The following is a 57,671-nucleotide window of genomic DNA, read 5'->3' on the forward strand; positions in this document are numbered from 1 at the left end:
ACTGTAAATCTGCTGGCGATGCCTTCGAAGGTTCGAATCCTTCTCCATCCACTTGATGAATAATTTCATCTGTTGTAGCCAATGGTTACGCGCCGATGTGGCTCAATTGGCAGAGCAGCTGATTTGTAATCAGCAGGTTATCGGTTCGAGTCCGATCATCGGCTTTTTCTTTGAAAAAGAATAAAATATCGCGGGATGGAGCAGTCTGGAAGCTCGTCGGGCTCATAACCCGAAGGTCATAGGTTCAAATCCTATTCCCGCTACTTATGCCCAGATAGCTCAGTTGGTAGAGCAGAGGACTGAAAATCCTCGTGTCGCTGGTTCGATTCCGGCTCTGGGCATTTTGAATGCGATGGCTGTTTAGAAAAAGCCTGAGCATTTTAAATGTCAAAGGCTTCTTCTAAACAGCCAGACGTTTAAAATAAAAAATATAATATGGAGCATTAGCTCAGTTGGTAGAGCACTTGACTTTTAATCAAGTTGTCCGGGGTTCGAATCCCCGATGCTTCACTAAAAAAATGCCGAAGACCTTCAAATAGGTTTTCGGTCTTTTTTTTGTTTGAAAACATGACTTGCATAATAGAAAACTGTCCTGTACAATTATAAAAAATAATAAAAATTACGGGGGCATGTTATGAAGAAGTTAATATGGGGAATTATGATTGTTTTTCTATTTTGCTTTCCTGTTTCAGCAGAGGCACAGACTTATTCGTTTAGTGCCTCCAAGGTAGTAATAAAGACTGGAAGTAAAAAAGAAATTCCTGTATATTCTGGAAAGAAGAAAGTGAAGGCTGATCTTTTTAAATGGAAGTCTTCTAATAAAGGAATTGTTACCGTTTCTTCTAAGGGCATTATACGTGCCAAGAAGGCTGGGAGTGCGTATATTACGGCCAGCAGGGGTAAGAAGAACATTCGCTGCAAAATTTTTGTATATTCTAAGACTGTAAAAACAGGATTTTATTCATACGGCAGTAGCGTTTCTATGAAAACGGGTGAGGGCATTACACTTGTTCCGAAAAAGAAAGGCTCTGTAACAGTTTATAAATCTTCAGCACCGAGTATTGCCAGTGTTTCCTCGAATGGTACCGTATATGCGAAGAAAAAAGGAAAAACAAAAATTACCTATACATCTTATGGAAAATATAAGTATACAGCATCTGTTACTATTCAGGTAAAAGCACGGGGAACTTCTTATACATATACGAAGACAAATTTCATTATGCATCGTGGGCTTCTAAGAGAAGCTCCTGAAAATACGCTGCCCTCCTTTAAATTAGCTGGTTCACGAGGTGCAAAATATCTGGAATGTGATGTACGAAAAACTCTTGATGGGGTATATGTAGTAGCTCATGACAGTAATTTGATGCGCATGTGCGGTGTTGATAAAAGAATTGAGAAGATTACATATGCTGAGTTGAAATCCTATCCCATTATTGGCGGTATGAATGCAGAATTGTATCCAGGTAATTATACACCGACTTTGCAGGAATACATTAATGTTTGCAATCAATATTTTGCAACTCCGGTCATTGAGCTGAAATGGACTTGCAAAGATGCTGAAGTAGAGCAAATGAACAAGATTTTCCTAACTTCCAAACGTCAGCCAATAGTTATTTCTTTCCGGGAAAAGCCGTTAATTAAATTGAGACAGATTAATTCAAAAATAGGCATTCAGTATATTATGAGGGAGGGAATTACAGAGTCTGCGCTTCGAGATGCTAGGGTTTATGGTTTTCAACTTAGCGTAAGCAGTGCGTATGTGAACCAAAAGACAATAGATGATCTGCATAAACAGGGAATTAAAATCGCAGTCTGGGATATAACCAGTGAGCAGATCATGCGGCAGTATGTAGGCTGGAAGGCGGATTATATCACAACGGAAGAAATTTCCTGGGCCACAAAGACTTTATAAAGGACATTGATTTTTTAATAGATAAATATCTAAGAGGTGTATAAAAAATCCAAGCTTTTAAGTAGTAATATAAATACTTAAAAACTTGGATTTTTTTGTAATATTATTTGCGCAGCAAACGCTATTTTGGGGTGCACAAGATGATCTATCTTTGGTGGCTTGCAATCTCGTAAAAGGTATTGCTGTGCACAAGCTTTATAGTAATGAATTATGGGCGTACAATAGTTCCGGCGTTTTCCATGATTTCTACGATTTCATACATGTTTGTAACACCGCCTACGGCTAATTTCTCTTTTAGGCCGTAGAAATCAAGGCAGGTTCCGCAGGTGAGGATTTTGACGCCTTCTGCTTCCAGGGACTTCAGATCTTCGAGAGAGTCAGAACCTTCGCAGGTAAGGTAAGCGCCGGAATTATAGCAAAGGATGGTTTCCGGGAGCTGATCCTGTTTGGTAAGGGCAAAGATGAAAGATTTCATAAGAATTTTGCCAAGCTGTTCCTCTCCGTTTCCCATGGTGTTGGCGGACAGAACAGCTACAAGGCCGTGCTTCTTGGAATCTGGAGCACAGGTTGGTTCAGATGCGGCTGTGGGCTGAGAAGCTGTAGCTGCATTCTGTGCGCCTTTTTCTGGAATCTGGAAAGTTACAGCGTAATCTTTTTCGCCTTTTTTCTCAGCGGTAGACTGGAAGCCTCTGCTTGCTGCAAATTTAGTCAGGTTCTGAACGGCGATTTCATTATCCACCAGAACGGTAAGAACACCGCCTTCAGTCATTTCTTCAGATGCTTTCTTGGCATTTACTACGGGAAGAGGGCATGCCATGCCTCTTGCGTCTACAGTTTTGTTCTGCATATAAAGTTCCTCCTTATAAGCACTTGTCAGTATTCTGTTAAATGATGCATTCATAAATTCCCTCAGGCTGTAGATCCTGCTGTGAAAGCAGTTCTTCGAGAGATTGACGGCTGTTAAGATCTGCGCACCAGGAAAGTCCGCAGCTGGCGGAAATCGCCCTTGGAACAGGAATTAACCGCCCAGGTGCCTGGGCTGCCTTGCAGGCTTTTTCCATAGCGATGGCATCTGTGGTGCAGCGAAAGGTTATGATAAGTCGTTTTTCTCTGGATATCATTCTATACCTCCTGAGGTTTTGTGTTATATTCAGTATAGTATTAAAATTGCAAATTTGCAAGTTTTGTTGACAAAGTATTACTACAAGTGTAGAATTAAAGTGATTATTCACTGGCTGCATTCTGCGTTACTGTGCATGGTGGGACCAGCAGCTAATTACCATACTATCTATTGTGGGAAATATAGATAGAGAGGATGTACAAGGAGAACTTAAATAGGAATATGCGTGTTTGATGTGTCAATAAGGAGGGATAGAGTAGGATGAAAAAAACAATTAACCGTCTTCCAGATTCGGAACTGGATATTATGCTGGTTTTGTGGAAGTATGAGCCGCCGATGACCAGAATTGAGATTGAACGTGTGGTAAATGAGAAAAAAGCTTTAGCGCCAACAACCATACTTTCACTTCTTACCAGACTGGAGAAAAAGAATTTTGTGAAAGTGACAAAACAGGGAAAAATGAATCTTTACACGCCGCTGATTTCCCAGGAGGAATATCAGCAGAGTGAAAGCAAAAGTGTGCTGGAGAAGCTGTACGGCAATTCTCTGAAGAAATTTGTGGCTTCTTTGTACCAGGGCAAAAAAATGAATCAGGATGACATTAAAGAACTTCATGACTTTTTAGAGGAGCTGGAGGATAAAGAAGAGGATTTATGACATCATTTATGTTTCTGATTTTGAAGATGAATGTGATTGCAGCATTGATAATCTGCGCAACTGTGTGGATCGGACATTTTACGAAGGGAAAATATTCATCGAAATGGAAATATTATATGTGGCTGATTGTTATGGTTTTTCTGCTGATACCCGTGGATTTCTCAGGAGGAAGTCTGCTTAGGATTCAGATCGGGCAGAAGGAAGCAAATAGCAGTGCAAGCAGTTCCTGGAGGGGAAAACAAAATGCCAGCAACCAGGCGGAGAATAAAAATGAAGCTGGGGAAACCTCCACAACAGATGCAGTACTTTCGGGAAATCTGATCAGTACAGTTGTTGATGAGAAGTCTAATGCTGTAAATAATGCAGCTGAAGAAAGTGCTAAGAGTGGACAAGTACCTTCTAAAGGTATTTCTACGATTACTCTCAGTTACGGCACGCTGCCGCTCGAAAAGCTTCTGAATGCGGCAGGAATCATCTGGCTGTGCGGAATTCTTCTGTTTGGCTTCACCAGGGGTATGCGCTATTATTTTTCCTTGCATAAGATGGAGCGTTGGAGTTACCCCGCAGATAATGAGGAAATGCAGGAATTGTATTTCAGGCTCTGCCGTAAGAAACATATCAAAAATCCGCCAAGGCTTCTTGTATGGGAAGGGCTTACCTCCCCGATGCTGGCAGGAATTCGCAATCCCGGACTTTATGTGCCGGAAAAGGCATTCACGCTGGAAGAACTGGAATTTATCTTTTCCCATGAGCTGTCCCATTATATGAGACATGACCTGTGGTATAAAATGCTGATGCTCATCGTTACAACCATCTACTGGTTTAACCCGGCCCTTTACCTGATGCAGCGGGAAGCGGAGAAAGATATTGAAAATCTTTGTGACGGAAAAATGGCAGCCCATTATACCATGAAGAATCGGATGAAATATGGGGAGCTATTGCTAAAGATTGCGGCGAGCCAAAATCACATTCCTTATATGTCAGTGGGATTCAGTGATGGCAAGAAGGTTTTTAAGGACCGTATTTTGTATATGAAAAATTTAAGGTGCCTGAAGGAAAATGTTTTTCCGGCAGTATTGCTGGGAGCTATTTTGGTGGGAGCTCAGGTATTTGTAGGAGTTTCCTTCGATGCGGTTCAGGCGGCTGTAGGTGACCTGGTGGAATTTCAGCCAGATCGGGGAGCTGCAGGAGAATATGTAAACCTTATAGCAGAAAACAGTTCTGATAGCTCTTACGGAGCAGGAAGAGACAAGGATTCCGTTGCAGGAAGAAATCAATCTGCTTCCGGGAATATAAATGCAGATGGCAGCGAGACTTTGAACAGTGAGAGTACGAGTAAAGCTGATTATTCAGAGGGCATAGATACTAACGATGGAAGTACATCAGACAGTACTTCTGAATCTGGAAATTCAGGTACGGATTCAAGTGATGACTCCGTGACAGGCAGTGCCGAAACCAGAGGAATTACCTTAACGGATGAACAGGTCACAGTTTGGGCGAAGGATGGTTCCTGGGCAAATTATGTATATCGTGCCACAGATGGAAACTGGTATGATGGCAGCGGAAGACTGTATTATGAAAATGGCGGCGGAGAATGGACCCAGGCTGCAACTGGTGAACAGGGGTCAGAAGATGCGCCGGAAACACCTTCTGAGAATGCGCAGGCGTCTTTGGTTGTTGTGGATGAGGAAGGGCTGAACTATCAGACTCTTTATCAGAACAGTGCCGGAGAATGGGAAAATAATGCTTCTGGTGCGTATTCGGATAATGGAGACGGAACGTTTACAGGGCCGGATGGAACCTTGTGGTATGAGAATTAAGTTAAAAATAAAATAATGTGAAATGTGGAAATCCCACCGAAATATTTGAGTATCTGACTCAAGGTATTTCGATGGGATTTTTAATTTCATTCCTGCAAATCTTTAGCTGTAGAACCCGCAGGTTCAGCATCGTCAGCAACGGATGCAACTGCGCTTTGGGCACCAGGTACTTCAGCATTTTCTTTCTCAAGTGTTCCTTCTTCAGAATCCCCCGGATCTTCCTCTTCTGTCACCAGATATCCATGTGAGACCGGTTCAATGGTCTGTTCCATAATGCGGTGAAGCAGTTCCAGGCCGCCGGCACCTTTGAAGGTGCCATAGAGGAAGTTTTTGGAGATTTCTTCCGTGATAGATTCAAGTCCTTCCATAATCATGCCTTTTCCCGGAGTTTCGTACCAGCGAATCTGAAGTTCATCCTCTGGCAGGAAGAAAATATGGATTTTTCTGCGCACGCATTCTTCCAGAAAAGTAATCTCAAGCTTCAGGACAGCGGTGCCATTTTCGTCAGTGGTAAATTCTCCGCAGGTACCAACCAGATAACTCTCTTCATGAAGCGTAAGCCAGGATTCCTTTGCCTGCCCGAATCCAACCGGGAGGGGATGCCACTCTCCGGATTCCAGGAAGTTTACAGAGAACTCCCCTTTTTCACAGGTGAAAGAAAGCTTTTGCACACCCTCCGTCATATTATTGTGGAAAACCTGGATAAACAGAGGAAAAAGTCCAATGCTCTGTGGAGAAAGTTCAAAAATTTTCCCATTCAGTTGTAAGGCTGCCTGATGGGGATCAGGTGAAGGAATTCCTTTCACATAATTCCAGATATTCTGGCGGGCACCGGTGCTGCGGCGAAGTCCGGCAGGATTCTTTTTCCAGCCGCCTTTTCGAAGGGATGAAAGTGTCTGGGCAGTGGCGGTGCCGTTTTCTAACTGGGCAGTAAGGCGGTTCAACAGGCTCTGCGCGCATGGATTCTCAGGGAGAACGTCTGCAGGGTGAAATTTCCGTGGAAAATACTTGCGGATAATATTCAGCATGACGCAGTTCTGAAACAGCTCGTTGTTGCCTGCATTGGTGACGATTACCATATTCATGTCCGGATAAACAATTACGTTCTGCCCCAACATTCCGTTAAATTCAAAGCTGCCGGGGCGGGCCTCCATCCATATCTGGTAACCGTATCCGTAAGTGCCCTCGATGCTCTCCTTATGCTTGGCTGTGGAAACTTCCACCCAGAATTCAGGAATGATCTGCTGGCCGTTCCATTTGCCTTTCTGCAGATAAAGCTGTCCAAGTTTAGCCATGTCTTCCGCACAAAGGAAAAGTCCCCATCCTCCCTTGGTAATACCCTTAGGACAGGTTTCCCAGAAATAACGGGTAATGCCAAGGGGAGCGAAAAGCCGCGGCTCCAGATACTCTGTAAGTGTCTGACCAGTGCGCTCTGTGATAATTGCGGAAAGAACATAGGTGTTCAGACTGTTGTATAGGAAATTTTCTCCAGGGTTTCCGGTGATGGAAGAATTCATGTAGCTGGTGAGCCAGTCGTTGCCAGACACAATGCCGGATTCATTGAAGGTGATGCCGCTGGTCATGGTGAGAAGATTCTCCACGGTGACGGTGGGACGGAAAATTTTGGTGAAGGTATTCAAATTCTTCTGGAAAATATCATAAATATTTTCGTCCAGGGAAAGCTTGCCCTCTTCTACAAGAAGTCCGATAGCCATTCCTGTGATGCTTTTGCACATGGAATGGGTGACATGCCAGATTCCGCTGCGATAAGGCGCGAAGTTGGCTTCGCAGATGACTTTCCCGTTTCGAAGAACCATGAAATGATGCATGTCTGTATAGTGGGAAGCCACCAGATCACGGAGCAGATCCGCCAGCATATCGGAAGAAATGCCCTGGCTTTCCGGTGTTGCTCTGGGAAATGGCTGCTCATAGGGCTTGTCAAATGGGAACTTGGGCTTTTGCGGGAAAAAATCTACTCTGCTTGCGCCATCGGTTTTTCCAAGAATGATATTGGTGATCAGTTCTGCAACTGCAATTTGTTCTTTTGCCATAGGCTGCTCCTTTCTGGTGAAGGGAATATTAGGTAACTGCTATATTAGTATAACCAAAAGTTGATTGAGCTTATTGTAGCAGTGGACAATTGCGGTGTCAATAAGGCAAAAAAGGAAAGTGCGGCTGTGATTTGGCAAAAATTTTTCAGAAATCAGGTTCTATCCTGCAAGCGGACAGGCATAAGAATAACTATACCTGCACAATCATGGAAAGTGCGCAGTTCCATCGCGGTTGTGGACAGGCATGAAAAAAAGGAGGACCTTTATGAAGCATTTTTTTGATATGATGATGACTGTTATGGTTGGCTTTGTCACAGGAGTATTTTGTGGAAAAGGTAATGCACTTCAGTTCGTAAAGGTACTTGTGAGCGGACAGGCTGCAGGCGCCCAGACTTGGTTAAGATCAGGATGCAGTGAAGGCCCCTGTAGTGTCCGTGAGAAATCAATTTCAGGAAAATTATTGCAGAAAATGACATCAGAAGAAATGCATGCGGCAGATGCGGAGAAAAGAAAAGTGACGGCCGCAGAAATGCGCGGAAAAAATAGCAATCGGATACGGGATGTTTTTTATAAAAGAAGCAACCGAATAAGGGATGTTTTTCATAAAAACAGCAACCGGATAAGAGATGTTTATTTCAAAAAAGGACTGCCGTATATGCGGCAGTCCGTGTGCAGAGGCAGTCCTTTGTGAGGAAAGCTATAAGGATTGCCTGAAAAATGTTTTGTAAACGGTGTTATTTCGTAAAATGAATGGTGATAGGACAGATCTCGCTGTCGGTTCCTACTCTCATGCTTGGTCCCCAGATTCCGGCCCCGGAAGTGACAATGTTGTGCATGCTTCCTTTCTGAAGGTAGCCACAGGAATTTTCCCAGAATAGATGGATAATGAGATTTCCGGGGAAAATCTGGCCGTCATGAGTGTGACCGCAAAGGTCCAGATCCACACCGGCAGCAGCTGTTTCTGAAAGCTCTTTCGGCTGATGATCGATAAATATAATTGGTTTGCTCTGGTCCAGCGCTTGGGTAAGCTGGGCCGGAGTCTGACGGGAGCCTTCTACTTTTTCACAGCGGGAGGCGTCCCGGCGCCCAACTATGTAAAACTTGTTGTCAATCAGTACAGATTCGTCATCCAGCAGGTGAATGCCTGCATCTGTAAGAAATTCTTCCATTCTTGGATCGTTGTAGCTGTCTTCTGTTCCATTAAAGGTAAATCCTGCAAGAATCGGCTCGTTGAGATCGTGATTTCCCCAGCAGGCGTACACCCCATATCTGGATTTGATCCCTTTTAAAATTTTCTTTAATTTATTCGGTTCAGAAATTGCATCGTATTCGTTGTCGAAAATATCTCCGGCAATACAGACGACATCAGGATTTTCGGCATTGATTTTTTTCACAATGCGTTTTGCCTGGGCGGTGCCCATGCTGTAGCCGAAATGAGTGTCTGCAAGAAGAACTACTTTCAGGGAATCCATGCCGTCCACTGATTTTTCCACAGTAACCTCATAAGGCGTGGTTTTCACATTGGCGACATGAAGAATTCCGTAAATGCTGACTGCAATGATCAGAACCGTGCAGATCAGTCCGGTGATCACAAAGGTGCTCCGCTGTCCGATAAAGGGCGCGTGGAAAACGTATTTCAGTATCAGGCGTCCGAAATCCACAACAGCGATTACAAGAAGAATGTAAATAAAAGTACCGAGAAAGTAATTTCCAATATGCTTCAAAATGCGGTGCAGGCTGAGCGGTTTTTTCACAAGAAAACCGGTGAGCAGTGCAGTGGCAAGTATAATATAAATTCCCACAAAGGAAACGCGGAATGCCATAGTCTGGAAAAGCCTGTGACATGCGCCCATCCAGCGTATCATCCAGCGGACCACATAAAAGTTGATCAGGATGTACACAGGTGCAAGAAGTATTGCTCCCATAGAAACCTCCATTATTTATAAAATTCTGTAAAACAGGTTCAGTATACTACGGTTCATAAGTTTTTGCAATTGTGCATATAATAGGGAGAAAATGATAAGGACGAGTGTGCCGCAAGTTGCGCCTGGACGATACTGGGGAAAAGGCGGCACGGGGCTGGCATGAGAAAGTGGTTTCGGAAGTTTTGTTCTTCGGGATTTTTCATTCCCCTTGTTCTGTTGATGCCTTATGTGTGTACGATTCTGTTAAACGGTGCGGATAAAGCACTTTTACTTTCTTCTCTGGATGAGGAGGTTATGGTTCCACTGCTGCTTATGGTGCAGCTGAAAGGGGATTATGAGGAGGAAGCGGTGAAGGCTCAGGCTGTGATCGCCAGGTCGAATTTGTACAGGCGGCTGGCAGCAGGGGAGCAGGCGGGGAAAATTATGGAAGAAGTAAGCGGGGAAGTTACCGGGAAAAATACGGACAGAAATAGCGGTGGAGAGTATTCGTTTATTCTGGATGGGACTCTGTCACCAGGACATTTGTCCCAAATCTGGGAGATGATGAAAAAGGCTGATACGCTGCAGGAAAATAAAAACGCGGCAGATGCAACTGCCGGGCAGGTGCTTACTTATCAGGGAGAACTGAAGCTGGTGCCGTATCACCAGATCAGCAGCGGAATGACCAGGGATGGGGCGGAGGTTTTTCATAATGAAGAATATTCCTATTTGAAATCTGTGGACAGCAGCCAGGACAAGGATGCTCCGGATTATGTAAACAGTACATATGTGTCAGCAAGTCAGCTTCCAGCCAGGCTTGTGATCAAAAAAAGGGACAGCGCAGGCTATGTGACTGCTTTGACCGCAGACGGAAGCTGGCTGGAAGGAGAGAGCTTCCGGGAGGGAATGCATCTGGCTTCGGCGGATTTTTCCATGCAAAAAGTGGGAAATGCGGTGCGGTTTCTGTGCAAGGGAAAAGGACATGGGCTGGGTTTTTCCCAGTATGGGGGAAATGAGATGGCGAAGGAGGGCAGCAGCTGGGAGGAAATTCTGGAGGCTTATTTTCCGGAGATGGAGCTTCAAAATATAAATTCCGTGTAGATTTTTTACAAATCTGGCAGATAAAATGAATAAGCCTGTTTATTCTGGACACCCTATAAATACAGACGGTACAACAGCTGTGAACAGAATGTATGTAGAGGTGAAAAGAATATGAGGAAAAACAGAACAGCAAGATTTATTTTTAATGGCGCGCTTCTGGCAGTGATGGCAGTTTTGGGCGTGACAGCTTATCAGGTGTCAAACAAACAGGAACATATTCAGGAGGTGCTTCCCCTGGAAAGTACACAGGAAAACGATACGGCGAATGGGGAAAGTTCCGCGGATTCCGGAACTTTGGCAGAGGCAGGAACCAGCCTGGTTGAGGCAGATATGGACGAAATGTCTGATACAGGAATTTTGGATGAGGAAGCTGTAGTGAAGGAAGCTGCCAATGAGGTGGATAATGCGGCTGATCTTACAGGTGTTGAAAATTCTGCGGACATCGGAGAAAGTACCAGCGTGAATGCCCAGGTTTCCCTGAATCAGAGTCCGGAAATCAATTTTTCTGAGGATACATTGATGGAATGGCCAGTGAACGGACATGTGATGATCGACTACAGCATGGATCAGAGCGTTTATTTTCCAACTCTTGACCAGTATAAATTAAGTCCTGCGATTTCCGTACAGGCAGTGGAAGGGGCACCTGTTGTGTCTGCCGTGAACGGCACTGTGTACTCCATTGAGAATGACGCTGAGACAGGAACTACCGTGACCATGGAGCTTGGAAACGGCTATCAGGCAATTTACGGACAGTTGACAGATCTGGATGTGGCAGAAGGTGACTCGGTTGAAAAAGGAGAGATCATCGGCTATGTTGCAGCGCCTACCAAGTATTACAGTGAGGAAGGCAGCAACCTGTATTTCGCAATGAAGAAGGACGGAGAGCCCATTGATCCGATCGCATATCTGCCGTAAGATGGGAGCTTAGGCTCTTGATAGTAACCGCTTATGAATAACAAAGCGGTTACTGATCTCGGTGTGAGCAGTAACTCTTTGTATGCTATAAATTGTGTTTATAACAGGATGGCAGCATTCACAAAAGAGTAAAAACAACGTATAATAAAGCAGGTGGGAAAATTCGCAGTCGGTGTTGTGTCCTACCTGCTTTTTTCCGGCTCCGCAGGGAAATGATGGGGCTTGTTGGTGAAATACTGTAGTTTGGACCGATTGCTTTTTATAAAGATAAGGGGTGCTGGCCGTTGGGAAAGACGAAGGCGGTGCTCCTTTACATAGAATGAAATTGACGCTGCCAGAAGCCAGGAAATACTTATCAACTGGAAAAAACGTGGTAATGCTCTATAAAAGATTCGGGAATTGGAAAGGATAAAAATGAATTATACTTATATTGTGCAGTGCGCGGACGGAACCCTTTATACCGGGTGGACAAACTGTCTGGAGAAGCGCCTGAAGGCGCACAACAGCGGGAAAAACGGAGCGAAATACACGAAGACGAAGCGGCCGGTGACCCTTGTGTATTATGAGGGATACGCGACGAAGGAGGAGGCGATGAGCCGGGAGTATGCCATTAAGCAGCTGACGCGGGCTAAGAAATTTGCGCTGATGGAATTTTGAGATGGCAGAGGGCAGCAGCCGTCTGACTAGAGCGTGTTTGAAAAATCATTCCCGCAATCTGCACGCCCCACTTTGCGGTATATTTAGTCCGAATTCAGTTGCCGTAGACAGAATGGGAAAAAATATTTCGACCTGTATACCTGATTTGCGGTATATTTTACCCGAATTCGGGCTCCAGCTACGAGTCCCTCATCCGGGTAAAATGTCTCACAAATTATTGCAGAAAGCCTTTTTCAAATATGTTTTAGGAAAAAGCCATTACACTGGCATATTTGCCACAAAGCAATACATCACAATAAAGTGGCAGGCACTTCCCAGCATAATAAATACATGGAAGATTTCATGTGATCCAAAGTTCTTGTGTCTGGCGTTGAAAATGGGGAGCTTCAGTGCGTAGATCACACCGCCGATGGTGTAGATAATACCGCCGGCAAGCAGCCATCCAAACCCAGCCTTGGGAAGTGCGTGAATAATTGGAACGAAGGCCAGAACACACAGCCAGCCCATGCCAATGTACAGCACGGAAGATACCCATTTGGGACATGTGACCCAAAATCCTTTGAATACAATACCAAGGATTGCAGTTGCCCAAACAAGAGCGCAGAGTGCATAACCAATCTTGCCGTGAAGTACGATCAGGCACACTGGTGTGTAACTGCCTGCAATCATTACGAAGATCATCATGTGATCCAGCTTTTTCAGACGTCGGTTCACCTTGTCTGTAGAATCAACGGAGTGATAAAGTGTGCTGGCCGCGTAAAGCAGCATCATGGTAAGAATAAAAATGCTAAGTGCCAGAACATGAATGTGGTCGCTCCACACTGAGGAACGAATCAAAAGCGGCGCAGCTCCGGCAGCAGCCAGAAGAAAGGCAATACCGTGGGTAATCGCGCTTCCGGGATCTTTTAATTTGAATTTCATAAACAACACCTCCAGACAAATGGAAAACGAAAACTAATATACGTAGTATTAAAAACTATGTCATCAAGTATGCAATAACTATACCATTTTTTTTCGAAAATGCAAGGGGTTTTAGAAAAGTTTTATAATAAAAGTTTTTGGGGTTTGGGGGCAGCCAGAAATTGTCTGGAAGACAAAAATAGATAGCACTTAAGTTTGCAGCATGGTATAATGAGTTTCAAGAAAGCAGCATATTTAAGAGAATGCTGCGAAGAATTTGCAGGGGGTAACTAATTGTGAAGGTAACAGAAGAGCTTTTACAGAAAGCTGATCAAATCCAGAATTTTTCAGATGGAATCATTATGCCGGATGGAGATTACAGGCTGATCGAAGAGAATGGACATCTCCAGACCATGATGGCGCTTTTGCCATATCCGGAGAAAGAAATCTGGAAAATGATACCGGAGAATGACTCCGCACTATTCTGGATGATCGAGAGAACCGGATGCGTGCTTACAGATTACAATTCCACAGTAGGAATGGCCATGACGCCAGAACAGAAAGAGGTTTTTGACGCGCTGGTGAAGCATGGGATTATTTCTCCAGAGTATTTCGATATTACCAAACAGAGACAGAAGATGAGAGAGCAGGCGAAATAAGAAAAAATAAAACTGCTGTACCGACTGGCATATAAAAAATATACCAGGGTGCAGCAGTTTTTTTGTCTGAAAAAGTGTGTGAAGCGTTACTGCTCCATCTGCCGTCCAAGGAATCCGGCGGCGGTCTGGACCAGGAGTTTTACGTTGGTACCCATGATGTCTTTGTCGCCTTTTCCCATGAGGATGACACTGCCGATGGCGTCGCCTGCGGCAATGATGGGGTGGATGACCTGGGAACTGGAAACGTCAGGCTGTTCGTCCACTACGGGGATTTTGCCCCGGTCTTTGGTGTTCAAGCATTTGGATTCCCTGTCGTTGATCACGCCTTCTAACTGGTGGCTGATCATTTTTCCGATAAATTCTTTGCTTCCCGGTCCGGCAGCAGCCACTACCTGGTCGTGGTCGGTAATGCAGGAAAGCATGCCGGTGGACTGGGAAAGGGATTCGGCGTATTCTTTTGCGAAAATGCTCAGCTCTCCGATTGGGGAGTACTTTTTCAAGATGATTTCGCCTTCACGGTCGGTAAAGATTTCAAGGGGTGTGCCTTCTTTGATTCGCAGAGTCCGGCGGATTTCTTTGGGTATGACCACCCTGCCCAGGTCGTCAATTCTTCTTACAATTCCTGTCGCTTTCATTTATCTGTTCCTCCTGTATATTTCATCTGCTTCCATATTTTGTACTGTATGGATAGTATGTGAAAAATTGGGGGAATTATGCCTGACATTTAATGTTTTTTAGCGTTTCCAAAACATTAAAATTTCCATTTTTCGAAACCGCTGGCGGATTTTGTTTTAACGGGAAAATCCAGATATTCTTCCAGCGTCATTCCGGTAAGGGTCAGATATCCGGAAAGCTCCCGTGTGACGTAGCGGATATGCCAGGGCTCGTATGGAATTCCGGTAATGTCTTCTTTGTTCTGGGGATAGCGGAGAATAAATCCGAAAAGAGATGCGTTGCGGGTAAGCCATTTGCCTTCTGGAGTTTGGGCAAATTCAGGAATCAGTTCCAGGCCAACGGCAGGACAGGAAACATCCAGTGCCAGTCCGCTCTGGTGCTCACTGGTGCCAGGCTGGGCAACATAGGGATTGCCTGTGTAAAGCTCCTGCTGGCGCTTATAAGAACGATATCCGGAGATTCCATAAAGGCATAATCCTTCTTTGCAAGCTGCATTTATAAGGCAAAGGGCAGCGTGAGCAGTCTTTTTTTCCAGAAGACGTTTCGGATCCCCGGGACGGGTATCGAATGGAATTCCAATATCAACAAGATTTTCGGGAACATAGTCGGGTGGAAGCGGGTGATTGCGGTTGATCAGGCGAGTATAAATATTCTGCATAAAAAAGTCCCCCTTTCTGCAACATCCTTTTATATGTATGCAGGAAAAGGGGGAAATATTCTTTAGCCCTGTCCGCCCCAGAAATCTACGGGTTCGTAATCCTGCAGCTTGGCCAGGAAACCGCGCTGACGAAGTTCTTCCTGGATGGTGTCCAGGATCTCTTCACTTTCGGCGTCTATGGTGTGGTAGTGGTAGCCGGAGGTTACATTTTTCAGAAGGCTGGACTTGCCGGTGCTGATTTCTTCCATGTAGGCACGGATGTCACGGCGGGATTTAATTCCCATGTCTGCTTTGAGGACGCCGTAGACCTTGTGATAGACAAACACATCACGGATCTGTCCGCCTGCATCTACAATGGCACTCAGTTCTTCTTCCACCTGGTCATCGGTGTGATACACCTTAAAAACTCTGGAATATTTCTTCTCTTCCTGAAGCAGATAACCCTTGTTTGTGGAAAAAATAGTGGCACCGTTGGCACGCAGGAGAGAAATGTCCTGTACAATAATCTGGCGGCTTACATGCAGCTCCTGTGACAAAGTGCCGCCGGAAACCGGACCAGTGCTGGAGGATAAGATATTTAAAAGCTGCTTTCTTCTTTCTTCACCCTTCATAATTTCATCTCCTGTCTGCTTGTTATGCGAAGTTACTCCACTGCGTGAAGATTCTTCATAGATAAATCCATAATAGGAGCAGAATGGGTAAGTGCTCCGCTTGATACATAATTTACACCCAAACCGGTAAGTCTGGCAATGTTTTCTTTTGTAACATTTCCGGAAACTTCGATTTCGGCACGTCCGGCAATGTAATCAATGGATTCCTTCAGCTGCCCGGTGGTCATATTATCCAGCATGATAATGTCAGCGCCTGCCTCTACAGCCTCTTTTACCATATCAAGATTCTCCACTTCCACTTCGATTTTGCGGACAAAAGGTGCGTAGGCCTTTGCCATGGAAATTGCCTGCTTCACTCCGCCAGCTGCGCCGATGTGGTTGTCTTTCAGAAGAACGCCGTCGGAAAGGTTGTAGCGGTGATTATTTCCTCCGCCGATGCGTACGGAATATTTCTCGAAAATACGGTTGTTCGGTGAGGTCTTTCTGGTATCCAGAAGCTTGATTCCGGTACCTTCCAGAAGGGCTGCCACCTGGCTTGTGTAAGTGGCGATTCCGCTCATTCTCTGAAGATAGTTAAGGGCGGTTCTTTCGCCGCAGAGCAGCACGCGGATGTCTCCGTAAACTTTTCCAATCAGCTGTTTGTTTTCTACATGGTCGCCGTCTTTTACGTAGAATTCAGCCTTTGTGGATGGATCCAGAAGTGTAAAAACACGCTCAAAAACCTGCAGTCCGCAGATGATTCCGTCCTGCTTGCAGATAAGGTCTACCACGCCTGGGGTAGGAGTTGGCATAACGCTGTTGGTGGATACGTCTTCGCTTGTGATATCTTCTTTTAATGCGCTTAAAATAAATGGGTCAACATTTAACCCAAGAGTTACCTGATCAAACATATAAAAATTCCTTTCTGTTGGCTGTATTTGCGCCAAGTGTGATGGCTTCGGTTGCAAGGTGATGGTAAGCTTCGGCAAGGGCCTGCTGGTCTTCGTACTGGTGAAGGTCTACATGGGAAGCTAAGTAGTCTGCAGTAATTTGTGTATCGTGAATATCTGCAGTATTGGCTGCTGCATATGTATTGGACATCTCTGTGATGCTGCTATCTGTGCCGCAGTCTGCCGCGTCATCTGTCTGTGAAAAAACATTTTTTGCCATATCCTGTGCTGCCCGTTTGGCGAAAACAAGGCTTTCCAGCAGGGAATTGCTTGCCAGTCGGTTTTTGCCGTGGACGCCGTTGCATGCGGCTTCGCCTACTACATAAAGATTTTCCATGGAGGAACGGCTCTGGTGGTCAACCTTTACGCCGCCCATGAAGTAGTGCTGTGCTGGAACCACAGGGATGCATTCTTTGAAAACATCATAGCCCATTTCTTTGCAGTGTTCAACAATGTTTGGAAAATGGTGACGGAGAGTTTCTTCCGGGATGGTACGCAGATCTTCCCACACAAAATCTGTGCCATCCTTTGCCATCTGCTCGTGGATTTTTTCAGAAAGAAGGTCGCGGGGCAGAAGCTCGTTGGTGAAACGGTTCATATTTTTGTCGTATAATTTGGCACCTTCGCCTCTGACAGACTCGGAAATCAGGAAGCTGCGGTCTTCCGGGCGTCTGGTATAGAAGGTGGTTGGGTGAATCTGTACATAATCTGGATTCTGCAGTTCAATTCCATGCTTGCGGGCAATGGCAAGAGAATCGCCGGTAAGGTGGCGGAAATTGGTGGAATGCCGGTAAAGTCCGCCTACTCCACCGCTTGCCATAACTGTACAGGAAGCAGTTACGGTATCAAGGGAACCGTCCGGGCGGCGGATCACAGCACCGTAGCAGTGGTTGTCTTTTTCCAGGATATCTACCATGGTGGTGTATTCCAGAAGCTCAACATTGGAAAGCTTCTGAACTTCCCGGAGCAGGGAACTGGTGATTTCTTTGCCGGTGACATCCTCATGGAAAATAATGCGGTTGGTGGAATGGGCGCCTTCTTTGGTGTAGGAAAGGCTGCCGTCCTCATTACGTTCGAAACGTGCGCCGTAGGAAACCAGATCTTTGACTACTTCCGGGGAAGTTTTGATCATGATTTCTACTGATTTTTTGTCATTTTCGTAATGACCGGCTTTCATGGTGTCTTCGAAAAAGCTGTCGTAATCGGATTCTTCTTTCAGCATACACATACCGCCCTGTGCAAGGTAGGAGTCGTTGCTGGTCAGATCGGACTTGGTGATAATGGTAATTTTTTTATCGCGGGGAAGCTGGAGGGCACAGTAAAGGCCGGAGCAGCCGGAGCCTGCGATGAGAATATCTGTTTTCATAGTTGGGTTCCTTTTTTGATAATTTGAATTTGGGGGCAGACGGCAGACGCGAAATGGAAAGTGTTCTGGCTGCCTGCAGCGTTTTTTGCCGGGTGACATGCCCTGTAGTATAACACTAAAGTTTACACTTGACAAGATATCTGTAAACTTTTTGGTTGACAGTGAGGAGGAAGGAGAATATAATCCTAAGAAAATGCCCGAAAACAGGAGAAAAAATAATTATGATGACTACAAGACAACTGCAGGATGAAATTCTGCGTTTAAAGAAAGAAAAAGACATCTGCATTCTTGCCCACGCATATCAGAGCCAGGAAATTCTGGAGGTGGCAGATTATACAGGAGATTCTTACGGACTGAGCCAGCAGGCGGCCAAAGCGCCTCAGAAAAATGTGCTGATGTGCGGAGTTCGTTTTATGGCAGAGACGGTGAAGATTCTTTCCCCGGAGAAAACGGTTTACCTTTCCAACAGCGGCGCCGGATGTCCAATGGCGGAGCAGCTGGATGTGGAGATGCTTTCTGCGCTGAAGGCGTCCAACCCGGATTATACAGTTGTGGCTTATATTAACACCACCTCAGAGCTGAAAACGATTTGCGATGTGTGCGTAACTTCTTCATCGGCTGTGAAGATCGTGAGGAACATTGATAACGATAAGATTTTGTTTATCCCGGATTGCAATCTGGGAGCCTGGGTGGAGAAGCAGGTGCCTGAGAAAACATTTAAGTTTGTTCACGGCGGATGTCCTACCCATCTAAGAATGTCTGTCAGAGATGTGAAAAAGGCCCGGGCAGCGCACCCGGAGGCGAAACTCCTGGTTCACCCGGAGTGCCTGTCAGAAGTTTCCGCCATGGCAGATTATATCGGAAGCACAACCGGAATCATGAAGTATGCCAAAGAAAGTGATGCCAAAGAGTTCATCATTGGCACAGAAAACAGTATTGTACAGCATCTTCAGTTCGAGTGCCCGGACAAGAAGTTCTACCCGCTTTCCAAAGACTGCGTATGCCACAACATGAAGCTGACCACCCTGATGGATGTTTACAACTGCGTCCGCGGCCAGGGCGGTGAGGAAATTAAGCTGGATGAAACTGTGAGGATGAAGGCGAAGGCTTGTATTGATACGATGCTCACGCTGGGGGAGTAGCTACAACTCCCCAATCAATTTTTCCAGCCTCTGCGCAAACTGTCCAATGTGCAGTCCATCTATAAGGCGGTGGTTTACCTCTATAGAAATGCCAAGTTCCAGGCGGTCGCCGTTTGGGACGTATTTTCCCCAGGCGATGCGGGGGATGGAGTCGTTTTTGCTGTCGGGGGAGGAAAAATCGCGCTCATTTGTGAGTGCGGTAAGGTCTAACCAGGGCAGGCAGGAGAAGTAGATTACACGGTCGGTTTCCTGGGAGGTATCCAGGAAAAACTGCTGGGCGGCACTGCGTTTTCTGGCTTCTTCGTTGAATTCTGCAAGTGAACCCATGGTCGGCATGGTAACAATGTGGAAATATTCGCTGTCTTTTTTCAGATCGGTAAAGCTGGGGATGCGCGGATCCAGATAAAAGACCTGTTCTCCTCTTATGGTATATCGAAATGCTTCCACGTCATTAATTGCCTGGGTGCACAGATAGACCAGCGAATAATAAAATGACAGATGATGCTTTTTCACGTAGGCGTATAACGGTGCGACATCTATGCGGAACGTTACCATATAATAGGGATTGGATGCATGGCTGAAGAAATCAAAAATTTCTTTTCGTTTCCAGGTGGAAAGGTCGATCTGTTTTTCCATGAATGTGTACCTCCGTATAGTATTCGGGGAGGCCGCAGCTTGTTTGGAGCTGGGAAGCCTCCCCTTAGTTTTATGTTATTTAGCTCTGCCTCTTTTTACCGCACTGGATGGACCATATATTGCTTTTTTGTTGACTACACGGTATGGGAGCAGCTTGTAGCTATAAACAGTGCCTCTTCTGGTGCTAACTGTGTACGTAGTAGTTCTGGAAGAAAGTTTCTTTATTCGTTTGAAAGAACCATTTCCAGTCTTTTGATACAGCAAGTAGCCGCTGGCACCGGAAACTCTCCGCCAGGAAATGGTTTGCCTTCTTGTGGTTGTTTTTAAAGTAAGTGCTGGTCTGGAAAGGGTTGGTGTTGCGGATACAGCTCTGGCATAGGCGCTGTAAATGTAACTGGAACCCACTTTTCTGCAGGCGCGAACTCTGTAGGTGTATTTGGTACCTACCAAAACTCTTGTATCTTTGTAAGAAAATGTTCTGGAATTCAGTGTTTTAAGCCTGGTATATCTGCCAGAACCAGTTTGTCTGTAAATAATGTAGCTCTGAGCATTTGCAACTCTCTTCCAACTGATGGTGACGCTGTTCCATGCCGTTGCCAGCTTCGCTGTTGGCCTGGACAAAGTTGGTTTCGGAGTTGGAGTGGCGGTTGGCTTTGGCGTCGGCGTAGCGGTCGGCTTCGGAGTTGGCGTAGCGGTCGGTTTCGGAGTCGGCGTTGCCGTCGGTTTCGGAGTCGGCGTTGCAGTTGGCGCAGGTGCCACAATTTTGAAATTCACTGTCACGCTTGCGAAGTAATTATTCAATCCGGTAATCGTAACCGATCCGGTTCCCACCTTTGTATTATTGCTCCAGGAAAGGGTATAATCCGTTCCTTCCTTCAGTACAGTAGAACCAAATTTTACAGTCGGCTTTGGATTCAGTGCACTTCCTTTATAAGTCTGGTTTCCAATCGCAGAAACTGCACATCTTTTCAAAGAAGTCATATTTCTGGATTCTCCGGTATAATTTCCTGTATATTCAATGGTAAAAGCAAGAATCTCATTATCAGAAGATCCCCAGACAGAATAAAATTCCATGCAGTCAGACGGAATCTGAGTGCCCTTGTAAGTAACGACTACATTATTTTTCAGGAAATCCAACATGCTTCCATTGCCGAAATTTGTCTTTGTAACTTTGACCGTCTCGCCTGAAACTTTAATCGGATTGATGGTAAAATATTTTCTCACACCGCTTCTGTAAAGACCAATTCCGCTAATCTCTACATAAGGCTTGTTGTATCTGGAACTTGCATTCTTATTATTGCCGTAAGAAAGGACGTAATCTTTATCCTTTTTCAAAAGCACGCCGTCCAGGGTAACGGTGGGCTCCGGCTTAAACTCTTTTCCAGGAGCATAGTCATATGTAGGAATATTGCCGATTACAGCGGTATGAATCGGTGTGGTATCAATATAAAAATGGCTGTTTTTCTCGTCTTTGAAGTTTCCCTTGCCAGTAACAGTAATGTATGCGTTACCCTGCTGATTATTATTGCTCCAGGAAAGCGTATAATCTTTGCCCTCTGTCAGTGTTTTTTCCTTCCAGGTGACAGTTGGCTTGGGAGTCAGCGGCGTTCCCTTATAAATATAAGAGGACTGGTCAAAAGTAATTTCTGCATCTCGGATTGAAGCATTGTAAATGAAAAAATAGGAGGTCAGGGTGCCTTTGTAAAGACCAAGACCTTTAATTGTGTAGCTGGCTCTTCCGGCATTCACATTGTTTTCAAAAGAAACCGTGTAGTCCTTTCCCTGTGTCAGCGTCTGACTGTTGAAAGTAACTGTTACAGCAGGTGTTGCTGCGCTTCCCGTGTAGTTATAGGAACGAGGGGAAATATTGTAATATGCATTATTCAGATCAAAATATGCATTCAGCTGTGCCGTCAGGGACTTGGTTGGTGCAGACTTCATAGATGCTGTAACCGTAGTAGTTCCTGCATTTTTCAGCTGAATTACGCCGTTCTGGTTTACAGAAGCAATTGCGGAATCTCCGGTTGACCAGTTAAAGGATGTTGGATCCAGAACGGATTTCATATAAGAAAATCCTGCGCATGTCACATAGATTTTCATCGTTTTCTGTGCTTCGGTAAAGCTTACAGGGGAAGTTTCACTGAAACTGATATTTACCAGATCCGGAAGTGCGGAAATGGTGGGGGAAACCTTCTGATTTGCCGGCTGTGAACAGATCTGCGCAGCATGAGAAGAAAAGCACTGTATCCAGTAAAGTGCCCCATTCTGGTAAAAGCATCCGATTCCTGCAGATACATTTCCAGAAGCCATAATATTGGTACGATGGCCAGAGGAATTCATCCAGGAGTTCATAACATCTTCCGGAGATACCTGATTAATTGCCAGGTTTTCACTTGAGTTATACCCGAAATATGGAAAAGCAGTCATACAGCTGGCGCCGTTTGGACGGGTATGGGACGCGTAAAGAGTCAGTTCCTGGGCTCTTGTCATGGCGCATTCCAGAAGATTTTTGTCCATAGTTACGGGCTGCAGGTTTGATTTCGCACGTTCCTGGTTCACTAGATTCAGAACCTCATATGCGTAATCGTAACGTCTGATTCCTTCTGCCAGCTTCACATCGATCAGGCTGTTGTCAGTTGCCGCCTGAACTTTAGTTGCCTGTCCCGGAGTCAGTAATAGCAAAAGAAGCAGGCAAAAAACTGTTCCAAGAAGGTAATGATTTGTCTTTTTCTGTTTCATAAAGCTCCTCCTTCGTAAACATAAATTTCTTTGCTTTCATTTTACACAATTCAGAAAAGTTTTCAATTATAAGTTGAAAAAAGCCGTTAAAAAAATTTCCCTAAGCCCCACAGAATTGAGCTGCACAAAATTGACACCACCCATTGGATGAATATAATAAAATTATATTTACAAAACGTTATAACAAGTAGAATTTACGGAGGCAGAGCACCTATGGAACTGAGAGTACTGCGTTATTTTTTGACTGTGGCAAAGGAGCAGAGCTTTACTAAGGCTGCGGAACAACTGCATATAACCCAGCCCACCCTTTCCAGACAGCTGGCGGCGCTGGAGGAGGAGCTTGGAACTGCGCTTTTTAACAGAGGCGGACGCTGCATCACGCTGACCGCTGCAGGACTGCTTCTGAAGAGGCGGGCGCTGGAAATTATGGATCTGGAAGATAAAATCATTGACGAAATCAAAGGGAACGAGGACGTGATCGAAGGCGTTATTACCATCGGTTGCGGCGAGTTTGCGGCAGTGGAAATCCTTGCGCAGATCAGTCGGTCCTTTAAGGAAAAATACCCACTGGTTCAGATTGCCCTGCATACAGGAACCGCGGATACCATTCTGGAAATGATGAATAAAGGTCTGGTAGATATCGGGCTGTTTCTGGAACCGGTAAGTACGGAAAATCTTGAATATATCAGAATCCCGGACAGCGACCAGTGGGTGGTGGGAATGCGCCCGGATGATCCTCTTGCGGAAAAAGAAGTTGTCACAAAACAGGATCTTCTGAATCTTCCCCTTATTCTTCCAGAGCGTCTTGGAATCCAGAGTGAGCTTGCCAACTGGTTCGGAAAAGATTTTGAAAAGCTGAACCTATCTTTTACCAGCAATCTGGGAACCAACGCGGGAGTGATGGCGATGTACGGGCTGGCCTACCCTGTTTCCATCCAGGGTGCCGCAAAATACTGGCGGGAGGATCTGCTGGTTCAAAGACGCCTGTATCCGGAAATAACGTCCAGCACTGTAATCGCCTGGCGGCGAAACATCCCCTATTCCAGGGCAATCCAGCTGTTTATAGAGGAGATAAATGCCTTTTAGGCATAATATAAAATACATTATAAGTATTAGTAATAATTTAAGAATGGCATTATAATTGTAACTGTAAAGAAAATGAACAGCTACCTATGATTAATATGTGATGACAGGATGAAACAGATTTTTCCTGGCATAAACAGGTAAGCAGAGAAAGCATGCTCAAAGGAGGCAGCAATTATGGAAAAAAAACTTGTGGCATATTTCAGTGCAAGCGGCACAACAAAGAAAACAGCAGAAATGGTTGCAGAGGCAGCCGGAGCTGATTTATATGAGATCACACCTGCAGTTGCATATACAAAGACTGACCTTAACTGGATGGACAAAAAATCCAGAAGCAGCGTGGAAATGAACGACAAAAAGATCAGACCTGAGATGACAGACACAGATGCCGGAATTGAAAATTATGACGAGATTCTTCTGGGATTCCCAATCTGGTGGTATGTGGCACCGACAATTATCAATACGTTCCTTGAGAAATATGATTTCTCCGGCAAGAAGATTATTCTGTTCGCTACATCAGGCGGAAGCGGATTTGGAAACACCATCTCCGAGTTACAGCCGTCCGCACCGGGTGCTGAATTTGTAGAAGGAAGACTTCTGAACCGTGCAAATAAACAGGAAATTGAGAAATGGGTAAAATCACTGTAGGAGGTTGAAAATAATGGCAAAAATTACACAGACAGCAGGAAGAAATGCTCTTGGAGAATTTGCTCCGGAGTTTGCACATTTTAATGATGATGTTCTTTTTGGTGAGAACTGGAACAACAATGACATTGATGTAAAAACAAGAAGCATTATTACAGTCGTTGCGCTGATGGCGCAGGGAATCACGGATTCCTCCTTGAAATTCCATCTGCAGAATGCAAAGAATCACGGCGTAACACAGAAGGAAATCGCTGCGATCATCACACATGTGGCATTTTATGCTGGCTGGCCAAAAGGCTGGGCTGTATTTAATCTGGCAAAAGAAGTGTGGGCTGTAAATGAGGGTGATCTTCCCTATGAAGATGAGGCAATGAGAGCTCATGCCAAAGAAATGGTATTCCCGATCGGACAGCCGAATGATGCTTTTGCACAGTATTTCATTGGAAAGAGTTATCTGGCACCGGTATCTACCAGCCAGGTTGGAATCTTTAATGTAACCTTCGAGCCTGGATGCCGCAATAACTGGCACATCCATCACGCAAAGAGCGGCGGCGGACAGATTCTGGTCTGTGTCGCAGGACGGGGCTACTACCAGGAAGAGGGCAAGGATCCCATCGAGATGAAACCTGGTGACTGCATTAACATCCCGGCAGAAGTAAAACACTGGCACGGTGCTGCACCGGACAGCTGGTTCAGCCATCTGGCAATTGAAGTACCGGGCGAGGAAGGCTCTAATGAGTGGTGTGAGCCGGTGACAAATGAAGTTTACAGCAAATTGAAATAAGAATAACATATAGGCAATAACAGACCGCCGCGTTGGTTTGAGAGAGCAATGCGGCGGCTTTTTGCGATGGAAGTTTTGAATTAGCGATTGCAAAAAGGTGCAGGCATTGGGATTATACGCAGTTTACGAACCCACAGGCATATGCTACAATGCAGTTACAGATGAACAATAAGCTGGAAATCAGAACCCGTTATATTGGGTAAAGCAGTTGAGTGGTAGAATAATCGTTTGGCTGAAACTGACATATGGAAAAACAGGAGTGACAAAATTATGGAAATAAAATCAGTGGCAGTTCTTGGAGCGGGAGCCGTAGGCTCTTATGTGATCTGGGGACTTTCCGGGGTGAAAAATATTGAACTTGGTGTTGTGGCAGAAGGGGAGAGGGCGAAGCGCCTGAAGGAAAAGGGATGCACGATTAATCATACCGTTTACCATCCTCATGTGTGGACACCGCAGGAAGATCATGGAGTAGATCTGCTGGTTGTTTCCCTGAAGTACGGAGCTTTGCCGGGAGCACTGGAGAGTATACGGGAAGCGGTGGGTGAGAACACTATTGTGATGAGCCTTATGAATGGCGTGGACAGCGAAGAAATGATTTCTACTGTGATTCCCAAGGCTAATATCATGTATTCTCTGATCAAGGTGGCATCTCATAAGGAAGAAGATGGATATTGTTTTGACCCGGAGACTACCATCGGAATTATTTTCGGGGAACTGGAAGCACCTTATGAAAGTGAAAGGGTGCGTGCGATCGAGGAGCTTTTTGCAGATACGGGGATTCATTTCCGCCATACAGACTATATCCGGGAAGAGATGTGGAGTAAATTCCGGTTGAATGTGTGCAACAATCTGCCCCAGGCAATTCTGGGCGCGGGAGTTGGCTGCTACAGGGACAGCATTCACATGAAGGCGATCAGTGAAGGGCTGCGGCAGGAGCTTGAGGCTGTTGCGGCTGCGAAAGGAATTGATATCAGCAAGGCAGCAGCGTCTTCCAGCCATGGCAGTGCAGTTCCCCCATTTGCCCGCTATTCCACACTTCAGGACCTGGACGCAGGACGTCACACCGAGATCGACATGTTCTCCGGCGCTTTGATCCGCATGGGAAAAGAAAGTGGCATTCCAACCCCATACAACGAATACACCTACCACATGATTAAAGCTCTGGAAGAGAAAAACGACGGACTTTTTGATTATGAAGGCAAAACAGAAGAGAGCACCTGGTCGAAATAATGGGTGCCAATAAAACAAGGATGAGGAGGAAATACAATGAAAACACGAAGATTGGGAAAAACTGGGCTTATGGTGAGCGAAATTGGATTCGGCGGGGAGTGGCTGGAGCGGCACCCGGAGGAAGAAGGAATTGAGCTGATCCACTATGCGTCATCTCTTGGAATCAATATTCTGGACTGCTGGATGGCGGACCCGAAATCCAGAGATATTATTGGAAAAGGAATTAAGGAAAACCGCAGCAACTGGTTTATTCAGGGACACATTGGTTCCACATGGAAGGATGAGCAGTATTTCCGCACAAGGGATATGAAATATGTGCGCCCTGCATATGAGGATTTGCTGAAAAGACTGCAGACAGATTATATTGACATGGGAATGATTCACTATGTAGATTCTGAGGAAGAGTGGGAACAAATCCAGCACTCTGACTATCTGGATTATGTAATGGAATTAAAAAACAGCGGCGTAATCCGTCATATCGGCATCAGCTCCCACAACCCGAAGGTTGCCATTAAAGCAGCAGAATCCGGATATGTGGAAATGATTCTTTTCAGCATTAATCCAGCTTTTGACATGCTTCCGGCAAGTGAAAATATTGACACTATGTTTGCGGAGGAGTTTGACGCCGGTTTGAAAGGAATTGATGGAGACCGCGCACGGTTATATAAGGTCTGTGAGCAGAATGACGTAGGAATTACGGTAATGAAGGGCTTTGCAGGCGGCAGACTGTTTGATGAAAAACGTTCCCCATTTGGTGTAAGTCTGACACCTGTGCAGTGTATCCACTATGCGCTGACCAGACCCGCAGTCTGTTCCATTATGTGCGGCTACGATACGAAAGAGCAGGTTGATGCAGCCGCAGCATATGAAGATGCTTCAGAAGAGGAAAAAGACTATGCATCTGTGATCGCGAATGCGCCGTTCCATTCCTACAGCGGTGAATGCACCTACTGCGGCCATTGCAAACCCTGTGTCTCCAATCTGGATATTGCGATGATCAACAAATTCTATGACCTGGCAACCATGCAGCCTAAGGTGCCTGCAACGGTACAGTCCCATTACGAACTGCTGGAACACAAAGCATCCGAGTGCATTGGCTGTCATGCCTGCGAAGCACGCTGCCCATTTGGCGTTCCTATTGCAGAGCGAATGGAAAAAACAGCGAAATTATTTGGGTGCTAAAGACGGGGAAAGATATGAAAATATATGAAATTCAGGAACGGGATCCGCAGATTCTGGCGGAGCTTTTGAAGGTTTGGGAGGCTTCGGTTCGGGAGACCCATCTTTTCCTTTCGGAGGAAGAGGTAAATAAAATTAAGACGTATGTTCCCCAGGCGTTAAGCGGGGTGGAACATCTGATCGTTGCCCGGGAGGAATCGGGCGAAACGGCAGGGTTTATGGGAGTAGAAAAGAAACGGCTGGAGATGCTGTTTCTTTCCCCGGAAGTAAGGGGAAAGGGCCTGGGAAGGCAGCTGCTTCAATACGGAACTGCAAATTATGATGTACAGGAATTAACCGTAAATGAACAGAACCCCGGGGCTGTTGGATTCTACAGACATTTGGGCTTTGAAACATACAAAAGAACCGATCACGATGAAGAAGGAAATCCATATCCGCTCCTGTACATGAAGCGGCATGGAAATTGACAAATATACCTGAATGGTTATCATAAATTTGCGCTTAAAAACGTATAAAAAGCTGCCGAAAGGCGGCTTTTTATTTGTGGTTTATTCTGCAATCATGTATAATCATGAAAGAGAAAACACGACGAGGTTATAAAAATGGCAAAATTATATTTCCGTTATGGAGCAATGGGCAGTTCGAAATCTGCTAATATTTTGATGGTTCGCTATAATTATGAGGAGCGTGGACAATATGCGGTACTGCTGAAGCCGCGGACGGACAATCGTGACGGAGAGCGCGAGATCCAGTCCCGTATGGGATTATCTGCGCCTGCGGATTATGTAGATGAATTTTTAAAAGAGATTTCCCAAATCTGGAATGCAAACAGCACAGAATATTTGTATCATGGGAAAAAAGTAGACGCAGTTCTGGTAGACGAGGCACAGTTCCTTTCCCCTGAGGAGGTGGACACCCTGTCGGACCTTGTGGATTTCTACAATATTCCGGTGATCTGCTACGGTCTGCGTACCGATTTCCTGAACCATCTTTTCCCAGGATCCAGGCGGCTCATGGAAATCGCAGATGTGATCGAGGAAGTCCCTACTGTCTGTTGGTGCGGCAAGCGCGCCCAGTGCAACACTAGATACGCAAACGGAAAAATTGTACGGGAAGGCGCCCAGATTTTCCTTGGCTCCAATGAGAGCTACGTAGCTCTTTGCAGAAAGCATTATAAAGAGGGAAAATTATGGCCCGATGAATAAAAATTGGACTGAAATTCAGCGGCTTTTTGTTGACGATATATTTAGACTTTCCTGAACAATATGTCGCATGACATCCGAACTATTGTGCAGCCCAATATTGCTTCCAGACAGCTGGATTTTCTTATTGATACCGTGGATGTAAGAGATGAAGACATTATTGCGGATAAACTGAGACTGACACAGGTGCTGCTGAATATTCTGAGCAATGGTATTAAATTCAACAAAATTGGAGGCATCATCGGCATCCGGGTAAAACAGCTGAAATCTGCGCCTACCGGATATGGAAGCTACCAGTTCATTATTCGTGATACCGGAATCGGCATGAAGCCTGAGTTTCAGGAACATATTTTTGAATCCTTTTCAAGAGAAGAGACTTCTACCGTCAGCGGAATCCAGGGAACTGGGCTCGGTATGGCAATTACCAAGAACATTGTGGATATGATGGGCGGTACCATCACTGTGAAAAGTGAGGAAGGAAAAGGCAGCCCCGGGACAGTACGATCTGATCCTGATGGATATGATTTATAAGGTGATCAAATAATGACTGGAACGTCAGCCTGAATGAAAATCGGGCTGGCGTTCTTCTTTCGAATTAAAATCCACCTGAAACTGCCTTACAATAAACTTAATTTTTGGCGCGTCTAAATATGGTTCTGAAAATCAGTCTTGCAAGCGGTCCTACGATAATAAGCTGCAGCGGCAGTGCCATAACGAAGTTGCTGCAATAGGTTGTAAGATAGTCAGGCAGGAAATTGCTGGTGAAGCCATAACCATGGTATACACCAAGCACGCTTGCAAACAGAACCTGCCAGATGACGGTGAAGATCTGGATCGAGAAAATAATAAAAATAGGTCTGTCACCAGGCTGAACTACTCTGAAAGCGCACATTTTTGCAAGATGGCCGGATACGAAATAGGCTAGCAGTGCGATGATGATGTACTCAATCCACATTTCTTTTAGTGCGATGAGAAAGGCGGCATTTGTGAAGCTTCCCATGGCAATTGCTATGTTATACAAGGTCATGACATAGACCATCATCCATGCTGTAATAGCTGTAAAAAATATTGACTCTCCTTTTGTCTTAGGCATCGTGCTTTCCTCCATTCATTTTTTTCATAAACTTTCTCCTCTCCGACAACAAAAAAAGACAACAAATGTACCCATCCGTCCGACAGTGGATAGGCGACATTTATTGTCTTATTCGCGTCTTTTTTATTTGATTTATCTTCTTTATTTTAATGGAAAATGAAATTGGAGTCAAGAAAGAAATTTGCTTTTCGATGGCAAAAAATATGGTATACTGGTAAAAAATATATGCATGTTTTTTTTTTGACAAATCTGACGGGCGTGGTGTGATATGGAGAATGGACAGCAGCGTATGATAACAACGTATGAATATGGAAACCCGGAGGCGGATGTTGTTTTGATCCAGCTTACGGGAGAGCATGAACTGGCGGTGCTTGAGAATGAGGTCAAGGAAATCCGGAAACGGGCTTCATCAGGAGAACTGGATTTCCGGTTTATTGCGGCAAAAGTAGAGAACTGGAATGATGAACTTTCGCCGTGGAAAGCCCCGGCAGTGTTTAAAAATGAAGATTTTGGCGGCGGTGCGGCCGAAACCTTGGAAAAGATTCTCGCACTGTGTACAGATCCGGGCAAGACGTATTATATTGGGGGATATTCTCTGGCTGGCCTGTTTGCGCTGTGGGCAGCGTACCAGACAGATCGATTTTCCGGTGTTGCGGCAGCTTCTCCGTCTGTGTGGTTCCCGGGCTTTTCAGCTTATATGAGAGAGCACAGGATGAAAACCGGAACTGTTTATTTAAGCCTTGGCGATAGAGAGGAAAAGACCAGAAATCCAGTTATGGCGCAGGTGGGGGCATGTATCAGAGATGCCTGCTCCTGGATGTCGGAGCAGGGTATAAATTGTACCCTGGAATGGAACCAGGGAAATCATTTTCAGGAACCAGATGTGAGGACAGCGAAGGCGTTTGCGTGGGTGATGGAAAAGAGAACCGGGAAAGTAGTAAAGGGAAGGCTGAGAAGATGATTTATATTGGTTTAGTGGATGATGAATGCGAGCATTTAATGAAAATGCGCACTTTTTTGCTGCAGTATGAAGAAGAACACAATACCAAATTCAGTATACAGGAGTTTCATAATGGATTAAACTTTGTTGAGGATTATAAAGGTGATTTGGACATTGTGTTTTTGAATAAACTTGAAAAGGCTATTCGTTTTGCAAAATTGAAGGTAGAAAAAGAACTGGTACTTCAAACAGAAGACCGATTTTTGGCGGAACAGGATCCGGAACTGTAGATACAGCAACAGCGGTAGGAATTCTTCAGGGACTGAACAATGCTGGATTTGAAACAAATGAAGAATTATCAGATATGTATGTAAAGTACAGGGCAGATCGTCCAATCATTAGTATTAATGACGGTCAGGACTGGACTCTTCCGGAAGTTCCGGCAGCAGATTACTCTGATGAGATTATGGAAAATGCAAAAGAGTTTTCAGACAAAGCAGCAATTGTAATATCACGTACCGGTGGTGAAGGTGCCGACCTTCCAACAGATATGGGACCGATCATGGATGGTTCAACAATGGATATTGGTACAAAATATATGAAAGGTTCTTATACCAATAATTCTTCAGAGTATGATAACTTTCAGGCTGGACAGTCTTATCTGGAACTCAGCCAGACAGAAAAAGATCTTGTAGATATGGTATGCAGCGAATTTGATGATGTTATTATTATCTACAATGGCGCAAATCCGCTTGAATTAGGATGGACAGAAGGCTATAAGCAGATAAAGAGTGTTCTTCTTTGTGCCAGAGCAGGCGCAACGGGATTTAATGCTCTTGGAAATATTATTGCCGGTAATGTAAATCCTTCCGGAAAAACTACAGATACCTGGTTGAGGGATCTTCATCAGGCACCATATTTTAATAACATCGGACATTTTGCATACACAAACACTCAGGATGTATCAGATGCAGCAAAAGAGGCCTGGGAAAGAGCTGATGGAATTGTATCTTTCGTTAATTATTCTGAGAGTATCTATGTAGGCTATCGTTTTTATGAAACAGCAGATCAGGAGAACCTGATTGATTACGATGACACGGTTCTTTATCCGTTTGGTTATGGATTAAGTTATACTACATTTGAACAGGAAATGGGTGATATCCAGACTTTAACATTAGAATTTGATGTGGAAGATATGGAAAAACTGCGTACCGATTATCTGGATCTGATGTTGCTGCATCAGCCTTTTGGTGATACTTACGGTGCATGGCGTGCTTTGGAAGAGCTGTACAGGGAAGGGAAACTTAGGGCAATCGGCATTTCCAATCATTATGCAGACCGCATGGTAGAATTTGCAAACTTTACAAGTATTAAGCCAATGGTGAATCAGATGGAAACGCACCCTCTCAACCAGCAGAAAACATTAAAAGAATGGGCTGACAAATATGATATCCGACTGGAAGCGTGGGCACCATTTGGCGAAGGAAGAAACGGACTTTTTGAGAACGAAGTCCTGAAAGCAATCGGACAGAAATATGGAAAATCAACAGCTCAGGTAATGCTCCGCTGGCATATTCAAAGAGGGGTGATCGTAATTCCAAAGTCAGTACATAAAGAACGTATGATTGAGAACCTTAATGTATTTGACTTTAGGCTTGATGAGAATGATATGAGCCAGATTTCACAATTGGATACGGCTACGAGTGCATTTTTCTCACATCAGGACCCGGCGGCAATGGTGGAATGGTTTGTAAAAATGGTTGAGAAACGCAAATCACAGCATGACAGCAGTAAAGAAAAAAAGAACTGGTAAAGCTGTTTTGCCCTTGTAAAAAAGCCTTTTTGTAAATAATATTGACGAAAGAATAAAAAATATGGAATATGTAAAATTAAATAATGGTGTGGAAATGCCCATAATTGGATTCGGAGTATTTGAAATTCCGGCAGAGCATACGGCGCAGTGTGTCTATGATGCAATAGAGTGTGGGTATCGTCTGTAGAAGAATCTTTGAGAAAGCTGAAAACGGATTATCTTGATCTTGTGTTGATTCATCAATGCCTGTCGGATTATTATGGAGCATATCATGCACTGGAAAGTTTGTATGATGAGGGCAAGATCAGGGCTATCGGTGTTTCTAATTTTAGTGCAGAACGTATGGCAGATATTGCAACTTTTAATCGGATTGCGCCTGCGGTTAATCAAGTGGAAACGCATTTATTTTGGCAGCAGTATAATCTGCACGAGTGGATGGTGAAGTACAACATCCAGCACGAGGCGTGGGGACCGCTTGCCCAGCACCGTTTGAAAGAAGTCCTCGAAAATCCCGTTGTAAAGCAAATTGCAGATGCACATGGGAAAACACCAGCACAGGTTGCTCTTCGGCAGCACATTCAGCGTGGAATTGTTGTAATTCCTAAGAGTGTGCATAAGGAACGCATGAAGCAAAATATGGATATTTTTGATTTTAAATTGACCGACAACGAAATGGAGCAACTCAAAATGTTGGACGAGAACAAATCCATGTGGGCGGAATATGATGATCCCATGATTGTGCAGTACGCAATGGCGGAGGAGTAAACAAAAAATTTTAAAAGTCTCGGAAAGCAGGTATGCCCCTTCCGGGACTTTTATGGTGCCGGAAATGGAATCAATGTTTGAGCGTGCAAAACGAGGGGATTGTGAAGGACTGTTTCGCTGGCATTGGGTGCTGATCGATAGCCTGGAGATTTTTTTCGATATCATGCATCATCCCTATTTTGGCCCGAAAAAGACATTAAAGTGGATGGAAGAAAAGCATCCGGAATCCTTTGACTGTTACAGAAAGGCTCTTCAAAACCTTGATATGGAGTGTTTGGAGGAATGGGTTGTGCACTTTTTATTACGCTATCAGTTTTTGCATATTTTATTGAAAAGTTGGATGGCGTTGTGCTGCAGGTGGGTATTCTTATGATCGTATTATTTGCTGAGATCGCATGGGTTCAGGTTGAATATAATGCGATGAAAAAGAAGATGATAAAAAAGAAGAAATAGACAATCGGAATTCGGAGGAATCGTCATTTTAAATTGACCTAAGATTGACCTATCGCATCTGAAAACCACCAAAAATGCAGTAAAAATCAGTAAGGAAAATAAGGGGAAAATTGTCTGCCAGAGTCCTGAGAAAAGATTCTTAGAAATATTTTAAAAGTCCCGCAAAGCCAGTAAATATGCGGCTTCCGGGACTTTCATAACATGAAAAAAGCACCTCATCTGAGGTGCTTCATTTAGCAGGGCTACAAGGATTCGAACCTTGAAATGACGGAGTCAGAGTCCGTTGCCTTACCATTTGGCGATAGCCCTATGCGCTTTAGCAAGTTGTTTTCTCGCTTGCGACATGTTGTATTATATATCAACGTATATATAAAAGTCAACCCCTTTTTTCAAAATTTTTAAAAAAATTTATTCAATTCACTGGAAGCCTTGATTTTACGGGAAAAAATACTGCTTTGCCCTGTGAATTTCAGGGGAAATATGATATAATCAAGCAAAATAATTACCTGCCTGACAGGTCCTATTGATGAGGAGAATGAACATGAGAGCAAATAACCTGACTCTGCTCACGGATCTTTATGAGCTTACCATGATGCAGGGGTATTTTAAAAACCCAACTGACCAGACTGTCGTTTTCGACATGTTTTACCGTGATAATCCATGCGGAGGCGGTTTTGCCATTTGTGCCGGACTGGAGCAGGTGATTGAGTATATTGAGAATCTGAGATTTACAGATGAGGATATCGAATATCTGCGCAGTCTTTCCATATTTGAAGAAGATTTTCTGGAATATCTTCGCGCTTTCCATTTTACAGGTGATATTTATGCAATCCCGGAAGGTACCGTTATTTTCCCGAGAGAGCCTATGGTGAAGGTGGTTGCGCCTATTATGGAGGCACAGCTTGTAGAGACTGCTATTTTGAATATCATGAACCATCAGAGCCTGATTGCTACCAAAGCAGCCCGTGTTTGCTATGCTGCTAAGGGAGACGGAATTATGGAATTTGGACTTCGCCGTGCCCAGGGACCGGACGCTGGTATTTTCGGTGCAAGAGCAGCGGTGATCGGCGGATGTATCGGAACCTCCTGCGTGCTGACCGGACAGATGTTTGACGTGCCGGTACTGGGAACCCATGCACATTCCTGGATTATGAGCTTCCCGGATGAGTACACCGCATTTAAGACTTATGCAAGAATGTATCCGGATGCCTGCATCCTTCTGGTAGACACCTATGACGTGCTGAAATCCGGCGTTCCAAACGCAATCCGTGTATTTGAGGAAATGCGGGAGGAAGGCATTCAGCTGAAAAAATATGGAATCCGTATCGACAGCGGTGACCTTGCTTATCTTTCCAAGGAAGCTTATAAGATGCTGTCTGCAGCCGGATTTGATGATGCCACCATTTCCGCGTCCAGTGATCTGGACGAGTACCTGATTGAGAGCCTGAAAGCACAGGATGCCAAGATTAATTCCTGGGGCGTTGGAACACGTCTGATCACCTCCAATGACAACCCGGCATTTGGTGGTGTTTATAAGCTGGCAGCAGTGAAAGACCCGACGACAGGTGAGTTTGTGCCGAAGATTAAGCTTTCCGAGAACACTGCGAAAGTAACCAATCCTGGCAATAAGACCGTATACCGTATTTACAGCAAATCCACAGGCAAGATTAAGGCCGATCTGATTTGTCTTGCAGATGAAAAGATCAATCCGGATGAGACGATGGTTGTATTTGACCCGGTTGACACCTGGAAGAAGACCAAAATTCTTGGCGGAACTTATGAAGTTCGTGAGCTTCTGGTACCAGTTATCAAAGAGGGCAAACGCGTCTACACTTCCCCGTCTGTCATGGAACTGCGCGCTATTTGCCAGAAGGAGCAGAGTACACTCTGGGATGAGTCCAGACGATTCTCCAATCCGCAGAAGGTTTATGTGGATCTTTCCGCGAAGCTTTTCGAGGTGAAGAGAGAGCTGATCGAGGAAATGAGCCGCAAGGATCTGGAGTTCGAGGAAGAGTAAATTTGAGACTGGGCCTTCGGGAAAAAAAGCCAGTGAATCTAACAGAATGTAAAAATATGACATACCCTCTATCGTTTGTGGTGGAGGGTAATGTTGTTTTATGTGGATGTAATAAAAATGGAAATTTCATGCCTATCAGCCGGAAAATCCTGTGAAGTGCAGGATTTATGCGCTTCTTTTCGAGCCTGTGCTGCTTGCCGGGCAGTACAATGGAGAAATTTTCCGGAAGTATGTTGCCCCGGTGCTGAATTCAGAGATTTCCGGAGTGGAAATTCCAGCATCAGATCCGGCATTTGTGTATATTGAAGAAATGATCCGTCTGTCATCTCAGGAACCGCAGTACTATGAAATTCGGGTGCGCACCCAGCTGGAAGAATTCTGGTGCAGGCTGCTTGATAAAATAACTGCGGTGCAGATCGAACCTTCTTCCCACAGAGAAGATTCTGCGCGGATTAAGGAGATGCTGACCTCAACCACCCGTACAATTACGGAAATCAGTGAAATGTGCGGATTCAGCTCACTGAGTTATTTCGGAAAGATATTTCGTCAGCATACCGGAGTTACGCCTGTGCAGTACCGGAGCGGATTGTAAAATTTGGTCTAAGTGGTGGAGAATCAGGCAATGTTACTGACATCCTCTGTATTTAAGTCATTAAAAAAATTGGCTTCCTCCATATAATGCTCAAGTTCCGGAATCTGAGCCGGAGTATATTTTGTCAGGTTCAGAATCATGGAATCCACTGGCCCCTGGGACATGATTTCCAGGATATCGTACATGTTGATTTCTTCCTTTCTTACTCTTACAAATCCGGCAATATTGAAACGGACGATCATATTTGCATAGTTTCTAAAGTCATTTACGGTTCTTAAATGAATGTTATACTGTAGCATAATCAGGACTCCTTTCATTTATGAATTCTTATCTTTGATTTAATAATACGCGAAAATATCAGATTAGAAAATCTATATATGGACTTGAAGTAGTAAAATCCGGACTAAAGAAAAATGACCGGACAGTAATATTGGAGAAGCTTTGAAATGCTAGGGCGTGCAGATTGCAGGAATGATTTTTCAAACAGGCTCTAGAACGTGAACATCCTTACTTGACAATTCTAACTGCAATGTGCAAAATTATCTTATATAAAAAGTAATAATAGAAAGCTGTGATGTAATATGAAACGTATTGATTTTGAAAACGGTACTGTGACCAGAAATATTTTCAGTGCGGCGATTCCTATGCTGGTGGCACAGATTTTGAGCCTTTTGTATAACATTGTGGATCGTATTTATATTGCGAGGATTCCGGAAGTGGGAACGACGGCGCTGGGAGCGGTGGGACTTTGCTTTCCGCTGATTATGATTATTACGGCGTTTGCCAATCTGTTTGGAAGCGGCGGCGCGCCTTTATTTTCCATTAACAGAGGAATGAAAGAGAACCAAAAGGCGCAGATGGTCATGAACACTTCCTTTACTATGGTCTGCGCAAGCGGTGTGGTGCTGATGGTGATTGGCCTTCTGTTTGCAAGACCGTTGCTGGTGATGTTCGGGGCGTCCGAGGAGGCGCTGGTGCATGCGTACCCGTATATGATGATTTACCTGATCGGAACGGTGCCGTCTATGATTGCCACGGGAATGAACCCGTTTATCAATGCGCAGGGATACGCCACTACGGGAATGCTGTCTGTTGCAATTGGAGCTGTGGCCAATCTGATTCTGGATCCGCTGTTTATTTTTGTGTTTGGACTTGGAATCAAAGGTGCGGCAATTGCAACGGTGCTTTCCCAGTTTTTGTCCGCAGCATATGTGCTTCTTTTCCTGGAGCGAAAGGCGGAGATGAAGGCGCGGCTTTTACAGAAAAAGGAACTGCACAGCTGTGTGGAATACGCGAAAAATATTGTAAGCCTTGGAACGGCGGGCTTTATTATGCAGCTGACCAACAGTCTGGTAACGATTTGCTGCAATAATGTGCTTGGCGTGACTGGCGGGGATGTGTACATATCGGTTATGACCATTGTGTCAAGTGTGCGGCAGATGGTGGAGACGCCTATTTATGCTATCAATGAGGGCACTTCCCCGATTCTAAGCTATAATTATGGAGCTCATCGTCCTGCACTTGTGCGCAAAGCTATGGTGACAATGGCTATGATGATTCTGGTTTACACGGCTGTAATGTGGAGCGTGATTATTTTTGCACCGGATTATCTGATTGCAGTATTCAGTTCGGATAAGCTCCTTGTGAAGGATGCGGTTCCGGCGCTGAAAACTTATTTTGCCGCTTTTATTTTCATGGATCTGCAGTACATTGGACAGACTGTTTTCAAGTCCCTGAATAAGAAAAAACAGGCAATTTTCTTTTCCCTGCTGAGGAAAGTTGTGATCGTGGTGCCGCTTACTTATCTGTTTCCCTATGTGTTTCACATGGGAACACATGGAGTATTTCTGGCGGAGCCAGTGTCAAATGTGATTGGCGGAGGGCTGTGTTTTGTTACCATGCTGGCAACGATTCTGCCAGAGCTGAAGCGGATGGAAAACCAACCGACAAGAAATTAATAGTTAAGGTCTGCCTGAAAATCCGCGCTGTACATCTTGGGCGTTCTGTGAACTATGTTTACAAAAAAATGATTTGCGCAATAGTGCGGCTGAATAGCTGCGAAAGATTTCAAGCACAGGATCGAAAAAGGGAGAAATATTGATATGGAAAATACACTCATGATTGGTGTCGTAAGCTTGCTTTGCATCTTTGCCCACGTCCCCAGTCTGCTCCTGCGAATAGTCCCATTTTATGAAAAAATTTCGGCTAAAGACAAGTGCCGTTTAACTGCAATTTATCTGGCTGGTCTGGCTGTGGATTTCGGGATCTGCATGTGGATGGGAATCAATCAGGTAATTGATGTGCCTTTTTATAAGGTGAATCTGATTGTCTTCTGCATTGTTATGGCAGTGGTAAATGTGCAGATCGTCCGCGGATACACCAAAGTGCATTTATTTGTCTTTGGAATTGTGGCGGATATTGTTATGATTACACTGGCCGTTGGAGCGTATATCAGCTCCCATCTTGGAATGCAGGGAGATGCAGCAGGGATTGCCCAGACCAGTGTGATTGCGATTATCATCTATGCCGTTTTGTATCCATTGCTTAGACGTTTGATGAGGTATACCGTTACCCCATTCCTGGAAATCGACTGCAAGAACTATTGGGATTCTATCTGGTTTATTCCCATTGCCTTGTTTTTCGCAAGCATTTTTTCGGATAGCGCAGACGTTTATACCAGCACCTTTGGACAGATGCTGAGCAAGTGTCTGATTGGTGCGGCGACCATACTGCTTTGCATCGCCATTGCCCGCGATCACCAGCGCTTCCGCAATGAGGAAAAGATGAATCAACAGATCGACCAGCAGAAAGGTTACTACCAGGCACTTACCGGGCAGGTTCTTGCAGAAAGGGAAGCACGCCACAATTTCCGCCACCAGGTGGCGGCAATCAAGGGACTTCTTGACGCTGACGACCTTCAGGGCCTGCGGGATTACTGTGACAATCTGGAACTGGAACAAATGGGAAAAGTGGATATTCCATACACGGGAAATGCTGCGGCAGACGGTGTCCTCTACCATTACGGCTGTCTTGCCAAGGCGAAAAACATTGACTTTTCCGTGTGCTGTCATCTGAAAGACCTCTCAATCCCGGACACAGATTTTTGCACCATTCTGGGAAATGCACTGGACAACGCAGTAACCGCAGCCGGGTCATATGAGGGGGAACGCTATATCGAAGTTTTTTCAGAGAAAAAGCACGACATGCTGCTGATTACAGTAGACAATTCCTTTGACGGAATTTTACTCCAGGAGAAAGATAAGATTTATTCCAAAAAGCGGGAAAAAGGAGAGGAAGGAATCGGAATCCTTTCCATCAAAAAGCTGTGCGGGAAAAACGGCGGCACCTGTAAGTTTGAGGCCGACGGAAACCGGTTCCAGGCCAGTTTTCTGCTGAAAAATATGTAGCGAACATATTCTATAAAACGAAAGATGATTCGATAAAACGAACGACATGATATAAAATTAATTCTGAAAAACGTAAAACAATGCAAAAGTCTTTCTGTATATCGAAATACCATTCGACATACAGAAAGATTGATGCTATAACGATATAAAACATTTCTAAATAGCGCAATATATTTTGATAAAACGAAATCTTTTTACAAAGGACTTATTTCCGCAAATCGAATTTCAAAAGGTTCCAGCTCTGCAGTATATGTAAGCGCGTGTTTTTCTGCGTAGAGCCTGCTCTGGTGGAATCCTGGGACACATAATCCGCGGAATAGATCCGTATCTTTGGGCGAAAGCGGAATAGCGCCCATCTCCAGCCAGATATCGTAAGCATTTCCATGATGGCGGTTTACAAAATACTCTTTCACATTGTAATTTCCGTTGGCAACCTCCGTTAACTGCAAAGAAATATCGAAGCTTTTCGTTGTATCAAAAGCGGTATAACGGTTGGTTTCTGTAATATCGAACAATTCTCCGGCAGCAAAAAGATCACCATAGTGGATGTAATGATAAGTGATAATCTGGTAGCTGTCGCCTTTTCGTGTGATGAAATACCCATCTCCGGAAGCAATCAATTCATCTCCAAGCATATTGGCAAAATAAAAAACATAAAATACACCCTTGCGCAGTCCGCTGCTTGTATAGATTCCAAGTCCGCCATGGAATTGATTAGGCGGAAGCGGATTTTCCCGGATCAGGTCCGTAAGGCTCCAGTAACAAAAGGAATCCAGTCTGTCATAGTTTTTCAGAAGATTTTTCATAATATAACAGGTTTTGAAACTGGTATCGCTGATCAGGTTGCGGTGTGACATGGTGAAATTCCATTCAGTCATGTATACCGGCTTATCCTGAAGTCCGAGAGTCTTAAATATTTTTTTGACACCGCCTATGAAAAGACTGAAATCGTCGGTTATTTGGGGAAAACAGGATGCGGTTGCTTTGTTAAGAAAAAAATCATCCCCGGATGTTGGCAGAATAATATCTGCATAATAGTGAATATTCATAAAATCCGGAAGACAATTGTTTTCCTGGCACCACCCTACAAAACGATAAATCCAGTCCGCGTTTCCAAGGTTTTCAATATACAGCATGGAAGGACTTCCAAATTGAATATCCTGGCAAACTGATTTCACAGTGTCATAAGTATGTTTATAAAAGCGGAAAAACAGTGCATCATCTCCGAAGCCAAACATCTTTTTGGAAGTAACCGGTTCGTTCCATACAGTAAAAGGCCATTGCTTCACCTCATCAAGTCCGTAGCGTTCAATCAGGTGCCTGGTAAAGTCCTCAATTAAAAAGTTCCATTCTTTCATATCAGCAGGCGGACTGGTAATAAAAGGACAATAGCATACCGTTTTATCTGGATTTTCCGCTAATTCTTTTGGCATAAAAGAAAGCTGGATCAGGGGTTTCAACTGAATAGACAAAAGAAAATCCAGAACTTGGTCTACCAAAGTATAGGTAAAACGAAGCTCCTGCCCGATGCGGCTGACCACCATCATGTCATCAGAAAGAATCCCATGAAATTTTATATAACGGAATCCCACATTTTTCTGTAGATCAATAAGCATTTCCTGAATATTCCGGTCCAAAAGCTCGGCAGCGCGGCCTACACTTGTGAAAGTTTTGAAGGTATGCCGAAGGGGTGTAAGTGTTTCGGTTACCGGAATGTCTGATACGACCAGTTCCTTGTGTACCGCGGACGGCATGGAGTGAGCAGAAAGGTCGTTGGTGGAAAGGTACTTGGTGAGTGCCTGCAGGTAATTGCTTGGCTCAAGAAGCAGATAATTAATATCATTTGCGTGGGCTGTAAGTGTAGGATTCTGGGCCTGTTGCTTGCGAAAAGCACTTGGAAGCATCTGATACTGTTTTTTGAACGCGCGGATAAAAGCGTGGGATTCTGTGAAACCATTTCGCATAGCAATCGTTTCAATAGAATCCTTAGTGGAAATCAGATCACTTACTGCATGTTCCAGTTTAATGCCAGTGTAGTACTGGATAAATTTTACTCCCATATATTTGTCAAAAAACTGAGAAAGGTAAGGTACAGACAGATTTTCCATGGCGGCAAGGTCACTGAGGGAAAAATTTTCCGCATAATGCTCATTTATGAAATTGATGATTCGGGTAAGACGCTCCATGTATTTTTGCTGTTTCTGTAAAGTCTCCGAAGCATTGGATTTAAAATTTTCCAGTAACTGGGAGACCAGATAATAGCTGAGAGAATAGTTCATGTAGTCCGTTCCATCGGAATGATAGGAATTTGCCTGAATCAGAGAAGCAATAGCAAAGCGGATGTTGGCATACCTCTTGAAGTCCGGTGTGGTTGCACTGTTGCAGTCAAAAACAATAGAAGTCAGATCAGTTTGAAACTGATTGAACAAAGAAAGCTTAATCTGGACTGCAATCATGACAGCACCGTTTTCTGAATGAATTTCGTGGATGCTGTTGGAGTTGATAAGAATTACGTCCTCGTCTTTCAGCTGCCAGGTTTCCCCATCTACAGTAATGGAAATGTTTCCCTCCAGTACCATGAGCAGCTCCAGGCTGGAATGCCAGTGCTTGGAAACGGAGCCAAGCTTATGAATGAATATTTTCAGGGGAATGTGTGGGCCAAATTCAATTATTTCGTGGCGTTCGTCTAACATAGGGAATGTCCTTTCTATGAATTTCTTTGCAAACATCGGCGATTATCCTAAAAATCGAAATGAAATTATGTTAACCAATTGCCTGAGTAGGCTGTGCCGCACTATGTTACCTTCATTATGATATACGTATTTCCAAATGTAAATATAAAAATGTACATTTTTTTATGTGAAAAAAGATGAAAGAGGTGCTCTATGAAGAAATTTTATGATTTTTATTAAAAAGTGTACGATTCAATGCAAAAAAGTAGCCTTGAAGCACCATGACCGAAAACGGTACAATATAATCATGAAAAGCAAGAGACACAGGAGTGAAACAATTCGGAGGAAACTATGGAAAAAGAGTTACTCATTGAAGTAAAAAATATGACAAAGTTTTTCGGACCGACTCAGGCTCTGAAAGGAGTAGACATGAGGTTTTACCGCGGAGAGATCCGCGGCCTGATCGGAGAAAACGGAAGCGGAAAGTCAACGGTTACTTCAATTATTGCAGGAATGCAGGCTGCCAGCGGAGGAACCATGACATACAAAGGGCAAAGCTGGAAACCTGAAAATATGGTGGAGGCTCAGAAAGCCGGAATCAGCATGGTACTTCAGGAAGCAAACACGATTCCAGATTGTACAGTGGCAGAGAATTTGCTGGCTGGAAGATTTGATGAATTTTCAAAGTTTGGATTCGTCAGCATGAAAAAGGCAAATGCTGAGGCTGAGAAAATGCTTCTGAGCTTTGGAATCACCAATATTCATGCAAAAGACAGCATTAATAAGCTCACATTCGAGGACAGAAAACTGATTGAGATTGTGAGATGCGTATCTGATGAAACAGAAGTTTTCGTGGTGGATGAGACTACAACAGCTCTTTCCCTGGAAGGTCGTCAGATTCTGTATAAGCTGATTCATGAGCTGAAGGAGAAGGGAAAATGTGTGATCTTTATTTCCCATGATATGGATGAGATCCTGGAACAGTGTACAGACTTGACGGTTCTTCGTGATGGAAATATTATCGGACATCTGAACCGGGAAGAAATGGATGCACCGGATGCAGTCCAGAGAATTCGTTACATGATGGTTGGAAGAGAAATCGGAGAGGCTTATTACCGCGAGGATTACGATACCAGCCACAGCGATGAGATTGCGCTGGAACTGAAAAATGTCTCCTTTGGACCGATTAAAGATTTTTCACTTACCTTACATAAAGGCGAGATTCTTGGTTTCGGCGGTCTGTCCGGATGTGGAATGCATGAGGTTGGAAGAGCCGCATTTGGATTAGAGAAGCTTGAATCTGGAAGTGTTGTGAGAAACGGAAAAGAGATTAAAACCTGTCTGCAGGCGATTGAATCCGGAATCGGATATATTTCCAAGAACCGTGACAAAGAGGCACTGATACTGGACGGTTCTATTCAGGATAACATCGTACTTCCGCTGCTTCCGTCACTGGAGCATGGAACCTTCATAAACCCGGCTTCTGAAAAAGATCGCGCAGATAAAGAAATTGATTCTTTCAGAATTAAATGCGGAACTGGAAAACAGTGGGTAAATACTCTGAGCGGTGGAAACAAGCAGAAGGTTTCTTTTGCAAAGTGGACAGCGAGAGGCTCGGAAGTTCTGATTATGGACTGTCCTACCCGAGGCGTTGATATTGGCGTGAAACAGTCTATGTATGCACTGATTGCCCAGATGAAGAAAGAAGGAAAGGCAATCATTCTGATCAGTGAAGAAATGGCGGAACTGATCGGTATGGCAGATAAGATTATTATTATGAAAGATTTCAGAAAATCAGGCGAAGTAATGCGTGCTCCGGAACTGAAGGAGACCGACATTATCGAGTACATGATATAAGGAGGCAAAGAAGTGGAAAAAGAGAAAAATAAAACAGCCTCCTGGCTGAAAGGACATGTTTATGATGTGGCTGCTTATGCAGGACTGGTAATTACGATAATTTTATTTCTGATTTTCAGCGGAGATAAGCTGATGTACAATGCGACCACAGTTTTACAGACTGTTGCGCCATATGCAATCATTTCCTTGGGAGCGGTGTTTGTTTACTCCATGGGATTTATGGACGTCAGCGTTGGTCAGCAGGTTGGTGTATATGCGATTTTGTACATACTGATCTCCAACAAAATGGGTGGAACAACTGCTGGTGTAGCGGTTGCGTTTATTGTAGTTCTGGCAATCGCCCTTGCCTGTGGCGCTTTTAACGGCGCTGTTGCAGTGTGGTTGGGGCTTCCGTCAATCGTAACCTCCCTGTTTCTGATGTTCTTCTTCACAGGAGCGCAGTTGCTTCTCATGGAGGGAACTGGAAATACAAGTATTTCCATTCAGGCAAAAATCAAGCCAATGGACAGAAATCAGTACACACTTATGCTGATTATTGCAATTGCAGTGGTGGCAGTGCTTGTTACATATTTCTTCAAATATACGAAATTTGGAAAATATACCAAAGCAATTGGCGCTAACGAGATTGCGGCCGAACAGTCCGGCGTAAATACTACAAAGTGGAAGGTATTTGCATATATGGCATTTGGCGTGACTGTAGCAATTGGAGCTTTTATTATGCTTACCCGTACAGGAAGTGCTGGAAAAGGAACTGGAACGGGCTTTGCAATGGACGTTATGATCTGCCTGATCCTTGGTGGAATGCCTCTTTCAGGCGGAATGAAGTCAAAGGTCAGCAGTGCATTAGTGGGAACCTTTACCTACGTGCTTCTCAGCAATGACCTTACCACAATGGGCGTTGACCTGAATATGATCAACTTCCTGAAAGCAGTGATTTTTATCATTATTGTTATGATAACCTGCCGGAAGCGTGATGGAGTACTTCCAAGATAAAATTAGATGTAAGGAGTAAGAAAATGAAGAAAAGAAAGTTATTTTTAGCTGGTGTTTGTTTATCTATGTTGTTTGGAGTCCAGGTTAAAGCTGAGGCAATGGAAAATGTGGAGCTGAAAGCTTCTGACGCAGAAGTTAGTGGAACTGGTTATGATCAGAATGGAGAAGAAGTAGAGTCCGGGTATAACGAAAGCCTTGGGGTTATTACACAGGTAGGAGATAATACTGAGGTGGTATTTGATGTTCCGGACGGCGTAGAGGGAACATATGATGTTTATTTGGAGCTTGGTAAATCACCTTACGCAGCAGGTACAACTTATGTAGGTATTACTGTTGGTGATGCCAGAGAATATGTGCCGATTATTCCAATCCAATATTGTAATGAGACTTATTCAGATATTAATGAGTTAGGACTTTTTGTGGTAGATAAAGCTGTTGAAGTAGAAGCCGGTGAGAAAATTACCGTGTCTTATAAACCAGGATACACTATGGAATGGGGAGGAACCATGTCCTGTGCATTGCCTCCAATGGGAAATATGTATCTGTATGAAGCTGGAAGCGCTGTGGCAGTCGGCTATGGGGATGACGCCAGTGTTCCGCAAGAAAATAATGCAGATGCAGATGAGTCAGATCCTATTTCCGGAAAAACAATTGTATGGCTAGGCTCTTCAGTTACATTTGGGGATAATGGATATAGTATGGCAGAGACAGTTGCAGAAAATCACAGTGCTGTTTCCACATATAAATATGCAATTTCCGGAACTATGCTTACCAATACTTCAGATTCTTCTTATGTTGAGAGAATGAAAGAAATAGACCCGAATATGGATATTGATGCTTTTGTGGTACAGTTGTCTACGAATGATGCTACAAATGGAATGCCATTAGGTGAAATCAGTGATAGTGATGAATACGATGATACCACTATAGTTGGTGCTATGGAAACAATTATCTCATATGTAAAAAGCACCTGGGATTGTCCGGTTGTATTCTACACAGGCACATATTTTGAGTCAGATGAATATCAGGCAATGGTGGATAAACTGTTTGAACTTAAAGACAAATGGGATATTGATGTAGTTGATTTATGGAACAACGAAAAACTGAAAGATATGTGTCTTTCAGGAGAAATCAATTCTTATATGAAGACAAAATATGGAACAGAAAATGAACCAGATCCTATTCATCCAAATGCAACTGGCTATAAAGAACTGTGGACACCTGTGTTTGAGGAAACACTTTCTGAAATATTAAAATAATGCAATTTAAAAGAATAACAACAATAACAATAAAAACAATTCAAGGAGGAATCATCAAATGAAAACATCTAAGAAAATTATGGCACTTGCACTGACTGGTGCACTGGCTGCTTCTTCTGTAAGCGTGGTATCCGTATCCGCAGAGCCAAAGAAAGCGACAATTGGCGTTTGCTTCTACCAGGATACAGGAAAGGCTCCGAATGCTACAAAAGCATTTCTGGAATCCCTGGCTGACACATTAAATGTAGAATTTAAATATGGTACATTTACCCAGACTGATGAAGCTGCAAACCTTACAAAGGTACAGGAGTTAATTGCTTCCGGTGTAGACGGAATCATTGGCACTATGGATCTTGGAACACAGTCCATTCTTTCTGAATGTGAGGCGGCCGGAATTTATTATGCAGGTTATCTTTGCGACTTTGATACTTCTTACACAACTGCTTATGATGATGTATTCGGAAATTCCAACTTCCTTGGAACAGTTGTTGATGGACATGCCCCGGATGATGTCAATATTGGAGATCAGTTCTTTGACAGCTTGATCGAATATAATGAAAGAAATGCGGATGCGCCGCTTACCCATGTTTCAATGGCGGTTTTCCCGGTATGGGCTTTCCCGGCACAGACAACTGCTGCTGAACAGTTTGTTGCCGATGTGGAAGAGTATAATAAAACTGCTGAAACACCGATTACAGTAGATCCATTGGATGAAGAAGTAGATGTATTAAACTTTGCTCCGCTTGACAGCACCTATTTCTCCAAACACCCTGACACACAGGCAATTATGAGCTTCGCAGCAGGAACAAGCTTTGTATATCCTACAATGGTTTCTGCTGGTGTAGATTCCGATATTAAGCTGTTTACAACTGGTGCAGACGGCGGAGAGGAAACAAACTTTGGATCCGCAGGAACACAGACCTATCAGCAGATTGCATTTACTGGTGCAGAGTCAATTGTTTATCCGCTTGTATTAATGTTAAATAAGATTAATGATACTGAATTTGCAGATATGCCAGAAAAGGCAGAGAGAATCAGCACGGAACTGTATATTGTAAACAGTGATGAGGATATGGAGCTTTATGTTAATTCCCTTTACAATACCGCTGATGCAGCTAATGCAGCATATACACCGGAGGATGTGTTAAATATGACTGCATTTGGAAATCCCGATGCGACTTATGCCGGACTTGTAGAAGCTGTACAGACTCTGACATATTAAGGAGAAGATAGGCTGACGATTGGAGTATGCTATGAAAGCTGTAAAAAAAGTATTATTGTCACTGGCATTTCCAGTGCTGATGTTTGTGGTGATGCTTGTCATCACCATGAACAGCGATAAATGTTTTGTAAATGGACACAATATTTTCCTGGGAAAAGATATGGTCAAGCAGGTTGTGATCAACAGCTGCATGACAGTATGTGTGGCACTTGCTATCTGGCTTCAGCTAAAAAACGGCCGCTTTGATTTTTCCGGAGGTGCTTCCATGGTACTTGCCGCAATTGGTGCAGGCTATGCGGGACAGCAGACGGGAAGCATGTGGACTGCATTTGCAGTTGCCGTAGCTCTGGGCGTGGTTCTTTCTATGGGAACAGCCATTGTATATATTGTGGGAAGACTTCCGATCATCATTTGTACCATTGGAATGACACTTTTGTATGAATCACTGACCTATCTGCTGTTTGGGGGTCAGGGAATCCGTGGGTTTTACTCCACGCCGACTCTTTCCAGAATGGGACGTATGCCGCTGGTTCTTCTTCCAGCAGTGCTGGCAATGCTCATTTTTGTGGTATATACATACTTTACAGCTTCAGGAAGAAGAGGAAAAATTCTCGCAAACAATCAGAGCGCTGGAGTAAATATTGGAATCAATGAGAATAAAAACGTATTTACTTCCTATATTTTTTCCGGGCTGATTATTGGAATGGCTGCAATCGTGTACATCTCACAGAATGATGTCACTCCACAGTCTGGCCTGGCAACCTCATCCATTATGTTCTCCTATATTGTTCCGGTATTTATGGGAACTTTTATTGGACTGGCAAGCAATGATGTGATTGGAATCGCAATTGCAGCAATTGGAATGCAGATTATGAACTATGGTCTGAACTGCCTGAATCTGGGAGCTGGCGGATGGCAGCAGATTATTATGGGAGTTTTCGTACTGGGCTTCTATACCTTTTCTTCCCAGTCAGGAAAAATTGCAGCTTTCTTTGAAAAGAGAAAAGCAGCGCATGCATAAAATGTGAAATCAGATACTGTTGCAAATGGAGATGCGGACGGAAAAAGCGAGCTTCTGTTTGCAGCAGTATTTTTGTACCCAAATTTAGTGAAAAAGGATGAAAAAAACGATGATAGATATTAAAGCGGCACCATTCAACCTGGATGACGAGGGTGTGAAGTGGGTAGAAGAGACAAAACAGAATATGACCCTGGAAGAGAAAATCGGGCAATTAATGATTCCCATTGGATATTCTGCTGATCCGGGATATTTGCAGCATGTAATGCTGGATCACCATATTGGAGGAATCTTATACCGCTGTGGGGAAAGCGAGGAAATGCAGGCTTGCCACAGATGGCTTCAGGAACACAGCAAAATCCCGCTGTTTATTGCAGCCAATCTGGAAGCTGGCGGTGATGGAATTGCAACGGATGGAACCTCTTTTGGAAAACAGATGGAGATTGCCGCAACTGGTGATCCGGAGCAGGCATACCGTCTCGGAAAAGTCTCCTGTGCTGAGGGAAAAGCGGTTGGCTGTAACTGGGCTTTTGCACCAGTGGTAGATATTGACAGAAACTGGAGAAATCCCATTACAAACGTGCGTACTTATGGAGATGATCCGGAGTTTGTATTGAAATGCGGACTTGCATACAAACGTGCCGCAGATGAGGAAAATGTGGCAGTTTCTATTAAGCATTTTCCAGGAGATGGCTGCGATGAAGTTGACCAGCATATTCTCACAAGCGTGAATAATCTTTCCTGTGAAGAGTGGGATGAAACTTATGGAAAAATTTACAAGGGTCTAATTGATGATGGGGCACTTACGGTAATGGTTGGCCATATCGCCCAGCCGGCATACCAGAAGCATTTCAACCCGGATTTTCCAGACAAACTGGTTCCTGCAACTTTAAGCTCGGAGCTTCTTCAGGGACTGCTTCGAGGCAGGCTTGGCTTTAATGGACTGATTAGTACAGATTCCACCTGTATGCTTGGCTTTACAGTTGGAATGAAGCGTGAAATGGCAGTTCCATATTCCATTGAGGCAGGCTGTGATATGTTCCTTTTCAACAAGGATCTTCATGAAGACTATCAGTACATGATGGAAGGCTATAAGAAAGGCATTCTTTCAGAGAAGAGACTGGATGAAGCTGTGACCAGAATTCTGGCTGCGAAAGCCACAATTGGTTTACATAAAAAAACAAAAGAAGAGTTGGTTCCAGGAAAAGAAGACTTAAGAATTCTTCGCAATGAAACATATGAAAACTGGGCGAAGGAGTGTGCGGATAAATCTGTGACGCTGGTAAAAAATAACGAAAACATTCTGCCTCTTTCTCCCGCAAAAACAAAGCGCGTTCTGCTGGAAATTTTGGGAAATTATCCGTCAAGCACCCGTGTTACAGAGCATTGGAAAGCATTACTGGAAAAAGAAGGTTTTGAAGTTTCTGTATATGAGAAAGAAGATTTTTCATCTGCGCCTGATTTTTCCGTTGGAACCTTCGTAAGCAAATACGATCTTGTTCTCTATGTTGGAAATATGGAAAATGCATCCAATCAGGTGACAAACCGTTACCAGTGGTACACATTCTGGGGCAATGGAGACAATTGTCCATGGTTTACAGCTGAGGTTCCGGTTGTTTACATAAGTATGGCCAATCCTTATTCTCTTGTAGACATACCGCAGATTCAGACCTATATTAACTGCTACTCAAACAACGATTATGTGATTGATGCGTGCGTGGAGAAGCTGATGGGAAGATCTGAATTTAAAGGAAAAAGCCCGGTAGATCCGTTCTGCGGAAAAGAGTATTTGAAATATTAAAAATAACGAGACTTTGAAAAATCAGAGGAAACAATGCATGAAAATCTGTGATATTAAAATTAATGGCATTACAAATCCAGTAGGATTCCATCTGGATCAGGTGAAGGTTTCATGGAAGGTACGGGAAAGTGAGTCCTGCCGGGCTGAGAATATTAGGATTGAAGTGAGTAAAAAGGCGGATTTTTCAGATTGTATCTGGAAAAAGGATGGGGCAGAACTGAAAAGTATTGGACAGGAAATTGGGGTGCGTGTAGAGCCTTGTACACGCTACTACTGCCGGGTTACAGTGACTGGAGATAAGGGGGACCAGGCGTCTGGCATAGCTTTCTTCGAAAGAGGAAAGGGCAGGAAGCCATGGAACGGAAAGTTTATCAGTACGGCGAAAGAGGATAAGTTTCTTCCGGTGTTTGAGAAGAAATTTGAAATTAAGAGTAGTTCGGTAACAGAAAAGAATGAAAATGGCTTTGTGCCAGGGATTGCACAGGCGAGATTGTATATAACAGGTCTTGGTTTATACGAAGCATATATTAACGGAAAAAAAGCTGGTGATGATATTCTTGCGCCATTCTGCAACGATTATCGTGAGAAGATACAATATCAGACCTATGATGTGGCGGACTGCTTATGCTCTGGTCAGGATAATTCCATTTCCATCTACTGCGGCAATGGCTGGTACAAGGGCAGACTGGGTTACGATGGTGCATCCCAGTGCTATGGTACAAGATTTGCTGCAATTGCGGAGCTTCATATCTGGTATGAAGACGGAAGAGAAGATGTAATTGCAACAGACGAGACATGGAAATATCGCGGCAGTGATATTGAGATGAGTGATATTTATGACGGGGAAGTATTAAACCGTCAGTTGTGGAAGAATACGGAGAATCCATGGAAGCAGGCTGAATTAATTGAGCGGGATGAGGGAACTCTGATGGGAAATATTTCCCTAATTCCTTCCCACCTCACAGAACGTTACAGTCTTCCGGTTATTGTAAAGGAAAAACTTGCAGTTCAGGAAGTAATTCATACGCCTGCAGGAGAGACTGTTCTGGATATGGGACAGAACATGGTGGGATTTATGGAGTTTGAGTCTGCGCTTCCACAAGGCACAAAGGTTACTTTAGATTTTGGAGAAGTACTGCAGAATGGAAATTTCTATAACGATAATTACAGAACTGCAAAAGCAAGATTCGAATACATTTCAGATGGCAGAAAAGAAACGGTTCGCCTGCATTTTACTTTTTTGGGATTCCGTTATGTCCGTGTAAATGGGTGGCCAGGAGAGGTAGAACCATCAGCTTTCCGAGGCTGTGTTGTGTATTCTGATCTTGAAACAACCACATATTTTAATTCCTCATCTGCTCAGTTAAACCGCCTTGCGAAAAACTGTATGTGGGGACAAAAGTCCAATTTCCTGGATATGCCTACAGATTGTCCTCAGCGGGATGAAAGACTGGGATGGACTGGGGATGCGCAGGTTTTTGCGCCAACTGCCTGTTATAACATGGATACCAGGGCTTTTTATCATAAGTTTTTAAAGGATTTGCACATTGAGCAGAGAAAACAAAACGGAGCAATTCCAAATTTTATTCCAAATTTAGGCGGCCTTCCGGGCGGTTCCAGTGTGTGGGGAGATGTGGCAGCTTTTATGCCTATGGTTTTGTATCAGCATTATGGCGATAAGGATGAGCTGAGACGAAATTATTCTATGATGAAAGAATGGGTAGACTGGATTATCCGAAGCGAGGAGCAAAATGGAAATCACAACCTGTGGGACTTCGGTTTTCATTTTGGAGATTGGCTGGCACAGGATGGAATTAGTCCGCAGAGCATGAAGGGTGGCACGGATGATACCCTGGTTGCTTCTCTGTACTATTATGCTTCAACCGGAAAAGTGGCAAAGGCGGCTGAAATTCTGGGGTACAAGATGGAGGCAGAATATTATTACGAGAAAGCAGAGAAAATCCAGGGAGCAATTCTGGATGAGTTTTTTGCAGTAAATGGAAGACTTGCCGTGGATACGCAGACAGCATATCTCATGTGTCTGAATTTTGGCGTGTATCGTGATAAAAATAAACTGATTGCTGGACTAAAAGAAAGATTAAGAAAAGATTGTTATAAGATTAAAGGCGGATTTGTAGGCGCGACAATGCTTTGTCAGGTGCTGGCACAGAATGGACTTGAGGATGTGGCGAGCTACATTCTTTTCCAGGAAGGCTTCCCGGGATGGATGCACTGCGTAAATCTGGGAGCAACTACGATCTGGGAACGCTGGAATTCTATTTTGGATGACGGAACTATCAGTGGAACAGAAATGAATTCCCTGAATCATTATTCTTATGGTTCTGTTATGGAGTATGTGTACCGCTATATGGCTGGAATTCAGGAAACACAGGCTGGATTTGGAGCAGTTCATTTTGCGCCGCAGCTGAACAATAAACTGAGATTTGTGGAATACAGGTACGATTCCGTAAGTGGAAAATATACCTCTGCATGGTCGGTAAATGAGGACGGTTCGGTAACCGTTCGTTTTGAGGTACCCTTTGGCTGCCATGCAACTGCAGTACTGCCGTCAGTGGCGGAAACAGAAAAGAAAAATCTGCAGGAGGAGATAAAGCTGGAGCCTGGTGTTCATGAGTTCCGATACAGAACGAAGCGCGATTACAGAAAAGCGTACACCATGGATTCCCGTCTGGAGGAAATGCAGAATGATCCCCGGGCACTGGAAATTCTGGAAAGAAAAATGCCATTAGCATTGGCAAAAATACAGGGAAAAGATGCGGAGGACCTGAACCTGAGTTTGAACGAACTGCAATATATGTTTTTTCTGGGCTTTCATCCGGATATGGTACAGAGCGCTGCAGAGGAACTTTTACAGTTAGATGTAATTTATAAATAGGAGTATATTATGAAAGCATTTATTTTTGATTTGGATGGTGTTATTGTATTTACAGATAAGTTTCATTACCTGGCATGGAAAAAAATGGCAGATGAGATGGGGATTTATTTTGACGAGACGATTAATAACCGTCTCCGCGGTGTAAGCCGTGCAGAAAGCCTGGAAATTATTTTGGAGAGATATGAGGGACCAGCTCTTTCTCAGGAGAAAAAAGCAGAATTAATGGAAGGCAAAAACAATACTTACAAGGAACTTCTAGGTGGTATGACACCTGATGATGTGACAGATGAAGTAAGAAATACACTCGCTGAGCTGCATAACAGGGGCTATAAACTGGCACTTGGCTCTTCCAGTAAAAATGCGAAATTTATTCTGGAAAAGGTAGAGCTGCTGGGTGCATTTGATGCAATTTCTGATGGAACGAATATTACGAAGTCTAAGCCGGACCCGGAAGTATTTCTGAAAGCGGCAGAGTTTCTTGGCGAAAAGCCAGAGGAATGCTATGTTGTGGAAGATGCTTATGCAGGAATTGACGCGGCAAAAAGTGCAGGCATGCAGGCTGTGGGAATTGGAGATGCAGCTGGATATGGAGCTACGGATAAGAAAATCAAGAGCTTTGGAGAACTTTTGACATTGGAGGAATAAATGTCCGGTAAATTGCAGTTCTGAAAATAAAAAATTCCAGAGTACGGGCAACATTGGAGGAGTAGAATGGAAAGTGTAAAGAAATGGGATATATTTGAATTGACTTTTTGTGTAGAAAATATGTCAGAGCCTGTTCAGGCAGGAGCTTTGAAAGCGGCTTTCCACGGGGAAAAGGAAACTGTGGAAGTGGAAAGCTTTTATGATGGCGGCAACGTTTACAAGGTTCGTTTTATGCCGTCTTACGAAGGCCATTATACTTATAAAGTTGAAACTGGAAATTATCAGCTGAATAAGAAATCTGACAAATATGAGGGTGAATTTGAGGTAATTGCCGCAGACGGTGGAAATCATGGCCCTGTGCAGGTTAAAAACAGTAGATATCTGGCATATGCAGATGGCACTATTTATCACAGTGTTGGAACTACCTGTTACGCCTGGCTTTATCAGACAGAGGAACTGCAGCGTCAGACATTGGAAACTTTGAAGAACAGCTGTTTCAATAAAATACGTTTCTGCATATTTCCCAAATATTATGAGTTCAACGAGAATGAACCACAGTATTATCCTTTTGAAAGAGGAATAAGCAGAGGGCAGGATGAAGAAAAGGCTGCAGGGAAAATTCCAATTACTTTTCCGCAAACAAAAGAAGCGAAGGATATCAGAGACTTTAATTTTTATAAACCAAATTCTGCATATTTTAAAAAAGTGGACGACCAAATTGCTCAGCTCAGAGACCTTGGGATTGAAGCGGATATTATTCTTTTTCACCCTTATGACAAATGGGGATTTTCTACTATGGAGAAGGCTTGTAATGAGCAATATCTGCAATATATGGTGGCGAGATACAGTGCATATCACAACGTGTGGTGGTCTATGGCAAATGAATATGATCTGATGCCATTTACGAAAGAGGAATGGAATTATTATGGCAGACTGGTTCGCCAGAATGATGCATACGGACATTTATGTTCTATTCATAACTGTATGGGATTTTTTGACTATACAGAAGACTGGATTACTCATTGCAGTATGCAGAAAAATACAACTTACGAACATGTAGAAAAAACTGAACAGCATCTGGAAAAGTATAAAAAGCCAGTAGTATGGGATGAAATTGGCTATGAAGGAAATGTTGACCGTGGTTGGGGGAATATTTCCGGGCAGGAGCTGGTTAGGCGGTTCTGGGAGAGCGTATTGCGAGGCGGATGTGCCGGACATGGAGAGACATATATTCATCCAGAGGACATTCTCTGGTGGGCTAAGGGTGGAGTGCTTCATGGCGACAGCGAACCACGGCTTAAATTCCTGAAAAAAATCTGGGATGAAACACCGGGGGGATGCTTGAAGGCAATCAATGAGGAACCCTTTGACGAAGTAATCAGTATTCCGGTAGAGGAAAATAAAATCTGCAACTGGATGCAAACCACATGGTGCAGCTATGAACTTCATTATTTCGGAATCGGAAGACCTGCATACAGAATACTGGAACTGCCGGAGGATGCCTCTTATCAGGTTGAGGTTATTGATACCTGGAACATGACGATTACCGATACTGGTGTGCATAGTGGCTTTACGAAAGTCGAGCTTCCAGGACAAGAGTGGATGGCGATTAGGATTATAAAGAAATAGATTGGAAAAAATAATACTAACAGAATCAAAAAATGGCGGAGCATAAAGCGATATGCTGCCGCCATTTTTTTCCTTATACAGGTGTATTTTTTTCTTCATCCACGCCATCCAGCGTCAGCATGACCCGGCAGATAAAGGACTCTTTTGTGGCGGAAAAGTCCGCTGCGCCGTTGTATTTCTCGGCAATCTGGCGGATGAGACGGATGCCGTAGCCGTGGTAGCTGGGGTTGCTTTTGGTGGTTTTCAGGTCTGGATTATTTTCCAGTACATTGCCGGAAGTTACAAGCTGTTCCGCTGTGGGAATATCCTCAAGCATATCCTGCAATTCTTGGTCCAGTGTCTGGTAATCCTGCTTCTTCAAAAGTGTTTTCATAAGGAGCAGTTTTCCCTGGTATTCATGCCGGAAAAGACGGATCTGCTGGGATTTTTCTTCAAGTTCAAAAATATAATTGCGATAGCTGTTTTCGATTTCCTGCTGAAATAAAAGTCGCTGATTTTCTGCCTGATGCCGGGAAGATTCTCCGATGAGAAGGAAGATTAGAAGGGAGATAATTACCAGCAAAGTGTAGGTGATATTCAGGATAAACATAGAATTCATAATAGCACCAAGGTAGATATCCGCAATGTTTAATCCAAGGGCGCAGACCGTAATCAGACACAGAAAAAAGGGGTCTGTAATCTTTATAAGTAATCGCCCAAGCTTGATAAGAATCCAGGTCAGCAGTACGGACAAAACCAAAATACACAGGGCACGAATCACATAAATCATATTCCAGCCAGGAAGCAAGTCTGCTGGCCACAGATAACTAATGGTATAGGAAAGCGGGTGAAGCTGACCGCTTACCGGGATATAAAAAAGAGCCAGAATTACCAGATGGCTTAAGGTTGCTTTTGTCAGAAGACAGCCCATAAAAACTGCAAAAATAAGAAGCATTAACGGGCGGATATTGGGTGTACCTTCCTGTAAGGGAAAAACATCGTCTGGTCTTCGTATGGATCCACACGGTGCTTGCTCACCGGAATGTGGTCCCCGTTGTCCAACTGGATGTCTTGTCGGTTGATGGTAAAAATGTAGCGGTAATTTACCAGAAAACCTTTATGCACCCTAAGAAAACCATAGGGCAAAAGCTCCTTTTCCAAGGAAGAAAGCGTATAGGGAATGGAAATATTCTGTACCGGATTTGCGTAATGAATGTGCAGGATTTTGTTCTGACATTCCACATAACAAATGCTAAGCGGGTGGAGCGTGTAAATGGAATGTGCGCAATTCAGGGTAATCGTTTCCAGCAGATGGATGCGCATATCTGCCAGCAGTGCAGTGATAACTTCCGGTAATTCCGATTCACAGAAACGCTTGCGGATAAACCAAAAAGGATTTACCTTGAAGGTCTGGTATACAAGGCTTTCCACAGTGGAGACAAAAATAAGATAAGGCTTAATCTCGTATGCTTTTAAGGAAACAGCCAGATCAATTCCATTGGTTTCGGGCATATCAATATCCAGAAAAAGAATATCACAGGGCTGCTTTTTCTGAAAGGCATCTGTGAGTGCGGATGCAGATAAAAAGGTATGGATGTCTGTATCAATCTGATGTTTATGTAGTTCTTATTTAACCAGTTCTGCAAATTTGTCTGCAAATATCCGGTCGTCATCACAGATAAAAATATGCATGGATAAAATTCCTTCTTTCTGTTCGTAAATGCTGCATGCTGGGAATGCGTAAATGGATAACGATATTGTATAAAATTACTTATAAAAAGTCAAACGTATAAGATTACTTGTGCGTTTCCAGTTGCGCCTGAAAAAGACCAGTTGCGAAAATGGGTAGATTTCACAAAAAATATGTGATAATGTTCGTATTACCATAAAAAATAACCATAGAACAAAACCAAATGGAAAAAGCCTTAAGGGGGAGGCTGTTCTTAGTGAAGAAGCTTCTGCAGATGTGGAAAAGACACTGGATACTCTGGATCTTACAGATGCTTCCTGGAATCTGCTCATTCACAGCTATGGACCTGGAGAGG

Annotated in this window: 54 protein-coding genes, 5 tRNA genes and 1 pseudogene (1 of these 60 running past the window's edge); 42 read left to right on the top strand and 18 right to left on the bottom strand. The window is 44.0% G+C overall.

The window, feature by feature from the left end:
- The first annotated feature begins 91 nt into the window (after positions 1-91).
- From DWZ38_RS10970 to DWZ38_RS10990, 5 genes are all read left to right on the top strand, one after another.
- Positions 92-164 (top strand) — tRNA-Thr (locus DWZ38_RS10970).
- A gap of 25 nt (positions 165-189) precedes the next feature.
- Positions 190-263: transfer RNA gene (locus DWZ38_RS10975), tRNA-Met, on the top strand.
- 5 nt (positions 264-268) lie between these two features.
- Positions 269-341 (top strand) — tRNA-Phe (locus DWZ38_RS10980).
- A 96-nt stretch (positions 342-437) separates the two neighbouring features.
- A tRNA-Lys gene (locus DWZ38_RS10985) sits at positions 438-510 on the top strand.
- Positions 511-634: 124 nt separating this feature from the next.
- Positions 635-1,912, top strand: coding sequence for a glycerophosphodiester phosphodiesterase family protein (locus DWZ38_RS10990; protein WP_117852676.1), 1,278 nt, complete (start codon positions 635-637; stop codon positions 1,910-1,912).
- A gap of 208 nt (positions 1,913-2,120) precedes the next feature.
- Here the strand turns inward: DWZ38_RS10990 and yedF are convergent, their stop codons facing one another.
- Together yedF and DWZ38_RS11000 are read right to left on the bottom strand one after the other, a co-directional pair.
- On the bottom strand, positions 2,121-2,759 hold the full coding sequence (gene yedF / locus DWZ38_RS10995; RefSeq protein WP_117852678.1) for a sulfurtransferase-like selenium metabolism protein YedF: 639 nt from the start codon (positions 2,757-2,759) through the stop codon (positions 2,121-2,123).
- A 37-nt stretch (positions 2,760-2,796) separates the two neighbouring features.
- Entirely contained in the window at positions 2,797-3,033 is a 237-nt protein-coding gene (locus DWZ38_RS11000; RefSeq protein WP_117852680.1) for a DUF3343 domain-containing protein, read from the bottom strand.
- A gap of 260 nt (positions 3,034-3,293) precedes the next feature.
- Between DWZ38_RS11000 and DWZ38_RS11005 the strand changes: the two genes are divergently transcribed.
- Positions 3,294-3,689, top strand: a complete 396-nt coding sequence (locus DWZ38_RS11005; RefSeq protein WP_021926047.1) for a BlaI/MecI/CopY family transcriptional regulator — start codon at positions 3,294-3,296, stop codon at positions 3,687-3,689.
- Positions 3,686-5,509 carry a M56 family metallopeptidase gene (locus tag DWZ38_RS11010; protein WP_117852683.1) on the top strand — a complete coding sequence of 608 codons (1,824 nt, stop codon included), beginning with the start codon at positions 3,686-3,688 and terminating at the stop codon, positions 5,507-5,509. Before DWZ38_RS11005 ends, DWZ38_RS11010 begins: the two co-directional genes overlap by 4 nt.
- Positions 5,510-5,595: 86 nt before the next feature.
- On the opposite strand, the gene DWZ38_RS11015 is transcribed toward DWZ38_RS11010, so the two are convergent.
- Positions 5,596-7,560, bottom strand: coding sequence for a serine hydrolase (locus tag DWZ38_RS11015; RefSeq protein ID WP_021926049.1), 1,965 nt, complete (start codon positions 7,558-7,560; stop codon positions 5,596-5,598).
- A 265-nt stretch (positions 7,561-7,825) separates the two neighbouring features.
- Between DWZ38_RS11015 and DWZ38_RS11025 the strand changes: the two genes are divergently transcribed.
- A complete protein-coding gene (locus DWZ38_RS11025) occupies positions 7,826-8,251 on the top strand; it encodes a hypothetical protein (RefSeq protein ID WP_021926050.1) in 426 nt (141 codons plus the stop codon).
- Between the two features lie 43 nt (positions 8,252-8,294).
- Here DWZ38_RS11025 and DWZ38_RS11030 read toward each other — a convergent pair whose 3' ends face one another.
- Positions 8,295-9,485 carry a metallophosphoesterase gene (locus DWZ38_RS11030; protein ID WP_117852688.1) on the bottom strand — a complete coding sequence of 397 codons (1,191 nt, stop codon included), beginning with the start codon at positions 9,483-9,485 and terminating at the stop codon, positions 8,295-8,297.
- Between the two features lie 159 nt (positions 9,486-9,644).
- Between DWZ38_RS11030 and DWZ38_RS11035 the strand changes: the two genes are divergently transcribed.
- From DWZ38_RS11035 to DWZ38_RS23505, 4 genes and pseudogenes are all read left to right on the top strand, one after another.
- A complete protein-coding gene (locus DWZ38_RS11035) occupies positions 9,645-10,565 on the top strand; it encodes a SpoIID/LytB domain-containing protein (RefSeq protein ID WP_117852690.1) in 921 nt (306 codons plus the stop codon).
- Between the two features lie 111 nt (positions 10,566-10,676).
- Positions 10,677-11,480 (top strand): M23 family metallopeptidase, encoded by an 804-nt coding sequence (locus DWZ38_RS11040; RefSeq protein ID WP_117852692.1) that lies wholly within the window; start codon positions 10,677-10,679, stop codon positions 11,478-11,480.
- Between the two features lie 414 nt (positions 11,481-11,894).
- Positions 11,895-12,137, top strand: coding sequence for a GIY-YIG nuclease family protein (locus tag DWZ38_RS11045; RefSeq protein ID WP_021926054.1), 243 nt, complete (start codon positions 11,895-11,897; stop codon positions 12,135-12,137).
- 1 nt (position 12,138) lies between these two features.
- Positions 12,139-12,224, top strand: a pseudogene (locus DWZ38_RS23505) (hypothetical protein); the annotation flags it as partial.
- A 171-nt stretch (positions 12,225-12,395) separates the two neighbouring features.
- Here DWZ38_RS23505 and DWZ38_RS11050 read toward each other — a convergent pair.
- Positions 12,396-13,058: a hemolysin III family protein gene (locus DWZ38_RS11050; RefSeq protein ID WP_021926055.1), complete on the bottom strand. Its 663-nt coding sequence runs from the start codon at positions 13,056-13,058 to the stop codon at positions 12,396-12,398.
- A 275-nt stretch (positions 13,059-13,333) separates the two neighbouring features.
- Here DWZ38_RS11050 and DWZ38_RS11055 point away from each other — a divergent pair, with 275 nt between their 5' ends.
- Positions 13,334-13,696 (top strand): hypothetical protein, encoded by a 363-nt coding sequence (locus DWZ38_RS11055; RefSeq protein WP_021926056.1) that lies wholly within the window; start codon positions 13,334-13,336, stop codon positions 13,694-13,696.
- An 86-nt stretch (positions 13,697-13,782) separates the two neighbouring features.
- Here the strand turns inward: DWZ38_RS11055 and spoVT are convergent, their stop codons facing one another.
- From spoVT to DWZ38_RS11080, 5 genes are all read right to left on the bottom strand, one after another.
- Positions 13,783-14,331: a stage V sporulation protein T gene (spoVT, locus tag DWZ38_RS11060; RefSeq protein WP_021926057.1), complete on the bottom strand. Its 549-nt coding sequence runs from the start codon at positions 14,329-14,331 to the stop codon at positions 13,783-13,785.
- Between the two features lie 116 nt (positions 14,332-14,447).
- Complete coding sequence (locus DWZ38_RS11065; RefSeq protein ID WP_021926058.1) at positions 14,448-15,029, bottom strand: M15 family metallopeptidase; 582 nt, start codon at positions 15,027-15,029, stop codon at positions 14,448-14,450.
- A 62-nt stretch (positions 15,030-15,091) separates the two neighbouring features.
- On the bottom strand, positions 15,092-15,640 hold the full coding sequence (locus DWZ38_RS11070) for a transcription repressor NadR (protein ID WP_117852697.1): 549 nt from the start codon (positions 15,638-15,640) through the stop codon (positions 15,092-15,094).
- Positions 15,641-15,672: 32 nt separating this feature from the next.
- Entirely contained in the window at positions 15,673-16,530 is an 858-nt protein-coding gene (gene nadC, locus DWZ38_RS11075; protein ID WP_117852699.1) for a carboxylating nicotinate-nucleotide diphosphorylase, read from the bottom strand.
- Positions 16,523-17,935, bottom strand: a complete 1,413-nt coding sequence (locus tag DWZ38_RS11080; protein ID WP_021926061.1) for an L-aspartate oxidase — start codon at positions 17,933-17,935, stop codon at positions 16,523-16,525. The genes nadC and DWZ38_RS11080 overlap by 8 nt, the downstream gene beginning before the upstream one ends.
- Before the next feature lie 224 nt (positions 17,936-18,159).
- On the opposite strand from DWZ38_RS11080, the gene nadA reads away from it, so the two are divergent.
- Complete coding sequence (gene nadA, locus DWZ38_RS11085; RefSeq protein WP_178105327.1) at positions 18,160-19,077, top strand: quinolinate synthase NadA; 918 nt, start codon at positions 18,160-18,162, stop codon at positions 19,075-19,077.
- On the opposite strand, the gene DWZ38_RS11090 is transcribed toward nadA, so the two are convergent.
- Positions 19,078-19,713: a CatA-like O-acetyltransferase gene (locus tag DWZ38_RS11090; RefSeq protein ID WP_117852703.1), complete on the bottom strand. Its 636-nt coding sequence runs from the start codon at positions 19,711-19,713 to the stop codon at positions 19,078-19,080.
- Between the two features lie 75 nt (positions 19,714-19,788).
- Entirely contained in the window at positions 19,789-22,452 is a 2,664-nt protein-coding gene (locus DWZ38_RS11095) for a CAP domain-containing protein (protein ID WP_117852706.1), read from the bottom strand.
- Positions 22,453-22,665: 213 nt separating this feature from the next.
- Between DWZ38_RS11095 and DWZ38_RS11100 the strand changes: the two genes are divergently transcribed.
- The 8 genes from DWZ38_RS11100 to DWZ38_RS11135 all read left to right on the top strand — a co-directional run bounded on the left by DWZ38_RS11100 (position 22,666) and on the right by DWZ38_RS11135 (position 29,106).
- A complete protein-coding gene (locus tag DWZ38_RS11100; protein ID WP_117852708.1) occupies positions 22,666-23,538 on the top strand; it encodes a LysR family transcriptional regulator in 873 nt (290 codons plus the stop codon).
- A gap of 174 nt (positions 23,539-23,712) precedes the next feature.
- Positions 23,713-24,183, top strand: coding sequence for a flavodoxin (locus tag DWZ38_RS11105; RefSeq protein WP_117852711.1), 471 nt, complete (start codon positions 23,713-23,715; stop codon positions 24,181-24,183).
- A 13-nt stretch (positions 24,184-24,196) separates the two neighbouring features.
- The gene (locus DWZ38_RS11110) at positions 24,197-24,964 is read left to right on the top strand and encodes a carboxymuconolactone decarboxylase family protein (RefSeq protein ID WP_117852713.1); all 768 of its coding nucleotides are present in this window, start codon (positions 24,197-24,199) and stop codon (positions 24,962-24,964) included.
- 270 nt (positions 24,965-25,234) lie between these two features.
- The gene (locus tag DWZ38_RS11115) at positions 25,235-26,194 is read left to right on the top strand and encodes a 2-dehydropantoate 2-reductase (protein WP_117852716.1); all 960 of its coding nucleotides are present in this window, start codon (positions 25,235-25,237) and stop codon (positions 26,192-26,194) included.
- A 36-nt stretch (positions 26,195-26,230) separates the two neighbouring features.
- On the top strand, positions 26,231-27,376 hold the full coding sequence (locus tag DWZ38_RS11120; RefSeq protein ID WP_117852719.1) for an aldo/keto reductase: 1,146 nt from the start codon (positions 26,231-26,233) through the stop codon (positions 27,374-27,376).
- Between the two features lie 14 nt (positions 27,377-27,390).
- A complete protein-coding gene (locus DWZ38_RS11125) occupies positions 27,391-27,840 on the top strand; it encodes a GNAT family N-acetyltransferase (protein WP_021926070.1) in 450 nt (149 codons plus the stop codon).
- A gap of 135 nt (positions 27,841-27,975) precedes the next feature.
- Entirely contained in the window at positions 27,976-28,578 is a 603-nt protein-coding gene (locus DWZ38_RS11130; protein WP_117852721.1) for a thymidine kinase, read from the top strand.
- A gap of 60 nt (positions 28,579-28,638) precedes the next feature.
- A complete protein-coding gene (locus DWZ38_RS11135) occupies positions 28,639-29,106 on the top strand; it encodes an ATP-binding protein (RefSeq protein ID WP_021926072.1) in 468 nt (155 codons plus the stop codon).
- A gap of 97 nt (positions 29,107-29,203) precedes the next feature.
- On the opposite strand, the gene DWZ38_RS11140 is transcribed toward DWZ38_RS11135, so the two are convergent.
- On the bottom strand, positions 29,204-29,668 hold the full coding sequence (locus DWZ38_RS11140; RefSeq protein WP_117852724.1) for a DUF2798 domain-containing protein: 465 nt from the start codon (positions 29,666-29,668) through the stop codon (positions 29,204-29,206).
- Between the two features lie 268 nt (positions 29,669-29,936).
- Here DWZ38_RS11140 and DWZ38_RS11145 point away from each other — a divergent pair, with 268 nt between their 5' ends.
- From DWZ38_RS11145 to DWZ38_RS22480, 6 genes are all read left to right on the top strand, one after another.
- On the top strand, positions 29,937-30,629 hold the full coding sequence (locus tag DWZ38_RS11145) for a hypothetical protein (protein WP_021926074.1): 693 nt from the start codon (positions 29,937-29,939) through the stop codon (positions 30,627-30,629).
- Positions 30,626-30,898, top strand: coding sequence for a hypothetical protein (locus DWZ38_RS11150; protein ID WP_021926075.1), 273 nt, complete (start codon positions 30,626-30,628; stop codon positions 30,896-30,898). The genes DWZ38_RS11145 and DWZ38_RS11150 overlap by 4 nt, the downstream gene beginning before the upstream one ends.
- Positions 30,868-32,421: an aldo/keto reductase gene (locus tag DWZ38_RS22780; protein WP_243000243.1), complete on the top strand. Its 1,554-nt coding sequence runs from the start codon at positions 30,868-30,870 to the stop codon at positions 32,419-32,421. Before DWZ38_RS11150 ends, DWZ38_RS22780 begins: the two co-directional genes overlap by 31 nt.
- Before the next feature lie 61 nt (positions 32,422-32,482).
- Positions 32,483-32,608 (top strand): hypothetical protein, encoded by a 126-nt coding sequence (locus tag DWZ38_RS23510; RefSeq protein WP_317259463.1) that lies wholly within the window; start codon positions 32,483-32,485, stop codon positions 32,606-32,608.
- An 8-nt stretch (positions 32,609-32,616) separates the two neighbouring features.
- A complete protein-coding gene (locus tag DWZ38_RS11160; protein ID WP_347519508.1) occupies positions 32,617-33,186 on the top strand; it encodes an aldo/keto reductase in 570 nt (189 codons plus the stop codon).
- Positions 33,187-33,238: 52 nt separating this feature from the next.
- Entirely contained in the window at positions 33,239-33,559 is a 321-nt protein-coding gene (locus DWZ38_RS22480; RefSeq protein ID WP_117852726.1) for a hypothetical protein, read from the top strand.
- Positions 33,560-33,876: 317 nt separating this feature from the next.
- Here DWZ38_RS22480 and DWZ38_RS11170 read toward each other — a convergent pair.
- A tRNA-Gln gene (locus DWZ38_RS11170) sits at positions 33,877-33,948 on the bottom strand.
- Between the two features lie 232 nt (positions 33,949-34,180).
- Between DWZ38_RS11170 and DWZ38_RS11175 the strand changes: the two genes are divergently transcribed.
- Together DWZ38_RS11175 and DWZ38_RS11180 are read left to right on the top strand one after the other, a co-directional pair.
- A complete protein-coding gene (locus DWZ38_RS11175; protein WP_021926079.1) occupies positions 34,181-35,656 on the top strand; it encodes a nicotinate phosphoribosyltransferase in 1,476 nt (491 codons plus the stop codon).
- Between the two features lie 151 nt (positions 35,657-35,807).
- Positions 35,808-36,248, top strand: a complete 441-nt coding sequence (locus DWZ38_RS11180) for a helix-turn-helix domain-containing protein (RefSeq protein ID WP_117852728.1) — start codon at positions 35,808-35,810, stop codon at positions 36,246-36,248.
- A gap of 23 nt (positions 36,249-36,271) precedes the next feature.
- Here the strand turns inward: DWZ38_RS11180 and DWZ38_RS11185 are convergent, their stop codons facing one another.
- Complete coding sequence (locus tag DWZ38_RS11185; RefSeq protein WP_117852731.1) at positions 36,272-36,547, bottom strand: hypothetical protein; 276 nt, start codon at positions 36,545-36,547, stop codon at positions 36,272-36,274.
- 282 nt (positions 36,548-36,829) lie between these two features.
- Between DWZ38_RS11185 and DWZ38_RS11190 the strand changes: the two genes are divergently transcribed.
- Together DWZ38_RS11190 and DWZ38_RS11195 are read left to right on the top strand one after the other, a co-directional pair.
- Positions 36,830-38,206, top strand: a complete 1,377-nt coding sequence (locus tag DWZ38_RS11190; protein ID WP_117852734.1) for an MATE family efflux transporter — start codon at positions 36,830-36,832, stop codon at positions 38,204-38,206.
- A gap of 144 nt (positions 38,207-38,350) precedes the next feature.
- Positions 38,351-39,655 carry an ATP-binding protein gene (locus DWZ38_RS11195; protein ID WP_117852736.1) on the top strand — a complete coding sequence of 435 codons (1,305 nt, stop codon included), beginning with the start codon at positions 38,351-38,353 and terminating at the stop codon, positions 39,653-39,655.
- A 194-nt stretch (positions 39,656-39,849) separates the two neighbouring features.
- Here DWZ38_RS11195 and DWZ38_RS11200 read toward each other — a convergent pair whose 3' ends face one another.
- Positions 39,850-42,348: a helix-turn-helix domain-containing protein gene (locus DWZ38_RS11200; protein ID WP_173766189.1), complete on the bottom strand. Its 2,499-nt coding sequence runs from the start codon at positions 42,346-42,348 to the stop codon at positions 39,850-39,852.
- A 330-nt stretch (positions 42,349-42,678) separates the two neighbouring features.
- On the opposite strand from DWZ38_RS11200, the gene DWZ38_RS11205 reads away from it, so the two are divergent.
- The 9 genes from DWZ38_RS11205 to DWZ38_RS11245 all read left to right on the top strand — a co-directional run bounded on the left by DWZ38_RS11205 (position 42,679) and on the right by DWZ38_RS11245 (position 55,647).
- Positions 42,679-44,184, top strand: a complete 1,506-nt coding sequence (locus DWZ38_RS11205) for a sugar ABC transporter ATP-binding protein (protein ID WP_117852741.1) — start codon at positions 42,679-42,681, stop codon at positions 44,182-44,184.
- 12 nt (positions 44,185-44,196) lie between these two features.
- Complete coding sequence (locus DWZ38_RS11210; RefSeq protein WP_117852743.1) at positions 44,197-45,177, top strand: ABC transporter permease; 981 nt, start codon at positions 44,197-44,199, stop codon at positions 45,175-45,177.
- Positions 45,178-45,200: 23 nt separating this feature from the next.
- Positions 45,201-46,436 carry an SGNH/GDSL hydrolase family protein gene (locus tag DWZ38_RS11215; RefSeq protein WP_117852745.1) on the top strand — a complete coding sequence of 412 codons (1,236 nt, stop codon included), beginning with the start codon at positions 45,201-45,203 and terminating at the stop codon, positions 46,434-46,436.
- Between the two features lie 58 nt (positions 46,437-46,494).
- Positions 46,495-47,658: a hypothetical protein gene (locus DWZ38_RS11220; protein ID WP_117852747.1), complete on the top strand. Its 1,164-nt coding sequence runs from the start codon at positions 46,495-46,497 to the stop codon at positions 47,656-47,658.
- Positions 47,659-47,689: 31 nt separating this feature from the next.
- Complete coding sequence (locus tag DWZ38_RS11225; protein WP_117852750.1) at positions 47,690-48,679, top strand: hypothetical protein; 990 nt, start codon at positions 47,690-47,692, stop codon at positions 48,677-48,679.
- 109 nt (positions 48,680-48,788) lie between these two features.
- The gene (locus tag DWZ38_RS11230; RefSeq protein WP_117852752.1) at positions 48,789-50,477 is read left to right on the top strand and encodes a glycoside hydrolase family 3 N-terminal domain-containing protein; all 1,689 of its coding nucleotides are present in this window, start codon (positions 48,789-48,791) and stop codon (positions 50,475-50,477) included.
- A 37-nt stretch (positions 50,478-50,514) separates the two neighbouring features.
- Complete coding sequence (locus DWZ38_RS11235) at positions 50,515-53,373, top strand: alpha-L-rhamnosidase (RefSeq protein WP_117852754.1); 2,859 nt, start codon at positions 50,515-50,517, stop codon at positions 53,371-53,373.
- Between the two features lie 9 nt (positions 53,374-53,382).
- Positions 53,383-54,018, top strand: coding sequence for a beta-phosphoglucomutase (gene pgmB / locus DWZ38_RS11240; protein WP_117852756.1), 636 nt, complete (start codon positions 53,383-53,385; stop codon positions 54,016-54,018).
- A gap of 66 nt (positions 54,019-54,084) precedes the next feature.
- Entirely contained in the window at positions 54,085-55,647 is a 1,563-nt protein-coding gene (locus tag DWZ38_RS11245) for a DUF5605 domain-containing protein (RefSeq protein ID WP_117852758.1), read from the top strand.
- Between the two features lie 73 nt (positions 55,648-55,720).
- Here the strand turns inward: DWZ38_RS11245 and DWZ38_RS11250 are convergent, their stop codons facing one another.
- Complete coding sequence (locus DWZ38_RS11250) at positions 55,721-56,581, bottom strand: GHKL domain-containing protein (protein WP_117852760.1); 861 nt, start codon at positions 56,579-56,581, stop codon at positions 55,721-55,723.
- Positions 56,581-57,234: a response regulator transcription factor gene (locus DWZ38_RS11255; RefSeq protein WP_330600210.1), complete on the bottom strand. Its 654-nt coding sequence runs from the start codon at positions 57,232-57,234 to the stop codon at positions 56,581-56,583. Before DWZ38_RS11255 ends, DWZ38_RS11250 begins: the two co-directional genes overlap by 1 nt.
- Positions 57,235-57,592: 358 nt before the next feature.
- Between DWZ38_RS11255 and DWZ38_RS11260 the strand changes: the two genes are divergently transcribed.
- Positions 57,593-57,671: the beginning of a hypothetical protein gene (locus tag DWZ38_RS11260; RefSeq protein WP_117852764.1), read on the top strand. The gene runs 458 nt beyond the window's last position; only the first 79 of its 537 coding nucleotides appear in the window; it begins with the start codon at positions 57,593-57,595; its stop codon lies off the right edge, out of view.

Source organism: Ruminococcus sp. AF31-8BH (genome assembly GCF_003460605.1).
Classification (GTDB): domain Bacteria; phylum Bacillota; class Clostridia; order Lachnospirales; family Lachnospiraceae; genus Blautia_A; species Blautia_A acetigignens.

Bases quoted from the DNA above. Each gene is read 5' to 3' on its own strand.
- DWZ38_RS11115 (WP_117852716.1), top strand. From the start codon at position 25,235: ATGGAAATAAAATCAGTGGCAGTTCTTGGAGCGGGAGCCGTAGGCTCT.
- DWZ38_RS11065 (WP_021926058.1), bottom strand. From the start codon at position 15,029: ATGCAGAATATTTATACTCGCCTGATCAACCGCAATCACCCGCTTCCA.
- DWZ38_RS11230 (WP_117852752.1), top strand. From the start codon at position 48,789: ATGATAGATATTAAAGCGGCACCATTCAACCTGGATGACGAGGGTGTG.
- DWZ38_RS11100 (WP_117852708.1), top strand. From the start codon at position 22,666: ATGGAACTGAGAGTACTGCGTTATTTTTTGACTGTGGCAAAGGAGCAG.
- nadA (WP_178105327.1), top strand. From the start codon at position 18,160: ATGACTACAAGACAACTGCAGGATGAAATTCTGCGTTTAAAGAAAGAA.
- DWZ38_RS11145 (WP_021926074.1), top strand. From the start codon at position 29,937: ATGGAGAATGGACAGCAGCGTATGATAACAACGTATGAATATGGAAAC.
- DWZ38_RS11235 (WP_117852754.1), top strand. From the start codon at position 50,515: ATGAAAATCTGTGATATTAAAATTAATGGCATTACAAATCCAGTAGGA.
- DWZ38_RS11130 (WP_117852721.1), top strand. From the start codon at position 27,976: ATGGCAAAATTATATTTCCGTTATGGAGCAATGGGCAGTTCGAAATCT.
- DWZ38_RS11000 (WP_117852680.1), bottom strand. From the start codon at position 3,033: ATGATATCCAGAGAAAAACGACTTATCATAACCTTTCGCTGCACCACA.
- DWZ38_RS11175 (WP_021926079.1), top strand. From the start codon at position 34,181: ATGAGAGCAAATAACCTGACTCTGCTCACGGATCTTTATGAGCTTACC.
- DWZ38_RS11195 (WP_117852736.1), top strand. From the start codon at position 38,351: ATGGAAAATACACTCATGATTGGTGTCGTAAGCTTGCTTTGCATCTTT.
- DWZ38_RS11095 (WP_117852706.1), bottom strand. From the start codon at position 22,452: ATGAAACAGAAAAAGACAAATCATTACCTTCTTGGAACAGTTTTTTGC.
- DWZ38_RS11040 (WP_117852692.1), top strand. From the start codon at position 10,677: ATGAGGAAAAACAGAACAGCAAGATTTATTTTTAATGGCGCGCTTCTG.
- DWZ38_RS11110 (WP_117852713.1), top strand. From the start codon at position 24,197: ATGGCAAAAATTACACAGACAGCAGGAAGAAATGCTCTTGGAGAATTT.
- DWZ38_RS11150 (WP_021926075.1), top strand. From the start codon at position 30,626: ATGATTTATATTGGTTTAGTGGATGATGAATGCGAGCATTTAATGAAA.
- DWZ38_RS11135 (WP_021926072.1), top strand. From the start codon at position 28,639: ATGTCGCATGACATCCGAACTATTGTGCAGCCCAATATTGCTTCCAGA.
- DWZ38_RS11030 (WP_117852688.1), bottom strand. From the start codon at position 9,485: ATGGGAGCAATACTTCTTGCACCTGTGTACATCCTGATCAACTTTTAT.
- DWZ38_RS11005 (WP_021926047.1), top strand. From the start codon at position 3,294: ATGAAAAAAACAATTAACCGTCTTCCAGATTCGGAACTGGATATTATG.
- DWZ38_RS11025 (WP_021926050.1), top strand. From the start codon at position 7,826: ATGAAGCATTTTTTTGATATGATGATGACTGTTATGGTTGGCTTTGTC.
- DWZ38_RS11140 (WP_117852724.1), bottom strand. From the start codon at position 29,668: ATGCCTAAGACAAAAGGAGAGTCAATATTTTTTACAGCTATTACAGCA.
- DWZ38_RS11205 (WP_117852741.1), top strand. From the start codon at position 42,679: ATGGAAAAAGAGTTACTCATTGAAGTAAAAAATATGACAAAGTTTTTC.
- DWZ38_RS11045 (WP_021926054.1), top strand. From the start codon at position 11,895: ATGAATTATACTTATATTGTGCAGTGCGCGGACGGAACCCTTTATACC.
- DWZ38_RS11250 (WP_117852760.1), bottom strand. From the start codon at position 56,581: ATGCTTCTTATTTTTGCAGTTTTTATGGGCTGTCTTCTGACAAAAGCA.
- DWZ38_RS11225 (WP_117852750.1), top strand. From the start codon at position 47,690: ATGAAAGCTGTAAAAAAAGTATTATTGTCACTGGCATTTCCAGTGCTG.
- DWZ38_RS11215 (WP_117852745.1), top strand. From the start codon at position 45,201: ATGAAGAAAAGAAAGTTATTTTTAGCTGGTGTTTGTTTATCTATGTTG.
- DWZ38_RS11200 (WP_173766189.1), bottom strand. From the start codon at position 42,348: ATGTTAGACGAACGCCACGAAATAATTGAATTTGGCCCACACATTCCC.
- spoVT (WP_021926057.1), bottom strand. From the start codon at position 14,331: ATGAAAGCGACAGGAATTGTAAGAAGAATTGACGACCTGGGCAGGGTG.
- DWZ38_RS11190 (WP_117852734.1), top strand. From the start codon at position 36,830: ATGAAACGTATTGATTTTGAAAACGGTACTGTGACCAGAAATATTTTC.
- DWZ38_RS11125 (WP_021926070.1), top strand. From the start codon at position 27,391: ATGAAAATATATGAAATTCAGGAACGGGATCCGCAGATTCTGGCGGAG.
- DWZ38_RS11185 (WP_117852731.1), bottom strand. From the start codon at position 36,547: ATGCTACAGTATAACATTCATTTAAGAACCGTAAATGACTTTAGAAAC.
- DWZ38_RS22480 (WP_117852726.1), top strand. From the start codon at position 33,239: ATGGTGCCGGAAATGGAATCAATGTTTGAGCGTGCAAAACGAGGGGAT.
- DWZ38_RS11010 (WP_117852683.1), top strand. From the start codon at position 3,686: ATGACATCATTTATGTTTCTGATTTTGAAGATGAATGTGATTGCAGCA.
- nadC (WP_117852699.1), bottom strand. From the start codon at position 16,530: ATGTTTGATCAGGTAACTCTTGGGTTAAATGTTGACCCATTTATTTTA.
- DWZ38_RS23510 (WP_317259463.1), top strand. From the start codon at position 32,483: ATGGAATATGTAAAATTAAATAATGGTGTGGAAATGCCCATAATTGGA.
- DWZ38_RS11120 (WP_117852719.1), top strand. From the start codon at position 26,231: ATGAAAACACGAAGATTGGGAAAAACTGGGCTTATGGTGAGCGAAATT.
- DWZ38_RS11220 (WP_117852747.1), top strand. From the start codon at position 46,495: ATGAAAACATCTAAGAAAATTATGGCACTTGCACTGACTGGTGCACTG.
- DWZ38_RS10990 (WP_117852676.1), top strand. From the start codon at position 635: ATGAAGAAGTTAATATGGGGAATTATGATTGTTTTTCTATTTTGCTTT.
- yedF (WP_117852678.1), bottom strand. From the start codon at position 2,759: ATGCAGAACAAAACTGTAGACGCAAGAGGCATGGCATGCCCTCTTCCC.
- DWZ38_RS11105 (WP_117852711.1), top strand. From the start codon at position 23,713: ATGGAAAAAAAACTTGTGGCATATTTCAGTGCAAGCGGCACAACAAAG.
- DWZ38_RS11050 (WP_021926055.1), bottom strand. From the start codon at position 13,058: ATGAAATTCAAATTAAAAGATCCCGGAAGCGCGATTACCCACGGTATT.
- DWZ38_RS11035 (WP_117852690.1), top strand. From the start codon at position 9,645: ATGAGAAAGTGGTTTCGGAAGTTTTGTTCTTCGGGATTTTTCATTCCC.
- pgmB (WP_117852756.1), top strand. From the start codon at position 53,383: ATGAAAGCATTTATTTTTGATTTGGATGGTGTTATTGTATTTACAGAT.
- DWZ38_RS11015 (WP_021926049.1), bottom strand. From the start codon at position 7,560: ATGGCAAAAGAACAAATTGCAGTTGCAGAACTGATCACCAATATCATT.
- DWZ38_RS11245 (WP_117852758.1), top strand. From the start codon at position 54,085: ATGGAAAGTGTAAAGAAATGGGATATATTTGAATTGACTTTTTGTGTA.
- DWZ38_RS11070 (WP_117852697.1), bottom strand. From the start codon at position 15,640: ATGAAGGGTGAAGAAAGAAGAAAGCAGCTTTTAAATATCTTATCCTCC.
- DWZ38_RS11080 (WP_021926061.1), bottom strand. From the start codon at position 17,935: ATGAAAACAGATATTCTCATCGCAGGCTCCGGCTGCTCCGGCCTTTAC.
- DWZ38_RS11090 (WP_117852703.1), bottom strand. From the start codon at position 19,713: ATGGAAAAACAGATCGACCTTTCCACCTGGAAACGAAAAGAAATTTTT.